A 57,390-nucleotide genomic window follows, 5' to 3' on the forward strand; every position below is an offset into this window, starting at 1 on the left:
GGGCGCGGCTGACCGCGCCCCGGTCGCCCCGGTGCCCGCTACTCGTCGGTCGAGGTCACTTCACACAGACGGCCTGAGCGGTGCCGTGTCGGGTTTGCGGACTGTAGCTGTTCTCGAAGCCGACCACCCAGGTCGAACCGCTCGTGGGGTAGGAATCGGCGATCGTCGACTCGCCGGAGTCGAAGAGCCCGCCGCTCTCGAAGCCTCCACCGCTCAGCACCGACATGCCCGGCGGGCACGAGACGGCGATCGACCGGTACACACCCGGCTCGATGTCCACGAACGGGCCCTGCACGACCTCGAACCTCTCGAAGCCGCTGCCGCAGACGCCGGACGCCTGGGCGTTGAAGGAGTTCGACGGGGAGAGATTGGTGACGTTGGCCATCCATCGGTCCCACTGATCGACATGGCTGTCGGGGTCCCGGCTGTTGTGCGGCTCCGAAGCCCTGATCGCGATGGGACCCACGGTGGAGTACGACACGCCCCCACCGAGGATGACCATCCCTGCCGGGCACTGCGGGGAGAACGCGTACTGACTGGACCCCGTGTCGACCCGGACCGGGGCGCCGGTGACTTGATGCCGGTTCAGGCCGTTCGCGCAGACGGCGTAGACGGTGAAGCCCCCGTCGCTGCCGCCGGGTTCGGTGTCGAAGCGAACCCACACGTTCCAGCCGGAGCCGTCCGGCGCGGGCGTCGAGTCGGTGAGCAGCATGCGGTTGAGGAACCCGTAGGCGCCGCCACCGAAGGCGTACGTGCCCGCCGGACACGTGGCCGAGGCAGGATTGCTGGTGCCGCGCGGCACCGTGCCTGTGCCGGTGACGATCTGGTACCCGCCGATGGCGTTGCTCCCCGCCGTGCTCGTCGTGGGTGCGGGCAGCGGCTTCCCGGTCTTGTGCGCCGGCGTCGGCGCCGGCGCGGTGCCGGCCGAGGCGACGCCGCCGGCGGCGACGGTGACGGCCAGGGCCACTGCGGCTATCGCGGTGCGGGTCGATCGAATGAACGACACGATGAATCTCCCCCTTTCGGTCTTTACGTGCGATGTCCGGTCGGCTACCAGGTACAGGTCAGGGTGAAGTCGTCGAGGCGCACCCATTCGCCGTCGTATCCTCGGCCGCTGTCGCTCACGGTGAACCGGACGAAGACCGACTGATAACCGTAGAGCCGGAACGGGTTGGACTGGACGCGCTGATACCCCGTGAAGCTCAGATTCCGGGTGATGTTGTCGATCAGATTGCCGGACGAGTCCCACACCCCGACGGTGATCTCCCGGCTGCGGTCGTTGAGCGGATTCGCGAACACCTGGGCCGCGCAGTCGCTCGCCCCGGCGTCCCCCGTGGACACCCAGATGCCCTCGGCGGCGAACCCCTGGGTTCCCGCGTTGAGCCATCCGTTGTTGCTGCCGGAACGCGCGTTGTTCAGACCGAAGTCGAAGCCGGTCGCCGCGTTTCCGACGGTCTCCCTGATCCACTTGCCGGACGGGTTCGACTCGAACCCGTCCTGGTACTGCCGTAACCCGGCATGGGCCGTTCCGGTGCCGGTGATCAGGAGCGCGGCCAGCGCGACGCCGACGGTCGACCAGCGCATCGTCTTCGTGGATGTCGTCATGTGGTTTTCCTCGTTTCCCGTGTCCGCTTCTCAGCGGTCGAATGACGCGACCGTCGACTCGATGCTCGATCGACTCGCCCGGGGCTCGACATCCCCAAACCTGGGGAGGGCGCGGGCGCGGTCAGTGTCCGAGAATGGCGCGCAACTCGTCGCGACCGCTGACGCCGATTTTGCGAAACACCGCCTTCAGATGGGTGTTGACGGTGTGCACCGATACGTCGAGCGCGCGGGCGATCTGCTTGGGGGCCGCGCCCGAGTGCAGCTGGCGGACGACCTGGCCCTCGCGGGCGGTGAGACCGTGCCAGGCCGCGAACTCGGGCAGGACGCGGGTGCCGCAGGCGTCCTGGAGGAGCACGGCGACGTCGCCCGTGCCGTCCGGGTTCAGGGGCTGGGCGTGCACGGCGACGCGGCGTCCGAGGAACGCGGCGGGACTGTACGCCACCGGGCGGGGCGCGGTCGGGTCGATCGCGTGGCGCCGCGCGGCCAGGGCGATCTCGCGCATCGACACGTCGGGCATCCACTCCGGGGCCAGGCCGCGTGCGGGGGAGATCTCCCGGAGCCACGCCCGCCCCTCGGCCGTGACCGAACGCACGCGATCGTCGGGGCCGACGACGACGATCCCCGCGGGCAGGTACGCGTCGCCCGCACGCGGCAGTTCGGCACTCGCGTACCCGCGCAACAGGGCGATCATCGACGGGGCGATCAGGGTCAGTCGCCGCGCGTCGTCGTGGTCGAACGCCGTGCCACCCGCGCTGCGCAGCAGGGCCAACAGGCCCCACATGCCTCGGCCGTCCCGCAGCAGCAGGCGCGCCTCGCTGCCGGCTCCGTGCGCCGTCAGGGTCTCCAGCGCGCGTCGATGCCCCGGCGTGGAACGGTCGTTGCCACCGAGCAGCCCCACCGGTTCCGGCAACCTGGCGATGTCGACCGGACTGAACGGGTCCGCCCCCAGGTAGGAGTCGAACAGTTGCGCCCGTGCCAGATCGGGACCCAGGCCGTGCAGGAATCCGAACGAGACGGCCCCGGTGACGGGGTTCATCCCGGACAGCCGCAACCCGTCGTGGGCCACCCACGGATGGAGCGCCTCGGAGACTCGCGCGGCCAACTCGTCCCGGACGAAGCGCTCGCCCGCCGCCGCGCGCAGGGTCCGAGCGAGTCGGTCCGGGGCCTCACGCCTCGACACCGTCGGTTCGAGCCTCGATGGCGCGGAGCACGGCGACCATGTCGCTCGCCCCGTGTCCCAGGGCGACGGTCTCGGCGAACAGCGCGTGACAGACGTCGAGCAGGGGCGAGGCGACGTCGGCCTTCGCGGCGGCCTCGGCGATCAGTCGGTTGTTCATGAGCACGTCCAGGGCCGCGGCCTGCGCGGCGAAGTCGCGGGCGAGCAGCTTGGGCGCCTTCATCCGGGACACGGCGCTGGCCATCGGACCGGCGTCGAGCACGTCCAGGAACTGCCGCCGGTCGAGCCCGTGCCGGTCGGCGAAGTGGAACGCCTCGGTGAAGCCGGTGACCATGGTGATCAGGAAGAGGTTGACCGAGAGCTTCATGACCAGCGCGTTCGGGACGGGCCCGCACGTGAAGACCTCCCGACACACCGGCGCCAGCAGCGGGCGCAGCGCCTCGACGGCGTCGGGATCTCCGGCCGTCATGGCCACGAGTTGCCCGGCCTCGGCGGGCACGCGCGAACCGGAGACCGGCGCCTCGACATAACCGCCGCCGGCCGCGCGGATGTCGGCTTCGAGGCCGCGCGAGTAGTCGGGTGAGGTCGTCCCCATGTGGACGATCGTGTGTGCGCTCACCCGCTTGTGGAAGGCGGGGGTGTCGCGGCCCAGGACGGCGTCGATGGCGGCCTCGTCGGCCAGCATGAGGATCACAAGCCGCGCCCGTTCGAAGACTTCGTCGGGACGCGCCGCCACCTCGGCGCCGGCCGCGCGCAGCGGCTCGGTCTTGGCGACGGTGCGGTTCCAGACCACGAGCGGTGTTCCGGCTCGGGCCAGGTTGAGCGCCATGGGTTGTCCCATGAAGCCGAGACCGATGAAACCGACGTCCACCATGTTCAACCACCATCGTCCCTGGCCGCTGACCTCGTCTTCTATGACGAGTGTCATAGTATCGGGAGAATGCGATGATCGTCTGCGGTACGTGGGCGAGGGGAGGTTGGCATGGCGGAGCGGGGACCGCGTGAGCGGATCGTGTTCAGCGCGGCCCAACTCATCCGGCGCGACGGTGTGACCGGAACGGGCGTCCGGGACGTGGTCGAGCATGCGCACGCGCCGCGCGGGTCGCTCCGGCACTACTTCCCGGGCGGCAAGGAGCAGTTGGTCAACGAGGCCGTGGCCTGGGCCGGGCGCTACGCCGAGAGGCGGATCGCCCGCTTCCTGGCGGAGATCCCCGAGCCGCTGCCGAGTCTGCTCTTCGCCGCCATGGTCGGGCAGTGGGTCGACGAGTTCGAGACGGCGGGCTTCACGGGCGGCTGCCCGTTGGTCGCCGCGACGGTGGACTGCTCGCAGACGGCCGACTCCACCCGGACGGCGGTGGCCGCGGCGTTCGCCCGCTGGAACCGACCGGTGGCCGCGGCGCTCGCCGACATGGGCGTACCCGGCGCTCGCACGGAGGCTCTGGCGACGCTGACGATCAGCGCGCTGGAGGGCGCCATCCTGATCGCGAGGGCGGAGCGGGATGTGCGGGCACTCACGACGGTGGCCCGGGAACTGGGGCCGCTTTTGGATGCGTGTGTGGTGGGGGTGGATGAGGGCGGGGGGTGAGGGCGGGCGGGGTAAATCGCTCCGGGTTCGTCAGAGACTCGTGTTTGTGGCGATAACCTGCCGCTTTGGCTGTCTTTGGTAGAGCCCGGCTTCGTATTCGGCGGGTGGGACGTGGCCGATCTCACCCTGGAGGCGGGTGTGGTTGTACCAGTCGATCCATTCGGCGGTGGCCGGCTCCACAGTGGTCAGGGTGCGCCACGGGCCGCGGGGTCGGACACGACCTATTTACTCACGCACGGAGAATTACGGCATAAAACTACACTTACCGAAGCTTTTCCGGAAAATCCATCTGCTCATCAGCTAGGACTCCGCCCAAGCTGTAGGTGCCGAATATTCCATCCGCGCAGGTCACGCGGCATGTCGGTATTTGTGGAGGGTTCCGCCGAGCCGGTCGTGTCGGCGTATGGCGAGGTGCGCGATCCGACCCGGATCGGTGATCGGCTCGGGCAACGCCCGTAGTGGCGCCGCCTGCTGGAGCGTTCGGTGCGGCCGATGCCGGTTGTAATGCTGTTCGAACTCGCGTAGCACCTGGAGCAGATGCCGTTGGTTCCATATGAGCGTCCGGTCGAGGAGTTCATGCCGGCAGGTGCGGACCCAGCGTTCCATGCCCGCGTTCATCCTCGGTGCGCGCACGGCGGTGAGCACGGTGCGGATGCCGGCGTCGGCGAGAACGTCGTCGAACAGGGCCGGGAACTTGCCGTCCCGGTCTCGGATGAGGAACGCGGCCTGGGCGCCTGCTTCGTCGAGGTCCATGACCAGATTGCGGGTGGCCTGGGTGACCCAGGCGGCGGTGGGGTGCGGTGTGGCGCCGAGGATGCGGATGCGGCGGGTGGCGTGTTCGATGACGGCGAGGATGTACTGGCGCTGCCCGGTCAGGGTGACGGTCTCGATGAAGTCGCAGGCCAGGATCGCGTTGGCCTGGGAGCGCAGGAAGTCGGCCCAGGTGCCGGCGCCGCGCCCGGGTGCGGGGTCGAAGTCCTCGGCACGGAGGATCTCCCAGACGGTGGAGGCAGCGACGCGGATCCCGAGCAGCGCGAGTTCACCGTGGATACGGCGGTAGCCCACGACGGATTCTCGCGCGCGAGCCGGAGTACCGGAAGCCGAATCGAGCGGACGGTCGGCGGCCGCCCGGGGCGTTTGGGGAGGGATGCGGCCGCGGGGCGGCGCACCAGGTCGCGGTGCCGGCGCAGGACCGTGTCCGGACGGACGGTCAACCGCACCCGGCGCAGCGCCGCGCGGGGCAGCGGGTGGAGCAGTGCCGCGAGCCAGGCTCGGTCCGGCGCGTTGAACCGCGGCCGTGTGCCCCCGAGCTGTCGCTCGAGGACGGTCAACTGGTGGCAGAGCGCGAGGATCTCGACGTCCTTGTCGCGGTCGCTCATCGGGAGCAGCCGCAGCGCGGCGAACGCGTTCGTGACGGCGAAATAGGCCAGAGGCAGAAGCATGGACGATCATGCTGCCGCAGTCGTGATCATGCCCGTGACACGGGCCGACGACACCGCCCGACAGCAGCCCTTACAGGGCTCTCACCTGCACGGACGAGTTTTCGGCACCCACAGGCCGCCGAGAGTGCGGTGTGCGCGGCCCGGTACGCGATCACCTTCCTGGCGACCAGCTCGTCCCGCACCACTGCGGGGACGCACACGCGGTGTTCGGTTCGAGCGATCGCGCGGATCACATCGTACCGATCGCTGTCGATGTCCGCGTAGAGGATGTTCGAGTCGAAGAAGACGACCGCCACGCGGGCACCCTACGGCCACCAGGCGCCACGGTCGCGCGGTTTGCCCGAGACGGCATGATCCGATGCCCCGTGGACCAGGCAGGAGTTGGGGGCCGCGTTCGCTCGCTGCGGCGAGTCCGAATCCTCCGGATCCGGAACAGCGGCGGTTCATACGAAAACTCGACACGGCCGGTTTCGGGGTTGGTGAGGCATGCGGAGTCGCGGACATCAGCGTCCACCATGGTTCGCCGGGCCCACGTATGCCGTCGGCATCTCGTTGGCCACGCCGGCCGATGTGGCTCGCGAACCGACGAGTTCTCGCGAACCGCCAAGATCCACGAGACCCCGCCACGAACCGCGAGACCTTACGCATGCGTGTGGGATCTCAACGGCCGTGTCTCTTGGCGATGCTGTGACCTGCGGCTTCAGGTTGTGTCCTACTCCGCGTCCCAGCGGATCAGTCTCACGAACGTGGCCCTTCTCGGGCCCGGGGCTGCGCGCCAGGGTTCACCACTCAGGTGATCATGAGCCGGCGTCCTGTCGCGTGATTGCCCGCGCCGTGCGGGCGGCCTTCTCCTCGGTGTCCGAGAGGACCGCGTCTCCCACACCGAACAAGCCCAACCGCAGGAAAACCGCCAGGCCGTGCGCGGCAGCGGCGATCCTGAGCAGCAGGTCGAACGCAGCGTCCGGGTTGGAGGCGAGTTGTCGGGCCACCGGCAGAAGGAGGCGGGCCACCTCGTCGCCCGCCGTGGCCAGTTCGGCGAACCTGGACTTGTCGAGTCCCGCATTGAAGGACACATCGAACAGAGCAGGTTCCTCGGCGGCGAATCTGACGTACGCCGCCGCGAAAGACGCCAGTTGTTCAGCGGGGTCCTCGATACCGTTCACGGCCGCGGCGAAGCGATTCCGCTGCTCGCGGTAGCCCTGTGTGGCGACTTCCGCCAGCAGCGCGTCCCGGTCGGTGAAGTGCTTGTACGGCGCCGCGACGCTCACTCCGGCCCGGCGGCTCGCTTCGGCCAGGGTGAAGCCGTGCGGACCTCGCTCGCCGACGAGCTCCAATGATGCCCGCAGGAGGGAGTTGCGCAGGTCGCCGTGATGGTGGCCGACGGGACGTCGAGAAGCGGGAGGGGCCATGCCGGTAGGTTAACATCGCTTACCAGGTAAATGACATTAACCACGGGAGGTCCGTTGCCCGTTTTCACCACATCAGCCTCTCGGTCGCGGACCTTGCCGTGCAGGAAGCCTGGTACGCCGACGCGTTCGGACTCACGCAGCTGGAAGAGCGTCTGGAGATGCCCGAGGTGGGAGTCCGTACCGTCGTTCTGAGTGATACGGCGGGCCTGCGGGTGGAGTTCGTCGAGCGGTCCGGCTCGCGTCCCGTCTCGCACACCGACGCTTTCGCCGCCACCGCCGTGCAGACCTTCACCCACCTGGCTCTTCAAGTCCCCGATCTCGACGGCGCGTTCGCCCGCCTGACGCAGGACTGCGGCGCCGCTGCGGTGTCGCACCCTGCGCCCGGCGCCAGTGAAGGCATGCGCTACGCGTACGTCGCCGACCCGGAGGGGAATCTGCTGGAGCTGATCGAGACGCCATGAGCAGGTGCGGGTCCGGGGCGGCGCGACACCGCGCTCATGCGGAGGGATGGGGCACGTTGACGTCGAGCACGGTCGCGCGGAGGACAGCGGCCACACGCGTCACGGCCTGGGCCGGCGGGGCGGGCAGGCGGGCCAGGAGCAGGCGCCGCTGTTCTTGCGGGCCGCCCCGGACGGGGAGGACCCGCACTCCTGGAGGCGCGGCGGAGACGAGCGAGGCGGGGAGGGTGGTCAGTCCGCACCCTGCGGCGACGAGGTGGAGTTTGGCCAGCCAGTCGCGGGCGGTGTGGACGATCTCCGGGCGCTCGTCCAGGCCGGGCCACACGCCCATCAAGCGGTCCTCCCCTGATGAGGACCCGGCGATCCAGCGCTGCCCCCGCAGATCGGTCACGTCCACGTATGTGCCGCGGGCGAGGGGGTGCGTGGCGGGCACCGCGAGACACAGGGGGCGTTCGGTGAGTGTCTGCAGTGCCAGTGGGGGCGACTCGGTGTCCGGCGCGCGGAACGGTGGCGCCGAGGCGAGCAGGGCCAGATCCAGGCTGCCCGCCCGCAGGGCGCGCACCAGTGCCGGGGTGCCGCCCTCGCGGCCGACGACTTCGAGCCCGGGGTCGCTCTCACGCAGTGCGGCAAGGGCTCGGGGCACCAGCACGGCACCGGCGCTGGGCACCCAGCCCAGACGCACCGTTCCGGTCTGCTCCGGCAGGCCCGACAGTTCCCTGGCGGCCGCGGCGATCTCGTCGAGCACGACCGTCGCGCGGCGCATGACGACGCGGCCGGCGGGCGTGAGCCGAGCCCCGTCGCGCCGCCGTTCCAGCAGCTCGGCGCCTGCCGCGCGCTCGATGGCGGCGATCTGCCGGGAGACCGCGGACTGGGTGTAACCGAGCGATGCCGCGGCAGCGGTGAAGGTTCCCTGTTCGGCCACGGCCCGCAGGACGCGCAACGCAGTCAGTGACACATCAGTGAAGTCCATGATGTTTACGCATGCTAGCTGTTCCAAACTTTCGTTGGACTCATGGATGACGGGTTCCTAGCGTGGACGCATGACCACTTCACGCATCGCCCTCGTCACGGGCGCCAACCAGGGGCTCGGCCGGGCCTTCGCCGAGGGGCTGGCGGCCCGCATGGATCCGCGGGACCTGGTCCTGCTCACCGGTCGCAGTCAACAGCGTGTGGCGGACGCCGCCCGGGAAGTGGGCCGGTTGTCCGCCGCCCGTGCCCGGGTCGAGGGCCGGGTCCTGGACGTCACGGACTCCGACGCCATCACCTCTCTCGCCGAGGACCTGCGGGTTCGCCACGGAGGGGTGGACGTCGTCATCTCGAATGCGGTCGCCCGGCTGCTCCCCGGGGAGTCGCAGTCGGAGCGGGCCGATGAGTTCATCGACGTCTCCAACACCGCCACGCACGCGATGCTGCGCTCCTTCGGACCGGTGCTGCGTCCCGGTGGGCGCATGCTCGTCGTGGCCAGCAGCCTGGGGACGCTCGGCCACCTCGACGGTCGGCTGCACCACCTGTTCGACGACGCGAGCCTGGACCAGGTCGAGTACGCCGTGGAGTCGTGGCGCAGCGCCATCCACAACAAGACCGCGCAGGAGGCCGGCTGGCCGCTATGGCTGAACGTGCCCTCGAAGGTGGCCCAGGTCGCCGCCGTGCGCGCCGTCGCCGCCGAACGCCGCGCCCGTGACCTGGCCGATGACACGCTCGTCGCCGCCGTCTGCCCCGGCATGGTCGACACGGCGACGTCACGCCCGTGGTTCAGCGACTACGGCCAGGCGCAGTCGCCCGCCCGGGCCGCCGAGGCCGTCCTCGATCTGGTCTTCGCCGAGCACGTCGACCCCACGCTCTACGGCGAACTGGTGCGCTTCGGCCAGGTCCTGCCCTGGCACGACGGCACGCCTCCGGTCGAGCAGGACGCGATGCTCGTCCCCTGAGCGCACCCGACCTCACCGACCGGCCGCCGCGCGTCCGCGGCACCCGTGGCCGCTTCAACATCCGGCCTTTCAGCAAGGAGTCCCCTCATGAGTGCCCTCACCACTCCGTTCGGTTTCGCCAGCACCGCAGGCGAGGTCGTGTCAGGAATCGATCTCTTCGGCCGCCGCGCGGTCGTCACCGGTGCCTCCTCCGGCATCGGGGCGGAGACGGCCCGCGCCCTGGCGGCCACGGGTGCGGCCGTCACCCTCGCCGTGCGGGACGTGGCGGCGGGCGAACGCGTCGCCGAGGACATCACCGGATCGACCGGCAACCAGGACGTGCAGGCCGCGCGCCTGGACCTGACCGACCCCGCGTCCATCACGGCCTTCACCGCCGCCTGGCAGGGCCCGCTGCACGTCCTGGTGAACAACGCGGGCGTCATGGCCTGCCCCGAGCAATACACCGAGCAGGGCTGGGAATGGCAGTTCGCCACCAACCACCTCGGCCACTTCGCCCTGGCCACCGGATTGCACGGAGCGCTGGCCGCCGACGGCAACGCCCGCATCGTCGTGGTGAGTTCCACCGGCCACCAGCATTCGCCGGTCGTGTGGGACGACATCGACTTCGCCTTCCGCCCATACGACCCGTGGCTCGCCTACGGACAGTCCAAGACGGCCAACGTCCTGTTCGCGGTCGAGGCGACCCGCCGCTGGGCCGACGACAACATCACCGCCAATGCCCTGATGCCGGGCGCCATCTACACGAACCTGCAGCGGCACACCGGCGGCCGGGGCAGCGGCCGCGTGCCCGCCGAGCTGATCAAGACCGTCGAACAGGGCGCCGCCACGTCCGCGCTCCTGGCCACCTCGCCTCTGCTCGAAGGCGTAGGCGGCCGCTACTTCGTCGACTGCAACGAGACCGAGATCGTCGACCGCCGCTCCGGCACCCTGCACGGCGTGGCCCGCTACGCCGTCGACCCAGCGGGCGCGCGGCGCCTGTGGGACCTGTCGCAGGACCTGATCACCGGCGCCGCGTAGCCGGGACGCGTCCCGGCTGGACCAGCTGCACCTGCCGGTCCGGGACCGCCGAATGGATACCGGTGGACGCCTCCCGCATATAGGCCCCGCGCAGCTCGTGCGCCCGCTGGTACTCCGGTGTCGCGAGCGCCCCGCGCATCGCGGACTGCGAGTCGAAGCCGATCCGCACGATGGCGTCGATGGGCTCCTCCACGCCAATGGAGTGGTGAGCAGATCCAGAGAAGCAGCCAACGCCACAGACCGACGCGACCTGCGCGGCGAGCTCGTCGCCGCCGCGGTGGAGATGCCGGCGCAGCCGCAACCCGTCGCCGTGCCGTCCCTGCGCTCGATCGCGCGGGCCTGCCACGTCGCCCCGTCCGCGGTCTACTGCACCCCGGCGCCTACCAACTGCTGTTCGAGAGCGATGACCAACTCCCGGCGACCCGCGCCGATCACGGCCCGCGCCTGCAGCGGCGCATCGTGGAACTCGCCCACCGTGTCGATCCGCAGGCCTCGTTCGCCGCGGCGCTCCTGCCGTGGTCGGCCTGGCACGGTGTCGTCTCCCTGCGCCTGCACAAGACCGAGTAGGACTGGGGCATGACGCCCCACGAGGCCAACCGGCGGCTGGTGGCCGCCCTCACAACTCGCCACTCCTCATACGAATCCTCTGCCGAGAACGGTTCCCAGCACCATGCCCCCTGACTCCCACACCGCCGATTCGCCAGCCTCGGCGTGCTCCATCAGCCGGGTCGAGCACGCCCTGAGGATTCTGCGCGGCCGATGGAAACTGCTGATCATCCATCACCTGCTGGTCCGCCGGCCGCGCCGCTTCTCCGACCTCGAACGGGCCATCCCGCAGGTGACGCAGAAGATGCTCGTCCGGCAACTGCGCGCGCTGGAGAGCGACGGCGTCGTGCGCCGCATCGTCTACGACGAGGTGCCGCCCCATGTGGAGTACGAACTGACCCCGGCCGGCGCGGAGTTGGCAACGGCACTTTACGCCCTGCACGACTGGGCGGAACGGTCGTGCAGCGCCGCCTCCGGGGCTGGGGAGGCGACCTGACGCGCCCCGTCACACCGTGGCGAAGGTGTCCATCCAGATGATCTCCAAGGTGCGGTGGACGATGCGCCATCCCTCCGAACGCCGCTCCAACCGGTCGACGAAGAAGCCCGTCTGGATGAGATTCCAGCCCTGCCCGTCGGTGTCGCCCTTGTGCGTGTGCAGGTGCTGGGTACGGGCGACCGCGCGGTCGCCATCGATGTCGACAGTGGAAAACCCCTGGAAATGCTGCCACTTGAACAGCCCGCTCATCGATCCGTCGGGTGCGCGCATCACCTCGACGAGGTCCCTGTAGGGGATGTCCTTCAGCCGCGCGCCGCCGGCCACCGAGTAGTCGACGCGAGCCTCGGGTGCGAACACCGAGTCCCACTGCTCCAGGACGTCGTTGTCGCCGTCGTGGTGCAGGTCCTGACCGAGGCCGTAACGCACCATCAGGTCCTAGATCTCGATGCGGTCCTCCAGGTACTGAAGGCGCTGCTCAAGAGAGTGTCCGCCGTTCTGCCGCGTTGCGTTGGTCGTCATGGCCGCACCGTACGACGGCATGACTTGTCGCTGGAAGTACTGACAAAAAAGTGCGTATAGGGATGAGAGACCCCTCACGTGTCGGGTCACTGCCGATCCGGAGCATCGGCCCGCAGCAGCGACAGCGTCGTGTCGAGAGCCGCTTCGAGGTGGGCGATGCCGCCGGTGGCCATCAGGATGGTCACCCCGCCCTGCACCGCGGCGACGAGTGCGGCCGCCGTCCGGTCGGCGTCCAGCCGGCGGTCGATCTCTCCGGCCTCCTGCATGGCCAGGACGCCCTCACGCAGGGCCGCCTGCCAGGTACTGATCAACCGGCCCGTAAGTTGCCGCGCGGCCGGGGTGGAGCGGCCCAGTTCGGTGATCAGCACTCCCAGCGGGCAGTTGACGCCCTGCCGCTCGTAGCGCCGCAGCACCGCGTCGCGCCAGTCCTGCCAGGCCGACCATGTGCGCAGGTCGGAGAGGTGGGGCTCCTGGTCCTCCAGGACGCGGTCGGCCTCGCGGGCGGCCACCGCGAGGAGCAGCTCCTCCTTCCCGCCGGGGAAGTAGTGGAAGATCTGGCTCTTGCTGGTCGCGGTGCGGGCGCGGATGTCGTCGAGGGTCGTGTCGGCGGCACCTCGCTCGCGGATCTCCTCGGCCGCGCCCTCGACGATGCGCCGCCGGGTCTCCCTGCCCTTGCGGGTCAATCGCTCCGCTCCGTCTACGCCGATGGTCACGGGTGCCTCCCAGGGCTCCAGGATTGGACTTGCCGGTCCATTTTATGCGAGGGACAGTAGGCGGCATCCGAAAGAGGAAGGGTGCCTGACATGCGCGCCATCGTTGTGGAAGAACTCGGCGGACCCGAGCAGTTGCACTTCTCCGACCTCCCCATCCCCGAACCAGGACCGGGCGAGGTCCGCGTGGACATCACCGCGGCCGGGGTGAACTTCATGGACACCGGGGCCCGCCGGCTCGGCGCGGCCACCGGTGAACTCCCCTTCGTGCCCGGGGTGGAGGGCGCCGGTCGCGTCAGCGCGCTGGGCCCCGACGTGACCGAGTTCGCCGTCGGCGACCGGGTCGCCTGGGCGTACGCCTACGGTTCCTACGCCGAGCAGATGGTGCTGCCCGCGGCCGACGCCGTGCCGGTGCCCGACGACATCCCCGACGACGTGGCCGCGAGCCTGATGATGCAGGGCATCACCGCCCACCACTTCGTCACCGAGGCCGCCGACATCCAGCCCGGCCGGACCGCCGTGGTGCACGCCGCGGCCGGCGGCCTCGGGCAGAAACTGACCCAGCTCATCAAAACCCGCGGCGGCACCGTCATCGGCACCGTGTCCGGCGCGCAGAAGGCCGACACCGCCCGCCAGGCCGGCGCCGACCACGTCGTACTGTCCACCGGCGCCGCGTTCGTGGAACCGGTGCTGGACCTGACCGGCGGCGAGGGTGTCCATGTCGTCTTCGACGGCGGCGGCGAAACCACCTTCCGCGCGTCCATGAGCGTGCTTCGCAGGCACGGACTGCTGCTGTACTACGGGGCCGTCCTGGGCGTGGCCCCTGTGGTCAACCTGCGGGAGCTGCCCCGCAGCATCAAGATCTCCTATCCGGTCTTCCGCGACCACATCCCCACCCGCGAGGCACTCCTGCGTCACAGCGCCGACCTCTTCGACCTGGTGCGGAACAAGAACCTCGACCCTGGAATCGGCCACCGCTACCCACTCGACGCCGCAGCCCAGGCCCACCGCGACATCGAGTCCCGCGCAACCACCGGCAAACTCCTGCTGCTTCCCTGAACCAGGAACGACCTCAAGGTGCCGGTCCGCAGGACATGCAAGGGGGCGGAGCGCGCAGGCCGGTACCCGCTTCTTTCCTCAACTGTCGTGACCTCACTTGCCGTTCGATACGGCAGTGTCTGCCCCTCGGCCACGGCCTCCCCCAAGAAAACCTGACCCAGCAGAGCTGCGGCGGGGCCCTCGACAAACTCGCCCCCGGACACATCGCGGACGGCGAAGACATCGGCCGATGGGCGCAGCGGCACGCCACGACCGCCGCGCAGGCGAAGCTCCGCCCCGGACAACTCGAACAACTCCGAGAACTCGGCATCACACCCGAAACCGGCGCAGCGGCGGCGCGGCGGGGGGCGGCGGTGACGCGGCGGTGGGTGGCGACGGCGCGGCGGGCCGCCCCGATGCCGAGGCGCGGGCGGGGCGCGTGGGAGACCGCGTTCGCCGCGGCCGTCGCCTACCGCCAACGCGAATGACGCCTCGAAGTGCCCCGAGGGTACGTCGAAACCGTGCGTGCAGCGGGCGGCACGGCGGCGTTGGTGAGAGGTTCGGTGCCGGGTTCGGTGAACGATGGCGAGGCAATCGAGGTGCGGCTGGGCGAGTGGGCCGGCGAAGACCGCACCGCCGCCGTCGATTTCCTGGGGCCTGGCAAGGTCGTCGGCGTGCGGACCGCCGGCGCGGCCTCCGCCCCCGGATCCGGTACATGTGTCGAGCAGCAACACCGTGCTCGTCCTGCCCAAGCTGTACCCCACCTTCGCCAACGGCGTGATGGTCGACGAGGTCGGCGTCCCCGGCGACTACCGCGCCCCGTCGACGGTTGGGGCCGAGTGCCTCCGTCGACGTGCCGCTCGCAGCGGCGCGCGTTTTCGAGTCTTTACCGAACGATCACTTGTCGTCCGGGATCCAGCTGACTAAGTTTCAGAAACTAAGTCTATCAAGGAAGCGAGGCATGAAAGGTGAAGCACATGGGCGGCACACACATCGACGCGACCGCGAGCAGGCCGCCCGGCCTGGTGTCCGGCGGACACCGTGCGGAGAACATGCGTCGCGGTAACGCGTCCGCCACTCTTCGCGCGATTTTGGCCCACGGCCCCGTGTCCCGTGCGGAGATAGCCCGACAGACCGGGCTCTCCGCGCCCTCCGTCACCAAACTCACCGCCAGTCTGATCGCGGCGGGGCTCGTGCGCGACCTCGCTCCCCAGGCTCCGACCGACCTGGGCCGCCCACGAATTCCCGTCCGGATCGACGCCGGCGGCCCGGTCGTTCTCGGTCTCCACTTCGGCCTGCTCCGCACCACGCTCGGCCTCGTCGGCCTCGATGGCCGAGTGCACGCGCAAACCGCACTCACCCACACCGGACGCACCCCTCGAGAACTGGTCGACCAAGCCGCCGCGGGCGCGGCGGCCTTCCTGGCCCGGCACGCGGCCGACCGTCGCCTTCTGGGCAGCAGCGCGAGCATCGGTGGTTGGGTCGACAGCACCGAAGGCGTCGTCGTCGCACACCGCCCGCTCGCCTGGACCGACGTGCCGCTTCGCGCGATGCTCGCCGATCGGCTCCCCGGACCGTTTCGCTTGGAACAGCACACGCGAGCCACCGCGCAAGCCGAACTCTGGTACGGGGCGGGTCGCGAAGCCGACGACCTCGTGCTCGTCTTCGTCGGCAACGTCGTCGACGCCGCCGTCGTCATCGACCGAGTCATCCACCGCGGGCCGAACTCGGCCGCCGGACGCATAGCGCACCTGCGCGTCGACGCCGTCTCGCACGTGCGCTGCGCTTGCGGACGTACCGGCTGTTTGGAACAGGTCGCGAGCGACGCCGCCGTTCTCGCCGCCGCCGCGGACGCCGGGCTCGCCGCCGACGACCTGGACGCACTCACCGCCTTGGCCGACGCGGGCGACGAGACCGCCGACGGCCTGCTGCGCACGCGAGCGCGTCTCGTCGGCCGAGCTGTGGGCACCGTGATCGACGTCGTCAACCCGGAACGCGTCGTCCTCGCGGGGTCCATGGTCACCGAGGGCGCGTATCTGGATGTTCTGCGTGCCGAAGCCGAGTCCATGGTCTATCAAGGACGTGGAGTGGGGAGCCGCGTTCAGGTCACCACTCTCGGCGTCGGCGCGCTTGTCGTATCCGCCGCGGCGCCGCTCCTCGCCGATGTGCTGCGTGACCCGTTCGCGTACGTCGAGGACGTCGCATGAGCACGTCGACGACGCGTCACAACCCCACGTCATCCCCGTCACAGGGCGGCCCGTCCCGCGCGGGCCGCGCGACCTCGACCCTCTTGGCGTCGTCCCGCGAAGCTCACACGTGACTGACCTGACGCTCTATCACTGCGCCGTCTCCGAGCGGACCAGCTGGCTCGTCCTGCGCCTCCGCACGTCCGACAGGCTCACCGCCTACGGCGAATGCTCCGACGCCGGGCCGCTTGCCGACGTCGTCGCCGCACTCGACGAATGGACCCCGTTCTTCCAGGCCGAAGACGTCGTCGGCGACTTCGCCCGGGATCGCGACGCCCACCGGGTTCGCAACCTCTTATCCGAAGCCGGACCGCTTCGGGGGCACTCCACCGCCGTAAGACAAAGGGCCGGGGCCCGCTCCGGCTTTCTACACACGACCGTGTGGGGCGGCATCGAGCAGGCGCTGTGCGACCTCGCCGCCCGCGCCGCCGGCGTGCCGTTGTGGAAATGGCTCGGCGGCACCCGTCCCGAACCGCTCCCGCTCTACGCCAACATCAATCGCGCCCCCGGCGGCCGCGAGCCGCGCGACGTCGCCGCCACGGCCGGCCAAGCGGTGGCGGCCGGGTTCGGCGGCGTGAAACTCGCTCCGTTCGATACGCCGGGCGATCGCCCACTGCCCGACCTGGGCCTGAGTCGGGTCCGGGCCGTTCGTCAGGCCGTCGGCGCCGACCCCGGCCTGATGGTCGACTGCCATGAACGTGTCGTGCTCGACGAACTACTCCCCGTCCTGGACGACCTGCTCGCGCTACGACTCGACTGGCTTGAGGACGCCGTCGGCATCGAGCACGTGGACGAGCTGCGCAGGTTGCGTAAATACACCGGCGAAGTCCGGCTCGCCGGCGGCGAGTTCGCCACCGACCGGGGTCAGATCGAGGCCGTCGCCGACCTTCTCGACGTGGTCATGCCCGACGTCAAGCACGCCGGTGGTGTCCACGCGGCGCTGGCCCTCGCGCACGCCGCCCTCGAGGTCGGCGCGTCCGTATCCCTGCACAACCCGAGCGGTCCGATCGCCACGGCCTTCGGCGCGCACGTCGCCGCCGTCGTCCCCGGTGTCCTGGAGTACGCGTTCGGCGAAGTTCCATGGCGTGGTGACGTCCTGACGAACGGTGAGCCCGTTCGGCACGGTCACTACATCGTTCCGGACAGCCCCGGCATCGGCTCGGACCTGGACACCACCCACTCCTCGGTCACCCCCGTATGGTCCGTCAGCCTCCAGGAGCCCAGATGAGCGTCCTTGCGACACAAGGGATATCCCGCCGCACCATGCTTGGCGCCCTTGGACTCGGTGCTTCGTCCCTGGCTCTCGCCGGCTGTCGATCGGCCCTACACGAAGCATCGGGCAAGGGAACGGGTAAAGGCGGCCCCGCAGCCGGCGGAATCCTCGGGATCGCGCAGAGTTCCGACATCCAGCCCGCGACGGTCTTCAGCCACAACAACCCGAATATGACGATCTGTCGCACCGTCTTCAACACACTCATCGAGTACGACCACAAGACGCTGCAACCTCTCCCGGGGCTCGCCGAGTCGTGGGAACTCAAGGGCGACACCTTGACCTTCCGGCTCCGCCCCGGCGTCACTTACCACTCGGGTCGCCCCCTCGACGCCCGAGATGTGGTCTTCGCGATCACGAACCTGCACAAGGACAACGTCTCCTCACAACTCAAGCACGTCGCCAAGGCGATCGCCGACATCGACAGCGACGGCCTCGACGTCCGGCTCAAGCTCGCCCATCCGATGAGCAACGTCTTCGACCTGTTCGAGATTCTCGTCATCCCCGACCGCGAGTCGATCGCCGAACTCGCCAAAGGCAGCCGGATCATCGGCACCGGGCCCTTCCGTGTCGCCTCGTACTCGCCCGGAGCTGGCCTGAAACTCCGCCGCAACGAGAAGTACTTCAAGCCGAGCCGGCCCTACCTCGACGGCGTCGACATCACCATCGTCAGTCAGTCGCAATCCATGTTGTCGTCGATGCGCTCCGGGCAAACCCACCTGGTCCTCGACATCGCGCCCCTGGACGCCCTCGGGGTCACCAACGACCGCAGGTTCAAGGTCGTCGCCGCCGACCCCTACGACTCGGCCTACTACGTCGCGTCCAACGTCTCGGTGAAGCCGCTCGACGACAAGCGTGTGCGTCAGGCCATCGCATGGGGTATCGACCGCCAACGCATCCTCGACCAAGTCCTCGGTGGCATCGGCACCACGTCGTCGCTGCCGTGGTCACCCACCTCGCCCGCCTACGACGCGGCCAAGGCCCGGCACTATACGTACAACCCGGACCGGGCCAAGGAGTTGATCGGCGAGGCCGGTGTCAAGGGCGCACGACTGGACATCGTGTACAACGCGGGCCTGGGCGCCAACGCGCGCATCGCGGAGATCGTCCAGTACAACCTGAGCCAAGCCGGAATCGACGCTCGCGCGGTCCCGCTCCAGGCCGCCGACTTCCAAGGCCGACTCACCGGCGGAAAACTCCCCGGCCTGTTCGTCAACGGCCACGGGTTCGGACAACTGGCGCCGGCCACCCTCGTCAAAGGCGCCTTTCCGTTCAACGCGGACAAGAACGCGTCGAACTTCGTCAGCCCGGAATACCAGTCCATCGCCAACGCCTTGTGGAGCGCCGCCGATCCGGCCGCCACGAAGGCGGCGTCGGACCGCGTCAACGACTTCCTGCTCGATCAGCAGTTCGTCACCGACCTGGTCACCAGCGCCCACACATTCACCGTCACCAAACGACTTCGGGGCCTCGCCTACTCGATGTTCGACTACCTGAACCTCGACGACGCGTATCTGGATTAGGCGAGCCCCGGCACGCAGGCCGTGCGCGGGCCTCGCGCCCAGGCCGCTCACGCCCACCCTCACGTTTTCGACCCGAAGACTCGGACCGAACGGACCGACCATGCTTTCGTATTCCTTACGGCGCGTCCCCTCAGCCCTGCTCGTCCTGCTCGTCGCCTCGATGCTCGTCTTTGCCGTGCTGCGACTGGCCCCAGGCGACCCCGCGGTCGTGCTCGCGGGGCCCGACCCCACACCGCAGGCGGTCGCGGCCGTCCGCGCCCAACTCGGCCTCGACGACTCGCTCGCCTCGCAATACTTCCACTGGCTCGGCGGACTGCTCACCGGCGACCTCGGCGACTCGTACATTCTCGGCGCGCCCATCGCCACACTGATCGGCTCGGGCCTCGGCGCCACCCTGGAACTGACTCTCGCCGCGCTCGTCCTGGCCATCCTCATCGGCGGCACCCTCGGGCTTGCCCTCGGCGCGGGCCGGCGTCGCACCGTACGCACCGGCGCAGGCGCTGTCACCGGGCTCGCGTTCGCCGTTCCGCCGTACGTCAGCGGTGTCCTGCTCGTCCTGCTGTTCTCCATCGCCTGGCCGATCCTGCCCGCGGCCGGACGCGTTGCCCTCCTCGACGATCCAGAGATCGCCGCGCAATACCTGCTCATGCCCGCCCTGTGTCTCGCCCTGCCCGCGGCGGCGGTCATCGCCCGTTTCCTCGCGGCCTCCATCCGCCGTGTCCAGGACGAGGATTTCGTCCAGACGGGCATCGCCAAAGGCATCAGTGCGCGACGCCTCCTTTTCCGCCACGTGTTGCCCAACGCGCTCCCGCCCGTCATCACCGCCCTCGGCATCCAAATCGGCCAACTCCTGGGCGGAGCCATCGTCGTCGAGGCGATCTTCGCGTGGCCGGGCATCGGCCAACTCCTGCTCAACGCGGTCCTGGGCCGTGACTACCTGCTCGTCCAGGACCTGCTGCTCCTCGCGGTCGCGGTGGCCGTCGTCCTCCAGACCGTGACCGACCTCGCCCACGCCGCGATCGACCCGCGGCTGCGACCGGAGGCACGATGACCGCCACCCCCGCCACCGTCACCGCCATCGGCCGCAAGACGTCGCTCGTCGCCCGGTTGCGCGGCGGCGCCACCATCACCGGGCTCGCGATCGTCGTACTCGTCTTCGCCGCCGGCCTCGCCGCACCCCTGCTCGCCACGCACGGGCCCGAAGCGCAAAGCGCCGACGCGCTCGCCGGACCCAGCGGCGCACACCTGTTAGGCACCGACGAGTTCGGACGCGACCTGCTGAGCCGCGTCCTCCACGGCATTCGCGTCGACGTGTTCATCACCGCCGCGGCCGTTCCCATCGGCGCTTTCATCGGCACGGCCATCGGCCTTTTGTCCGGTGTCCATCGTTACCTCGACGTGGTCCTGCAACGCCTCTTCGACATCATGCTCGCGTTCACCGCGCTCGTCCTGGGTGTCACCATCGCCGCGATCCAAGGGCCCGGCACCACCGCGATCGTGCTCACCGTCATCGGTGTCAACATCCCACTGTTCGGTCGACTCGCCCGCGACGCGGTCATCTCCCAACGCGACCGCGACTACGTCATCGCCGCCCGCGTGGTCGGCACTCGCCCCACCCGCGTGCTCTTTCGCCACATCCTGCCCAACAGCGTCGACGCCCTCATCGTGCAGGCCGCGCTGTCGCTGTCCCTCGCGGTCTTCATCGAAGGCGCGATGAGCTTCGTCGGCATCGGCGTGCGCCCGCCCGATCCCTCGCTCGGCTCGCTCCTACGCACGAGCATCAACTTCCTGTCCCAAAACCCCGCGTACGCCCTCGGCCCCATGGTCGTGGTCACCGCGCTGGTGATCGGTTTCAACCTGATCGCGGACGGCCTGAACAAGGGACTCCTGCACCGATGAACAGCGCCGACACCCAGCGCCCGCCCACCAAGACGGCCATCGTGACCGGCACCGCACGCGGCATCGGACTCGCCATCGCGCGCGAACTCGCCGCAGGCGGCGCGCGCGTCATCGCGGTGGACATCGAACCGACGCCACCCGGTCCCGGCCTCGTGCCCGTGCGCGTCGACCTCACCGACTCCGACGCGCCCACCCGCGTCCTGCACGCCGCAGGCACCGTCGTCGACATCCTCGTCAACAACGCCTTCGCCGAGGAACGCGCGTCCATTCTCGACGGCACATCCGACGGCTGGTCCCGCACCTTCGACGTCAGCCTGCATGCCGCCGTCCACCTGTCGCGGGCGTTCGCCGCCGAACGCGGCGGCCGATCCGGCGCGATCGTCAACATCGCGTCCGTTCACGCGGGCGCCGCGCTGCCCGACTTCGGCGCTTACGCGGCGGCCAAGGCCGGACTCGTCGCGTTCACCCGCGCGGCCGCCGTCGAATGGGGTCCGCTCGGAATCCGCGTCAACGCGATCAACCCCGGCTTCATCGCCGTCGAACGCAACGAACACGCCTGGTCCGACCCCGCCACCCTCACCCGTCGCATGGCCCCGTACCCACTACGCCGACCCGGTCGTCCCCAGGAAGTCGCGCACGCCGTCGCCTTCCTGACGGGGGATCAGGCGTCGTACATCACCGGGGCAGTGCTGCCCGTCGACGGCGGCCTGACCGCCCGCCTACCGGAGGCCGACGCATGAGCCTGAGTCAACCTCTATGCCGCCAAGGGCGTCTCGGGGGCCGTGTCGATCCTGCCGTTGGTTCGGTGGGTGATGGGGTCGTAGCAGACGCCGTCGCGCCGGCAGGCCCACATCACGTGCAGCCAGGCTCGGGCGAGGATGCGGGTGGCGTGGGGGTGGCGTTTTCGGCGGGCGCGGCCGTCGGTGTAGATCTTCGCGACTCACGGGCTGCCGTGCCGGCTGTTGTCGGCGAAGGTGGTCAGCGCGAGCCGGGCTCTTCGGTTGGTCGCGAAGCGGAACGCGACCGTGCGGGACTTGCCCGAGGCGCGGGTGACGGGGATGGCGCCGGCCTCGGCGATGAGCTGCTCACAGGTCCGGGCGCGTTCCAGGCGTGGGCCGATCTCGCCCACGACCTGGCCGAGGTTCACCTCGCCGATGCGTGGCATGGACGCGAACAGCGGTACGTAGGGGCGGTTTTCGACCACCTCGGCGATGGCCGTGTCGGGCAGGCGGATGGTCGTGCGTATGCCCTGGACGAGTTGGACCCGGACGCGGACCAGCCGCTCGACGACCGCCTTGCCGAGACGGGAGGCCGCGGTCGGGGCCGAACGCAGACGTTCGATGAGCACGCTGCCGGGTGGCTTGCCCCATCGGCGCTTGCACCAGGCTTCCAGTCGTCCGGCGGTGAGCTTGGCCGCAGAGGCGGGGGATATCGCTCCAGGAAGGCCGGGGCGTTGTCGCTGTCGAGGTTCGCGAAGACGGCCTTGCCGCCCGGCCGGTGCATGTCGAGGAGCGTGGCGAGTTGGTTGATCGCCGCGACGCGGGCCTCGATGTGGTCCGCGCGTTGGCGGGTGAGGGCCTGGAGGTCCATGGTGGCCTGCTCTGTGGGTTCCAGGCGGGGCAGCATGCGAATGGGCGGCCTGGTTCTCGGTGTCGATGAAGATGCTGCACAAGCACCACTTCGTCCATGGACGGGACTGCGGCTCGGACGCGCGAAGCAATCATCGCCTCGTACACGCCGAATGTCATCGCCAACATCACGCCGGCGACAACAGAAAGGCCGAGCAGATATGACCACCCCGAACGCTTCCAGGGGCCCGCTCGAGCCGGATGCGAGGACGACTCGCACGTCCGGTTCCGAGGGGGCCGGGGTGCGGCAACGCACTCCGGCTACCCGACTACTCGTGAAGGCCGCAGAAGGAATGGTCGTCCAATGAGCGAGCAGCCACTCCTGCAAGTCCGCGACCTGGTCACTCGATTCCACACCCCGCGCGGCGTCGTACGCGCCGTCGACGGCGTGAGCTTCGACGTGCACGCCGGAGAGACCGTGGCCCTGGTCGGCGAGTCGGGATCGGGCAAGTCGGTCACCGCGATGTCCGTGCTCGACATGGTCCGCCGGCCCGGGCGGATCGAATCCGGCCAGGTCCTGTTCAAAGGCCGCGACCTTCTCACCTTGAACGAACCGGAAATGCGGGAGGTCCGCGGCGCGGGAATCGGCATGATTTTCCAAGACCCCATGTCCTCCCTCAACCCGCTCATGCGCATTCGCGACCAGATCACCGAGGGCGTCCGAGGGCTCAGCCGCCACCAAGCCCGCGACCGCGCCGTCGAAGTCATGACGCAGGTCGGCATTCCCGACCCCGAGGCGCGGTTGCGCGACTACCCGCACGCCTACTCCGGTGGCATGCGTCAACGCGTCATGATCGCGATGGCGCTCGCCAACCGGCCCGACCTGATCATCGCCGACGAGCCCACGACCGCACTCGACGTCACCGTGCAGGCCCAGATCCTCGACCTGCTCGCCACGCTCGGCCGCGAACTGGGCACCGCCGTCGTGCTTATCACGCACAACCTCGGTGTGGTCGCGCGCCTGTGCGACCGGGCCATGGTCATGTACGGCGGAAGGATTGTCGAACGCGCTCCCGTGGACGAGTTGTTCACCGCGCCCCAACACCCCTACACCGCGGGCCTGCTCGCTGCCACTCCCCGGCTCGCCGCCGGCCGAGACGTCCGACTCGTGCCCATCGAAGGGCGTCCACCCGACCTGATCGCGAAGTCGACCGGCTGTGCCTACGCGCCGCGCTGCCCGGTCGCGGAGGATCGCTGCCGCACCGAGACACCTCTGCTCGGTTCCGGGGAACGGGCGGCCGCGTGTCTGCTTCCCGGCCCGTTCACCAACGCCGACGCAGGCACCGACTCGGCCCCGGACACCCGCGCTGCCGCCGAGGTGTCCCACGCGCCCCTCCCGCTCGCGTTCGACTCCGAGCCGCTGCTCGAACTGCGCGCGATATCGAAGCATTCGCGGTACGCCAGGGATGGGGTCGGAAGAAGGGTGCGGTTCGTTCCGTCGACGATGTCTCCCTGACCATGGCCCCGGGCGAAACCCTCGGCCTGGTCGGTGAATCCGGTTGCGGCAAGTCGACACTGGGAAAAGTGGTCCTCGGCATCCACCCGGCGACCTCGGGCGAGGTCCGCTACGACGGCGCGACGCTCACGAAGGCGAGCCTTCGTACCGTGCGCCGAGGCGTCCAAATGGTCTTCCAAGACCCCTACAGTTCACTCAATCCCCGCATGACCGTCGGCGCGCTCCTGCGCGAACCCCTCCAGGTCAACGACATCGCACGCGGCGAGAAGGCCGACGCACGCGTCGCGGAACTCCTCGAACTCGTGGGTCTGGGATCCGAAGCCGGCAGTCGGTACCCGCACGAGTTCTCCGGCGGACAACGCCAACGCATCGCCATCGCCCGCGCCCTCGCTGTCGATCCCCGCGTCGTGGTGTGCGACGAACCCGTCTCCGCGCTCGACGTCTCGTTGCAGGCACAGATCGTCAACCTCCTGCGTGAACTCCAGGAACGCCTGGGGCTCGCCTACCTGTTCATCGCGCACGATCTCGCCGTCGTCCGTCACCTCTCGCACCGCATCGCCGTCATGTACCTCGGCCGCATCGTCGAAACGGGCCCCGCCGACGAGATCACCAGGTCGCCGCTCCATCCCTACACCGCGAGTCTGCTCTCCGCCGTGCCCGAACCCGACCCCCGGGTCGAGCACACCCGCGAACGCATCATCCTTACCGGCGACCTGCCCAGCCCACTGAACCTGCCGGCCGCGTGCCGCTTCCACGGCCGCTGCCCGATCGGCCCCACGCACTTTCCCGAACGAAGCATCTGTGCCACCATCACCCCGCCGCTCGCGGAGCATTCGCCCGGACGCACGGTCGCCTGCCACTTCCCCGGCGAACTCACGATCGCGGGCACCACTTCCACGTCATCCAGGCCACAGGAGGTCCACGCATGAGTCGCGTCTTCGCGATCCTTCACGCGAGCACCGAAGGCCCCCCAGTACCGGCCCGCCCCGGTCGACCCCTACCGCGACCACCTGCGACGGCGTCGCGAGGAGCACCCCGCCGTGAGCGTTCGGCAACTCCTGAAGCCCGACAGGCACAGTCGCTCCATATCGAACTTTGAACTCCCGCGCCTATTGACCTTCGCCCGATTGTGGGCCGCAGCGAAGTGTGATTTCACCATGGCATCCCTGACTGATTTCGGAGGAAATCCTTGTGTGGTCTCCGCCCGTGTAGAGATCGCCGCTTCCATCATGTCCGACTGGACTTCTTCTCGGTCCGCGTGCCCACCGGGCCGTCGTAGTACGGCTCAGCAGACGTAGAAGGTCTGTGGCTCGGTCTGCTGACCGTGGGTATTGACCGGTATCGTCAGGTAGGGGGAGCCGAGCGTGGCGGTGTCCCAGTAACCGCTGCTCCCGATCTCCGTATAGGTGCCGGAGGTCATGGAGCAGACATCGTACATGTTTCCGACCACAGTGCCCTCTCGCCCGTTCTCACCGGTGGGGATCATTTTCAGCTGGCTCGAGCTCTCCGACGGATAGGTCACCGTTCCCCGCACCACCTTGTAGCCGTCGATCTTGTCCCAGGTCGCCCCGAGTTCGCTGGAGTAGAAGGGGTACTCGTCGCACTGAAGGGCTTTCGTGCCCCGGGGGGATGGACATGGATTATTCGGCCGGTAGAAGGCGTTGTCCATCCACGACCGGGGCATGACGGTCATTTTGTCGGAGCCGCTGACGTAGTTCAGTTGCGCCCACAGCGGGTTCTTCGCCAATGCCTCCGCGTCGTTGACGGAAGCTCCGGTCGCGTCCTGCGTCGTGACGAACAGGATCTGGTTGGTCATGCACGGATCACCGACGACGCCGCCTCGGCGGGTGTAGTCGAGGCAGAACTCGGCGGCGGTCAGTGCTTGGTCCGAGGTGACGGTCCACGGCTCGAGGCCGACTCGGCTGGCCACGTAGCTGATGATGCGTTGCTGGACGGCCGCCGCGCTGCTCCGGCCGCGCAGCTGGGTGTTGACCAGATCGGCCAGCTGTTCCTGCCCGAGGGCGGTGGGGTGGAAGCTGGCCGGGTTCACGCTGGTGCCGTCGAACATGCCTGGGTTGGACCACCGGTAGTCCTGGGACCAGCTGGTGCAGGGCCACTTGTTGATGCCCTCCCGCCATCGCTGTGTGGTGTTGATGAAGGTGATGTCGATCCCCTGCTGGTGGAGTTCGTCCACGGTGTGGGCGATGGTGATGTTGAGCAGTTCGGCGAGGACGTTGAGGAAGTGCTGCTCGTCGAATGTGATGCCGACGCAGGCTCCGGTGGGGTCGCCGGGGTGGTCGGAGAACAGCTGTGGATAGCCCGGGACGATGATCTTGGCATTGGGCGCCTTGTCGTGGATGGCTTGGTAGGTGGTTTTCAGGTGTGCTGGGAGGCGTTCGCGGATCAGCCATTTCTCGTACCACCGCAGTTGCTCGGGGTCGACCACTCCGCTGTCGCGGGTCAGTTTGTGGAAGTCGCCGAAACAGTCGTCGAGTGAGGCGATGCAGCTGCGCATGACCTCCGCGAACCGCACGTCGTTGCCGCCGGCCGTCACCGTCACCAGTGATGTGTCCTCGTCCAGGTAGCCCTGGTCGATCTGGGGCAGTTCGCCGTAGTAGTCATTGGCCCAGCCAGGGCCGATGTCCTCCCAGTCGGTGTGGCCGGCCGTGTCCTCCGGAAAGGGCGGCGTGTTGTACGAGGCTGTGGTGATGTTCGTGGTCTGGGCTCCCGAGCAGGCTATGAAGGCGAAACTGGCGGTACCTTCGGCGGCCTCCTGGGCGATCGTTTTGGTGTGTCCGGGCAGTTTCACCTGGGTGGGGTAGGCGCCGGTCTGCGATCGGTGGCACTGGTTCTCCTGGCCGTCGGAGTTCTTGTAGTCGGTTTCTGGCTGGTAGGGCGCCAGTCCCTCGCCCGAGGAGTAGGAGTCGCCCATGGCCACGTAGGATGCAGAGGGTTTCGAGGTGGGTATGAACATCGCTGCGTCGAAGACGATGCTGTCCTTGCCAAGGCCGTCGGGGGTGTCGGTGCTCAGGGTCAGGCTGGCCGGGCCGGCCAGGGGGAACACGCCGAGATCGACCCAGTTGTTGACCTGTCTGGCCTGGTTGACCACCCGGTAGCGACTGCGGCCGTTGCCGAGGTTGATGATGTAGGTGGCTTCTCGCGTCCAGGCGCCGGTCTCCGGGATGAAGACCTTGATCCGTGTCCATCCCTGAATCGGTTGAGAGGGTTTCCAGATCCCGGTGACCTTGAGGCGTTCGCTGTATCCGTCGGGCTGGTAGTAGGGCCCGCGGGTGTGGGCGGACCAGAAGTGGCCGCCGAATCCGGCGCCGAACTGGTGGAAGTCGATTTTTGACGGTCGCAGGCCCGCGGGGTCGGTGCCGAAGTCCAGGGTGAAACCCCCGCTGTTGGACCGGGTGCGCGGGCAGTTGGGTCTGATCGACGGCACGTCGTCGTCGACATCGTCGATCAGGACGGCATTGCCGGGGATGCCGGTGGCGGCGCAGTACGGCGGATAGGACGTGCCGTCGGTCTGGTAGGCGTAGCCGGGGTCGAACCGCAGCAGTTCCCGGCCGCACTGGGTGGCGCAGTCGCTTTTCCAGGTCTTCGGGCTGTGGTACCAGCACCGAAGGTCGTAGTTGCCCTGGGCGTCCTTGTGCGCGCAGGGACCGGCCGGCTCGTCCACGACGTCCGGAGCCTGGGGTGGGTAGGAGGCCCCGGGGACGCATTGGTTGCTCGCGTCGCAAAACGTGGTCGACGACGGCTGGACCTTGGCGCGGTTGATGACGCTCGAGGTGGCGTCGCCCGGCCACCACGCGGGCCGGTAGGCCGCCACGTAGGTGTTGGGTGCCTCGGGAAGCTGCATGGGATGTCCGGCGAAGCCCAGCACCTTCTCCTGGTAGGGCCAGTCCTGCGGATGCGCGGCGTCAGCCATCGACTGGTCCAGGAAGGGGGGCCGGTTCGCCGGGTAGTTGGGGTTGGCCGGATTGTTCAGCCAGCCGACTCCCCACGGGGAGCCGTCGCCTTTGTTGGGGTAGAAGCCTGAGTTGTAGGCCCAGATCGCGAAGTACCAGTTCTCCAGGTATTGCGGCTGCCCGTCGTTGATGATCAGGCCCGCCTGCCGGGTCTCGTTCCACTTCCGTTGCAGGATCTGCAGCCCCGCGGCGACGTTCGTCGCGAAGTCCAAGGCCACCGCGCGCTGGATCTGGTAAGGCAGCGCGACCTCACCGGTCCGCTCCTTGCCGGCCAGCCGCATCCCGTCTGTGACCTGCATCACGCCGTAGCCGCAGTCGGCCTTGTCCCAGCGGATGTCCCAGTCGTCGGTCTCGCTGAAGTTGTAGATGTCCCGGCCGTAGTAGTTGCCGATGAGAGGGTTGCCGGTGACTCCGGGCAGGGCACGACCCGTCGCCTGCCACAGGTTGGACTCCTGGCTGGCTATGCCCAGCATGATCTGGGCTGGTACGACACCGCCGCCGCTCAGCTCCACTGGGGGGAAGAGCCCCTGTGGGGTGTAGGCGGGCATACCGAGTCCCTTCCAGTTGTCCTCCCGCTGCACGGTGAGCACCTTGCGCACTGCCTGGTCGACGGCCCACTCCACCTGCCGCGGTTTGGGCTGCAGGACCTGGTTGCGGGGGTCGTTGCGGGGTACGGAGCAGGTCCGCTCGTCCTTGTCCTCGGCGGGGTCGGTCTCCGGACCCGCGGCCGGCGTCGCCCCGGCCGAGCGGGTCGCCCGAGGTGCAAGGCTCGGAGAAGGCGCCAGCCCGGTTCGTCGCTTGTCGTCGGCGTCCCGCCCGAGCAGCACCGTGAAGCTCTGCTTCTTCCCGGTGCTTGTCACGACGAGTTCCCCGGTGACCTGCTGGCCCCCGCCCGCCTGGGGCTGCCGTGAGCGCGGGTCGGCAGCGCCGGTGTGGCTGCCGGGCAGCACGGCGACGGCGCCGCTGAGCGAGGGAGCGGATCCCTTGGGCACCTTGAGCACCCGTACGGGAGAGGCGGATTGGGCCGTCGGTCCGGTGTCCGCCGCGCCCGTGACGAACACCGAGCCGTCGGCCCCGCGGGCGACGTCCAGTTCGCTGACGTCCCCGCTGGCGATCTCGACCGGCTTGGCGGCGGCAGCGCTGCCACGTACGTCTTTCCCGGGCAGGTGCTTGACCTTGCTCGTACCGCCGTCCCGCTCCATGAACGTGATCCCGCCGTCCGAGGCCACGGCGAGCTTGAACGGCACGGAGCCGGCGGCGGCCAGCGTTGTGCGGTGTCCGGTGGCGCCGACCCGGACCAGACGGTTGATGTCCGAGGCCACGATGCCGCCGTCGCCTACTGGAACCGCCGAGGTGACCTGTCCCTTGACAGTGATCGGCGTCGCAACGGCGCCGGTGGCGGCGTCCACCGTGACGAGCCGGGTCTGGGAGGCGTCGGCGTCGTAGGACTGAGTGATCACGCCGGCCTCCCCGGTGCCGCAGCCGGGGCTGTAGTACGCCAGCGAGGACAGGACGGGCAGCTTCCGGACCGTGCCGGTGCCCAGGTCGACGACGGCGGTGAAGGCGCCACGGGCGAAGAGCGTCTCCCGGTTGGTGAACGTCCGGGGCGCGTACGCCACGATCAGCCGCCGGCCGGACTCGGTGACGCAGGCGTTGCCGATCCACATGTCCGTCTCGAAGCCCGGCTCGGCCAGCGTGGCCACGGTGTGCCAGCTGTAGCCCGTTCGCGCGTCGGCGGCCAGAATGTGCAGCCCGGTGCTGTCCCCCGCCGTTGTCCAGGCCCGGTCCGACGAGGTCCGCCAGCCCGGCCCGAACAACTGGTCGCGCGCACGGTCGCGGTCGTCGGCACTGGTCTGCCGGGTGCCGGCCTTGCCTGTTTCCTTGGCCTTCGGCGGCGTGGAGGAGGCCGCGGTGTGTTCCGAAGCCGATGCGGCCGCAGCCTGACCCGTCGGGCTGAGGCTGACGAGCAGGCCGGTTGCCACCAGGATCGCGGTGATCTGCAGCAGGCGTCGCGAACGGCGCGGGTCCGTCCGCCTGGTGCGGTTCATGGGCACCCCCGAATAGTGGTGGGACATACGGACGATGGGCTGCCCGGGCGATCACGCCCGGGCAGCCCAGCCACTGCTCACTCAGAAGAGCGATGTGCACTCGCGGTGGTCTGGACTCGAGTCCACGTCGATGCAGCCCCTGAAGAACGTGTCGCCCGCCGTAGTTCCGAACATGCGCGTTGACACGTAAACGCCTTCGCGGTTTGGCTCGACGATGGCGGCTTCATTGCCAGGGGTGTAGCGACGTAGCTGGATCGTGCCGTCGCCATATCGCCTGCCGGTCGCCCAGACGGCCTGACAGCCGCGGGACCAGGTCAGGTAGATTCGATCGCTACCGTAGGTGGTGTCGGCGACGATGCTGGCGCCCGCGGTCCGGCAGTCCTGCTCCGAGGCGTACTGGTTCTCGCAGCCATCACCGTGGCAGTTGGCCACCGGCCAGATCTGGGCCCAGGTGTTGTTGCAACCCCACATCTGGAGATGCTGCCGCATGGCGAAGTTGCTGTTGGGCACGTCGATGCAGAACGAGTTGTTGTCCCAGGCCGTGATCATCTGGTATTGGGCGCTGTAGCGGACGACACTCCACCGCTGGAGGACGCCACCGTTGCAGTTCTGCACCTGGACCGTGGCACCCCAGGTGGTGGCGCTGCGTCCGAGGCACAACCACCGGTCGTATCCCGGATGCAGGTAGGCCTCGGCCTCGCCCTCCTGGAACCAGATCTGATTGGAGTTGCCCGTCTTGCTGTAGAGCTGCAGCGGGCTCCCGTCACCGCCGGAGCTGTAGGCATCGAGCACCAGCCCGTAGTTGCCGCCGGAGTGGAAGGTCCACTGCGGCCAGTTTCCGTTCGCAGGGTCGATCGGAAGTGCGGCGGCGCTGGCCGGCGCCGCTGATATGCCGATCGAGGTCACGACGGCTGAGAAAACGGCAGCCAACGCGACAACCAGTCTTCGCCAACGTTTCATGGGTCTCCAACCTCATATCTCACATAAATGGACATCGTATTGGCCAGGCCAATGAGCCTCGGTTCCTTCGCGCCACAGGCCACGACCGCATCAGATGAATGCGTGAATGTCCATGACTGTCCCTGAGCAGTCCTTGACCCTTCCTGCAACGCGGCGCGAGGCGGTGTTCCGGTCGGTACACCGAACGGCTCGCCGACGTCGGCGCGGCCGCCTCGGTCGGCTCGGTGGCGGACTCGTACGACAACGCGATGGCCGAGTCGCTGAACGGCACGTTCAAGGCCGAGCTCATCGAAATGCAGGGCCCTGGCGGGACTTCGCCCAGGTGGAGCGTGCCGTGTCCGAGTGGGTGACCTGGTACAACGACGAACGTCTGCACTCCGCGCTCGACTACATGCCACCAGTCGAGTACGAGCAGCAATACTGGGCCGACCAGGAGCAAACCACGCAGCCGGCGTGAACAACCGCAAACGGACTCTATAAAACTCGGGTCAGCTCAGACCCTTCGTCGTTGCCTTTTGGAGATGCCGCCGCAGGGTGGAACATTGCGGCGGAGAAGTCGCCGGTCGGCCCGCGGCCACGGGCATGGAACCGGATTTGGACGTGCCAGTCGCGGTTGGGATCGATCCCTGGGTCGTCCGTGTGTTGCTTTTCGTTGTGACCGTGTTCGCGGCGATCCGACGACGCCCACCCCATGTGAAGCCGTGACTTGAACAGCAATACATCAGCTGGAAGTTGCCGCGAAATCACCACGTGGTCATCCGGTGCCCGGCTACCATTCACCGGCGGATAGGGCAGCGCATTCTTCTTCGACAGTGTTCTGCCTTTGATGGGACGGTGTCCACCCGGGATTTCGGATGCGGTGGGGCGTGGTCTTGTTTCCGTGGGGAGTGGTTGCCGATTCGCGAGCGACCTGTTGCGATCCCTTCGAGCTCACCGAACCGGGTACGGGACATGGGATTTCGTGCCTGGCACCCGGGTGAAGTCTCTCGGGTCGACGGCGACAGCGACAACGACTTTCGGGTGGGACCGAATGTCGCTGGTCAGCTCGAAGGAGGTGAGGACGCTCCCGTCACGGCTCCGGTGCTCGGCCGGCCCCCTTGCATCGACAACGTCCCGGGGGCTGCACTCCACTGCGGAACGCACGGAACCAGCAGCCGTGTTACGGGCCCGAAGGATGTTTGGTCCGCGTGAGATGGATGCGCGCTGTGCGAAGGTGTGAAGACCGGGTCGAAGCGACCCCTGAGAGCGCGGTGCTCGACACCGGCGACGTCGAGTCTTCCTCGATCTGCACGTGGACAGGTCGATTACCACGGCCACAGGCAAGCCCGTGCTCGACAAGCGGCTGTCCGACGGCGAACTCAAGGCGTGAGCCGTCCTCTCTGACGGCGGTCATGAAGAGCGGCTCCGCGTGACATTCCGGGGAGCCGCTGCCTCCTTGAACGCCACTCGGCTTCACCGACCCTCCACCATCGCCGCCTGGACTACTACGACCGACGCGGCCCAGCCGGGGCTGCGCGCCCGACGCGCAGGCGTGCGAACCCTGCGGTGTCCCGACCGGCAGCAACGAGGCCCGGGGTGGCCGTCACCGCAGGTGCGGGAAACGGCCGAAACGGGTTCTTGCGGCGTCGCAAGCATGGTGGGGAAGCTACCCCTGATCCGTGGCCGCAGAAGGGGAGCCGATGTTACGTATCCATTTCACCGTCACCGACTTGACGCGGACCCGCGTGGTGGATGGCTGGGGCCCTTTGGGCGAGACGATGCTCAGCCTGACGATGCTGAGCCGAAGCAAAGCACCTGCCATGCTCGGCGGCTGGCGAACTCGGGTGCGGCACGAGTCCGCCGGAGCCGTTCACCCCTTCGCCGCGCTGTTCGACAGCCAGGTCCTTGACCTGTTCACCGTGACTGGAGCCACGTCGCACCTCGAAGAGGGACTCGAGGCGTTGTCGACGGCCCGACCGGACCACCTGCAGACGGAACTGGTGTGGGCGGAGAAGGTCCGGGCCCTCCACACCGGCCACCCCGACCGAGGGCCCGGTGCGGGTTTGGGAGACTTTGCCCACGACCGGTCCAGTCGGAGCGACCTGGTCCGATTCCTCAAGGACCACCATCGGATCGCGATCGCGCCTCATTGGTCGCGAATGCACTCACGATTCGTAGCCGAGCAGGCCGGCCACGCCCATACCCTGGCGACACACGGAGTCGAAGCCATGCTCGCCGGGCTGCCGTCGGGTTTTCGCTGGCGGCCCCCGTACCTCGAGATCGGACGCGGACCGGTGGCGCGAGAAGTCGCTCTCGCCGGCCGAGGTCTGAGACTGGTTCCCTCCGTCTTCGCGCAATACCCCCTCTCCTACGAGGTCGTCGGCGACGAAGGAGAACAGATCTTCGTGTTCCTCCCGGTCATGCGCACCGCGTCCGACGCCGCGCGGATTCTGGGCGTCTCGCAGACGACGCAAAACCACAAGGCCCTCGCGACGCTCCTCGGTCGCACACGCGCCAGAGCCCTGGAGGCCGTCGGCGAGGGACGCTGCACGACGGGACAACTCGCGCAACGCCTCACCATGTCCCTCCCCACCGCCAGCGAACACGCGACCGTGCTGCGCGAGAGTGGCCTCATCACGACAACGCGCCACGGGAATGCCGTCCACCACGCGCTGACCCCCCTGGGCACGGCACTTCTGAATGGAACGCCGCATCCGTCCCAAGAACCCCGGCCGGAGACCGCCACGAGCGCGATACCGGCAGTGTTTCCCACCGATCACGGGCAATTGCCGACACCGGGAGGCTCAACCTGCCGCGTCCATGGGGAGCAGTCTGGGCCGATTCCGCATCGAGAGGTAGAGACGTCGGGTGCGGGTGCTCGGAAGGCTCAGCCGGGGCTTCCCTGACTGCGATGCCCCAGCCGGCTCAGGTCGGCGGAACGCTGCCCTGGGGGTTGCAGGTCGGCGTAGGGGTGTCGGCGGGCGCCGGTGCCGTGGACCAGGACGCGGCGCGGTTGGGCGGGTGTGGGGTGTGGGGTGGGGGTGCCGAGGAGGTCGAGGGCGGCGTGGGGTCCGTGGTCGCGGCGGGTGGCGGCGATCTCGTCGAGGTCCCAGGCCATGGTGGCGACGATCGTGCGTCGGCGGCCGCGGACCTGGACCTTGCCGCGGATCAGCAGCAGGCCGGAGTGGAAGACGGTGTGGGCGCAGGCGGGGTGGGAGTCCTCGAAGAAGGCGATGTCGACGAGTCCGGAGCCGTCGTCGAGGGTGACGAAGATGATGCGTTTGCCGGAGGCGATGGGTGGGGTCTGGGTGGAGGCGCGGACGCCGGCGACCAGGACGGTGCGGCCGGGGGGTGTGTCGGCGAGGTGGCGGGCGTCGACGGCGCCGATCTCGCGCAGGAGTCGGTGGTGGTGGTCCATGAGGTGGTGGGTGACGTCGATGCCCAGGATGTGCAGTTCGGCGCCGAGGGCTTCGCGGGTGGTCATCTCGGGGAGTCCGCTGGGGTGGGTGGCGTCGAGGAGGCTGTCGGCGAGGGGGAGTTGGCCGTCGCCGACCTTGCGGGTGCGGCGGTGGAGTTCGGGGAGTTGTAGGAGCAGGTCGCGGCGGGTGAGGCGACCGTCGTGAACTGTGTCGAGGGCGCCGATGCGGGCGAGGTGTTCGGCGGTGGGCAAGGTGGGGCGGGCGCGTTGCCACAGGTCCGTCAGGGAGGTGTAGGGGCGGCCGGCGGCGATGCGGGCGCATTCCTCGGCGGTGATGCCGCGCACCGCCGACAGCGCCAGACGCACACCCCACGTTCCGTCGCCGGCTCGTTCGAGGGTGTGGTGGGGGCGGGAGCGGTTGACGTCGACCGGCAGGATCGGCACGCCATGGCGGCGGGCGTCGGCCACGATCACCCGCCGCGGCCACATCCCCGGGTCGTGCTCGAGCAGGCCCGCGTACAACGCGGCGGGATGATGCGCCTTGAGCCACGCGGACTGCAGCGCGGGGACCGCGAAGGCTACGGCGTGCGCCCGACAGAATCCATAGGATCCGAAACTCTCGACCACACGCCACACCTCCTCGCGCACCGCGGCGGCGTAGCCGCGGGCGGTGGCGCGTTCGTGGAACCAGGCGCGGACCTGTGGCATGCGTTCGCGATCCGACAGGGCGCGGCGGGCGACGTCGGCCAGGGCCAGGTCACAGCCGGTCATTTGGGACAGCAGGCCCATGATCTGTTCGTGCCAGATCGTGACGCCGTGGGTGTCGGCGAGTACGGGTTCCAGGTCGGGGTGGGGGTAGGTGGGGGCGGTGCCGTGGCGGGCGGCGATGTAGCGCTCGGGCATGCCGCCGGCGACCGGTCCGGGGCGGAACAGCGAGATGTCCGCGATGACGTCCTGGACGCCCCTCGGCTGTAGCCGGCCCAGCAGGTCCTGCTGGGCCGGGGCTTTCGAGTTGGAACATGCCAATGGTGTCGGAGGCTTGGATGAGCCTGAACGCAAAGAAGTCGTCGAGCGGCACCCGGCCCGGGTCGTCGAGGTCGATGTGTTCGCCGGTGGCGCGTTCGACCTCGGCCACCGCGTGTGCCATCGCCGACTGCATCCGCACCCCGAGCACATCCAGCTTGATCAGGCCCAAGGCCTCGACCTCCTCCTTCGCGGCCTGGACCATCGGATAGCTCCCGCCCGGGGTGGGCTGCACCGGCAGGCGATCGAGCAGGGTGGCATCGGTGATGATCACCCCGCACGGGTGCATCGCCATCCCGCGCGGGAGCGCGTCCAGGCGCTCTGCGAGGGTGAACAACGGCCCGTACCGCCCGGCTTCCGCCGCCAAGGGGCGTAGTTCGGGCAGCTCCGCGAGTGCTGCGGTGATGCCCCGGGCGTGGATGTGCGGGAAGGCTTTGGCGATGCGGTCGATGTCGCCCGGGGCCAGGCCCAGGGCGAGGCCGGTGTCGCGCAGCGCGTGCCGGGCCCGGTAGGTCTCCGGCATCGCGGTCACCGAGACCCGCTCCGGGCCGAACCGCTCGAAGATCTTGTCGTAGACCTCCAGCCTGCGCGCGGACTCCACGTCGAGGTCCACATCCGGCAACGCGGAGCGCCGCTCGGACAGAAAGCGCTCTTTACCGACCGCTCGATAGACCGGGACGTTCGCTACCTGCGCGGACGCGTCACGTGCGTGTCAGCAATAGGGGAGTTGCACGACGACCGCGCGTGAAGGCGGCACCAGTTGCTATCGCGTAGCTGCGGTGGCGTGTGCAGGACCGATGTCGGTGAGAGCAGTAGGGCGTTGGCGGTCTTGGCTCCGTGATGGACGCGAAAAACGCGTTGTCTGACTGCCACCGAGGTGCGAGGATGCGGCTGTTTCCCATGCGGAGGGCCCTTGTTCGTTTTCGTATGTGCGAGGTGCGATGCCGAGCTGACCGTCCCGCTGTCGCAGGTCTCCCTTCCGGCCCACGCCCGTCAGAGTTACGGGAACGGGGTCCAGCTCCCGGTGCTCATGGAGTCGGGGACGTTCGCCGTCGACCCGGACCCCTGGGGAGGACCGTGGCGAATGTGGGACGAGATCGATCCGGACGAGGCGGAGGCACGCGGCATCTACGCGCCGGTCTATGCCCTGTCCGACAGCGCGCCCGACGCGACTGTCATCGCGCCCGGTGATATCCGCGGAACCCGGCTGATCCCCGAGAATCGCGGCGGTGCCTGCTGTGGCCTCGACGGGGCCGACGGCCCCAACCTGGCCTGCGTGGCGTGCGGCCTACCCGTGGCGACCAGGATCGACGACTGCTCGCTCTGGCAGGCAGTGCGGCTCAGCTCGGACGCCGTGTACCGAGTCCTCCTCGATGGCATCGACGCTGCGCCGCTCTCCTGGGAGGAGTTGACCGAGAAGGAGGAGAGCACGCCCCCGTTCGAGCCGATCGCCACGTGGGGAGGCCGGCTCGGGTCGAGCCACTACTGGTCGTGGAGTCCGCAATGGGAGGCGGCAGCTGGCCAGGCGCTCGCCCACCTACTGGTCGCCTCCGAAGGTCAACCGGTGAAGGTCCCAGTCGGTCTGACCGCGGACGTGTTTCAACGTGCGCTCGACGCCCTGTTGCCCGCGGGCGCGCCGAAGCGGCGCGCCGTCCTGGCTGGACCGGGACGGCCCGCTCCCGACGCGGGCGTCGACATCCTCCTGGTACCGGTCCATCCGCAGACGGGTCAGACCTGGACCCCAGCCGGCTCGGCTGCATCGGTATATCCGGTGCCGCTGCCGTTGGGGGTGTGGTTGTGGTTGGTCTCTCCCCAGCCGTACTTGCCGGTTCCCGCGTCGGGCGGCATACCTCAGGATGTCCTCCGCGACGACCCACTCCCGCCGCGCCCCAGTTACCTGTTCCGGGTCGACCGGGGCACTTTCCAGCACACCCTGGTCCGGCTACCAGCTGTTCGCAGCCCGTGGCTGCGTGAGATCCTTGCCAACCTCACACAGCACACGTCCACTGGCCTCTTCTAGCGCTGTCGAGACCGAAACTCAAGGCGCCACGTAGCTTCCTTACGGAACCAGAGGGGCGGCCTACCCCTGCCCCGCGGTGTCATCAGGTCTCGGAGGTCTAGCGCTCAGGAGAGGACGGTGTCACGCCCCTACCAGTCACGACGGCGACGCGAGCGGCCTGCTGCTGTTCCAGTAGCTGGATCTCAAGATCGGCGACACGCTTGTCGGCGAACCGCAGGTTCGAGCGCGCGCCCTCAAGCCGCTCCTGCACCAGTCGGTGCTCCCGGGTGAGCTGCTCGACACGGTGCTTGAGGCCGGTGCGGCCACACGTGAGCACCACCGTGGATTGCTGCCAGGTGTGCGGCGTGGCGCTGCCCGCAGCCGCCGACGTGGGGCGGCCCCGACGCTACTGTTCCGCCACCTGCCGATCGGCCGCCCGTCGGGCTCGCCACCGGGCCGAACACGCCAGCGGTGCCACTGCGCCTGCGGGCTTGTGCGCGGCCGATGTCGCCGGACACCCCTGTGCCCGGGAAGCGCGCTTCGCCGTCACGCTCAACCGCCGGGAGACCCGGTTCTGCGGCCCGTGCCACAGCGCGACGATGGACTTCCTGATCGGCCAGGGAGTGAGTGCCCGTGAGGTCAGGACGGTCCGGCTGGAATCCCGACCACCGGCCCCGCGGAACACCGGCCCCGCGCCCCCTCCTGCGACGGGGGATCCGGATCGGCGCTCCCACATCCTCGTGATCGATGACGACAGGAATCTCGTCGAGATGTTGGAACTCCTTCTGTGTCAACGCGGCAACTATCTGGTCAGCCACGCGAACGACGGAGCGACTGGTCTTCGCGAGGCATACGCGCAGCGTCCGGATCTGGTGCTGCTCGACATCATGATGCCGGGAATGAACGGTATTGAGGTATTGCGGCGTCTGCGCAGCGTCAGTGACGTGCCGGTGATCTTTCTGACCGCGATGGATGCGGATCAAGCCTTGGTGATGGGACTGGCAGCGGGCGCCGACGACTACATCGTCAAGCCGTTCCGTCTCGGTGAGTTTCTGGCCCGCATAGCAAATGTGCTGCGCAGGCGGGGAGGCACCGAGAATCAGGAAGCCGTCCACGAGGACGGGCTGTTGCGGCTGAACTCCCTCGGTTTGGAGGCCCATGTCCTCGGCAAGCCGCTGAAACTGACCGCCACCGAGTTTCGCTTGCTGAATGTGCTGGTGCGCAACGCGGGCGTCGTAGAGCCGTTCGGGAGGCTGCTGACCACAGCCTGGAACGACCGGGACGGTCGGGCCACCGGCCGGGGGAAGTTCGCGATCTCGCGGCTGCGGCGCAAGCTCGACGACACCCCGTTGGGCGGCGACGCGATCGTCTCGGCGCGCGGCATCGGCTATGTCTACCGCCCCCGTCCACCCCTCGGCCCGCATCCGCACCGGACACCCCCCGCGTCGGGCACGGGCACGCCGGCCACATTCTCGAAATCCTCAACCAACGCGAGAGAGCATCCGGGTGACGCACTCTGGGGCCTGGCTCGCATGGGCCGTGCGGGCGGCACACTTCCGATGTCACCGCCCATGGCAATCGGCTCGGCTCCCGGCGGGTTCGAATGCGACCGGGAAATGGGCGGTGACCAGAGCAACGGCTTCCTCGGGGGTGTCGGCGTACCCGATCACGGTTGACCTGCGCGGCCGCCGGACGCGGAACCGCCCATCGGACAAGGGGTCGACGCATGGCACGCGCAGGCCATACGGGTAAGGGTGTGGTGGCTGGTGAAAGGAAAGAGCTGTCGCAGACCGGGTTCCGCGAGAGCCGCTTCGAGGAGTGGGACGATGCCCGGCCACGGCTGTGCCGGATGGAAGATCTCGTGGCGCTCGCGCTTCCACTGCCAACTCAGGATCAGCCGCTGCCACTCCACTTCGACCGCGGCTGCCGACCCGCGCTCGTAAGCTCCGGCCGCGTCGGGAAGAACGGGCCTCGGCGGGAGAAGAGTGCTCTCCGCACGGGGAGAATCGTCTGAGCTTGTGCTTTATGCCCCTTCGCCGTCATGCGGCGGCATAGGGATGCCGTAGGCGGCATCAAGCCTGTTGATGATCTTCCGGAGTTCGCTGGCGCCCCGAGGTGACATCGCGTTCATCACTGTGTCGAGGAGGGCGCGCGCCTCGAAGGGGTTGCCGCAGCAGTACCAGTGCACGTCGCCGCGCTCGTAGTCGTGCCACTGCTGCCGCCTGGAGCGGCGAACGTGGTCCCGCCACAGGCGCACAGCGACGGTGACATCCCCTGGCTGCAGGTAGTTCCGGCTGCGTTCGAGGCGGGCTGCCTCGGAGAGTGCCCGCGAGGAGACACCGTCGATCGCGGGTCGCGAAGCCTGTGTCCGGTGCAGGGGGAGGCTGGTCCGGACGTCCCTCGGCCGTCTACGCGGCATGGACCTTTCGGTTCGTCGTCACGCGGCCCATGGTGTCACGATCACGCGCGCTTCTCGAACGAGTTCACTCATCCGGGAGTTCGCCGGACGTGGACACGGCCTTCGTCTGACCATGTGCTCCGACCAAGGACGCACCTGAACTCGACGAAGGCCGTGGGGCATGAGTCTGCTGTTCCCGCGCCCTGAGAGCATCATCGAGCGCGACCGGATCAGACAAAGAACAAACTGAGCTCACGGCCCCATTGTGACGTCGAACCACTGCCCGGAGTACGTCGACCGCGCTCGGGTCCCGCCTACCGGAAGACACGATACGACTGTGCACGACGAAACAGACCAGTCGAGCGGGGAACCGGATTCACCGAGCCGGGACGGTGCTCGACAGCTGTCCTGTCGCAATGTAGATGGCGATTGAGACGCCTACGACCTGGGCGGTGCCATGTCGTTCGAGAACACGAGTTCCGCTGTTCACGAACGACATGGCTTTTGCGGAAGTGGCGGTAGAGCGATTCGTGGGTGCCGAGGATGCTGTATCGCCGCGCGAAACGGCTCGCCGGTTCGGCTGCGGTCGCCAGGTGGAACGCTCGAGCGCCGAAGCCGGACTCCGTCACGGGGTGGATCCGGAGATCGACGGGCCTCTCGTTCGTCTTACGTTCATGGATGATCGGGTCGGCCGTGTTTCGAGCCGGCACCGGACCCGGGGGCGCCCGCCAGGCCGGCCGCCTGTCGAAGTTTGATCGCTCCCGCGCCGTTGTCAGGGCCGGAGTTGCCGTGCCTGCGGGTCGAAGCAGTTGAGACCCAGCGACGCGGCAACCTCCGCCGCGTAGGCGGATGCCTCCTCGGCCCTGCTCCAACTCATGGGGAGGTAGATCAGCGGGCCGCAGGCAGCGCCGATCAGCGGTCCCGCCGACCAGGGCGAGTCATCGTCGTCGATCTCCGTGGGATCCGGCCACCGTTCCAACAGCGCGGCGACGAAGGCCGTGATGCGATCCACCGGGGGAACCACGGGCTCCTCCGTGTCCATGTACCGGTCGTACAGATCGGCAAAGCACTTGGCCGCAGCGGCGTTGTCCGCCGGCCGCTCGCCCTCCCACACTGCAAGGTCGTAACTCATTGACCCAACCTGCCATCCCCTACCGACAGCAGCGCGACCGACCGGATCTTCGGAAGCCATGACCAAATCGGACCGGATCATCCGAGACGGGACATCACCAGAACGACCAGATACATGAGAATCGGCCAACTCGCTATGAGATGCGGTGAGAATCCGACAATCGAGTTGAGACGAGTGTGATTGGTCGAGATAGTTGTCACTTAGAGCGGCAGCCGACCTGGATCATTGGACGGTTCTGGCTGTTGTAGTTGTCACCGTTTGGTCGTTCCACCTGTCACTAGTGCGCTCTTTTCGCGCTTGTTGTCACCAAGATTGGGCTTCGGCCGTGATGCCGGGCGGCGGGTTGGTTCCCTGGTGGGATGGAGCTCTCTGAGTCGCTCTCCAGTTACGAGCCCGTCCCCGTGACGGGTAGCAGTGACGTGTTGTGGTCGCATCGCTGCTCGTGGGTGGACTTGCTCATCCCTGTGGAGCTCGCGTCCGGTCGCGGCGGCCTGGAACTGGGCGAGGGCTGGCAGGAACGGTGGTCGGTGACGTGGCGGGTCGACGGCGAGGAAGTCTCGTCCCCGCTCGGCCGGGTGCTGCAGGGAACCCTGGCTGGGCTGGAGCCGATGCGTAGGTTCACCTGGCGACGGGCCCAGCGCCACCGCCCCGGTCTGCCGTACATGGTCAGTACGGGTCGCCTACACGGCTCGGAAAGCTTGGAGGAGTCCAAGCTGCTGCTGGCCCTGGACTTCGACGCGCAGGTCACGGAGATCGTCTCGCAGCCTCTGCGGATCAGTTTCACCTGTGCTGCCGGGGAGCGTGACCACACCCCGGACTACCTGGTGCGGACCCGGTCGGGGGTGTGGTTGATCGACGTCCGGCCGGCGGCGCTGATCAAGGCCACGGACCGGGAGTCCTTCGCGGCTGCCGCCGAGATGGCGAGGGCATACGGTTGGGGATTCGCGGTCGCGGCCGGGTGGCTGCCGCACGTGATGGTCACCTTGGAGTGGTTCTCCTCGCAGCGGCGCCCGAAGAAGGACCCGCTGGGGGTGGAGCCGGGCCTGCTCGAACAAGTCGGCCTGGGTGCCCGGACGTTCGGCGAGTTGGCGGCGTCCAGTGCCTTCGAGCCGGTGGCCCGGGCTCAGCTTCTGCATCTGCTGTGGCATCGGCGGCTGGGGACGAACCTGCACGAGCCGCTGGGCGACGGGTCCGTGATTACCTCGGGCGAGGTGAGGGCATGACCGGGGCGCCGATGGACGTGTCGGTGGGTGCCGAGCTGGTGCTGGACGGCGCCCAGTGGCGCGTGGAGCGGGGCGAGCCGCACGCGGGACGGGTCCACCTGGTGGACTGGATGGGAGCCGGCAGTGCGTGACCTTCCGTTTCCTGGCCCACCACCCCGACTGCCATGTCTCCTCGCGGACCGATGCCGAGGGGGCGGATCGCGGGCGGCAGACCAAGAGCCTGCGTGACCTGACCGCGGTCCCGGCGACGAACTGTTCGATGTGGGCGAGGCATCGCTCGACCACGCCACGGTCGCGGTGGATCTCCTTGTCGAAGGCGGGTGGTCGACCGCCGAGACACCCCCGGCATGGGCGGGCGGCCTCCCGTTCGTGGCACCCGGGGATCGTGGCGGCCACACCGGCAGCCGACGACGCACAGCCACACCCCGAGGCCCCTGGGCCTCCCGACCCTACGCGCGCCTCCACGGGACGTTGGCCGCGCCGAACGATGCCGTGTTCGACGGCCACCCCATCGGGAACCGGCTCGCGAACCGCCGCGCCCAGAACCGCACGGCGAGCCGTCCGCCGGGCGCAGCGCGGCGCTGGACGCCCTGATCGACGGCGAGGAATGGCACCCGGCGCACTGGCCGGTCGCCTGGCAACGACACCTGACCCACACAGCCGACCACCCGACCGAGCGGGCCGGGCGGGGTGAGCAGGCCGGGCGGGGCGTGGGCGGCCGGCCGGACGACGTGGGCCCGGACGTCGTCCGACGCGGGACGTGGATCGGGCGGCGGGTGGCCCGGCAGCGGTCCGGGTGGGACGGGCTCAACGCGGCGCGGCGCGAGCGGCTGGTGGCGCTTGGGCCGACTCCGCCCGGAATGATGGAGACCGCGGCGGCCGGGGCCGGGGCGGCGGCGGTGCCGGTGCCGGACGGGCCGCGGCCGAAGCGCACGCGGGAGCAGGCGTGGGCGATCGCGTTGGCCGGCCCCACACCAAAGAGCCAACCGGGTGGTATAGGGGTGGGGTCGGCGTAGGCGGGGTGTGGGCGCGCGTGTGGTGGGGGATCGTGCCCGTCGTCCCCTCGGCCCCGCACGATCGGAGTCTCCCGTGAAGATCCGCACCCTCACCACCGTGGCCACTCTCGTGGTCGCCGCGCTGCTCGGCGGCGTCGGCCGGGCCGCCGCGGCCGGCACCACCGTGCCGCGGGCGTCGACGGCATCCGCCGGCGCCCCGAGCGGCTTCATCGGCGGGGAGTGGTGCGGCGTGGGCGGGGGGCAGGTCGAGGACAGCCCTCTGTCGCCCACCGGCACGATCTGCGTGGGCGGCGACTTCGACGGGTTCTTCGTCCGCGGCTGACCCAACCACGCCCCGGCCCGCCCGAGCCGGCCACCCCCGCGCCACCTCGGGCCGGCCCCGGTCCTCGGGCCCGGCGTAGTGGTCCCGGCGCGGTGGTCCCGCGTCCCCCGTCGCCGGGCCGGCCGCACCGGATCGGCCCATCCCCCACCCGCGCCCAGGCGGCGGGCACCGCGCGCGGCGACCTCGACGGCGACGACCTGTTCGCGCCGGTGGCCATGCTCGCCCGGCTCGGCGACCAACCCGCACTGAAGCCACGCGCGGATCGCCTCTTCGACGTCCTCGCAAGAGCGACCCTGACCGGCCCGGACCACGGGATACTCGTCGCATCGAACAACGCAAGCGATGACGACCGGCCACTGCACGACGCGGCCCGTCGGTCCCCTGGAGAATCGATGCCACCGCCATCCCCTCCCCCGCCTCTCGACATCCGCTACCACCCGGACGCGCTCGCCGATCCCGATACCGACCTTGCCCGTGTCCTGGCCGAGGTCACCTGGGACGAAGACATGCGGGCACGCCGGACCGCCTGCTTCGGCGTGCCGTACGACTACTCCGGGCGCCGTCACGATGTCGCACCCATGCCCCCGCGGATCGCCGCGATCGGCACCCGCGCCGGCTCACACGCCGGTCATCCCTTCGACAACTGCCTGGCGAACCTGTACGAGACCGGCGACAACACCATGGGCTTCCACCGGGACTCCTACGACGGCCTCAGCCCCGGCAGCGCAATCGCGATCGTCTCCCTCGGCGCGACGCGCCGCCTCGCCTTCCGCAGCCTCGACCGCAACCACCGCCACGAACTCGCCCTCGTGCACGGCTCGGTGCTGCTCATGACCGCCGTGACCCAACGCGGCTGGACCCACGCCGTCCCCCGGGAACCCGCGGCCGGCCCCCGCGTCAGTCTCACCTTCCGCCAGGCAACGACGCGGCCGACGAGCTACTGAGGTTTTCGTCGTGATGTCGCTTGGTGGGATGTTCATTTCCTGGGTCGGATGACGAGTCCGGTTTCGGCAAGGCATCCGTCGATGAGGTGGGGGTGTCGTTGGATGTGGCGGAGGCCCTGTCTGATCGTGCGGACCAGGTGGTCGGCGTCGGTGAACGCGACGTTCCCGGTGAAGCCGCGACGGACCAGGGACCGGATGCCCTCCACCGGGTTCAGGTCCGGGGCGTAGCTCGGCAACTGCCGGATCGTCAACCAGTCGTGGTCGGCGGCGTACTCCCTTAATCCGGACGCGAGATGGGTGTTCGGATTGTCCCAGACCAGAACGATCGGGCCTCCCAACTGCAGGTGGGCCCGTACCGCCAGATCGCGGTAGTCCGTCCACGTGAAACTCCTCTGTTCCCCCTTCCGGCGCGTGTGCACGCGGTATCGGTAGATCAAACGGGAGCGTTCACCCGGCTTGTAGCAGGTCGGTGCGGCGATCGAGACCCGACCGCGGGAGCCCCCGCACACCCGCACCACCGGAGTGACCCCGCGTCGTCCCCACGTGCGCGCGTGCGGCGACGTCATCGACATCCCGGCCTCGTCCTCGAAGACGATCCACGCGTCGAGCGCCGCCGCGGTGCTTCCACCGACGGCCACGTCTCCCGCACCCAACCCCGCACCGCGTCCTCGTCACGCTCCACCGCCCGTCGGGCCGGCTGCTGCCACGACCAGCCCGCCCGACGCAACAGGTCCCACACCCCGTGGATCGAGTACGTCACCCCGAAGCTGCGTCGGATCACGGCCTTGACCCGCATCAGGGTCCAGCGCTGATCCTCCCAACCATGGGCCCTCGGGCCCATGTCCAACTCCCTTTCCGGTGCCGCCACTTGCGACGGGTCCAGTTTAAGGAGCGACACGGGGCCGGCGGACGGCAGACCCTCCACACCCGCCTCGCGCCAAGCCCGACGCCACCGCTCCACCGACCGACGCACCACCCGTAACTCCGACGCGATCACCGCGTTGGACTCACCGTGCTCGAACCGCTCGGCGGCGTCCGATCGCAAGCGCTCCCGAGCCGCGCGTGGCTTGGGAGTCAACCCACCACCCTGCCCATACCGCATACCCACGGCGTAGCGCAGGGATCTCAACCGTCCACGACATCACGACGAAAACATCAGTAAGCGGATCCGGCCGTGTCTTCGCGCGGCTACAGCGCTGCGGCCGCGGCTGCCACCCGAGCCTCCGGGGCGGTGCGGCCCCGTCGCCCTCGCGGCGATGGCTCCTCAAGGCCGAGGGGTCGGCTACGCCGGACCGGGGGACTTCGTCACTCCCCATGCGCTGCGATGCGACGAACCACCCGGAATCGTGGCGCGGTTCCGGCACGCCGCCGAGTCGGTGCGGCGGACCGGCTTCGACGATGTCGAGGGCCACGGGGTGTTCGACATGGTCGGCGTCGATGGTGTTCACCGCGGCAGCGCGTCATCGCCCGGTATTCGGCGCGTGAGCTCCCGGAAGCACGGTTCCGGACCGGCTTGTAGCATGGCGACGCCGAAGTGGAAGGGGACGACCATGCACGCCGGGGCCGACACCGATTCTCTCGACCAGGCGGCGCGGAACTTTCTCGCGGCGCGCCCGCAACTCTTCGGCGTTGCTTACCGGTTGCTCGGAAGCGCAGTGGAAGCGGAGGACGTCGTCCAAGAGGCGTGGCTGCGTTGGCAGAACGCGGACCGCACGCGCATCGTGGCGCCGACGGCCTTCCTGACCACGGTCACCACCCGTCTGGCCATCAACCTGGCCCAGTCGGCCAGGATGCGGCGGGAGTCCTACGTCGGCCGTGGCTTCCCGAGCCGATCGACACCAGCGCGGATCCGCAGGTCGGTGCCGAACGAGCCGACACCCTCGAACTGGCCGTTCTTTTCTTGTTGGAAAAGCTGAACCCGATGGAGCGGGCCGCCTATGTCCTGCGCGAAGCCTTCGACTACCCCTACGCGCGGATCGCGGACATCCTGGAGACGAGTGAGGCCAACACCCGTCAACTGGTGAGTCGCGGGCGCAGACACCTGGCCGCCGAGCGCCGGGAACGCGTTGGCACGACCGAACACCGCCGCTTTCTGGAGGTGTTTCTCGCCGCCGCTCGGAAGGGTGATCCGGCGGCACTGGAGAATGTGCTCGCGGCGGATGTCGTCAGCTACACCGACGGCGCGGGCATGCGTGGCGCGTCGCGGATCCCGGTCGTCGGGCGCCCGCACGTCTCCAAGTACCTCGCGGCCTTCGCTCCCCGGTTCTGGCCCGGAACGAAGGTGCGGTGGGTCGAGGCGAACGCGCGTCCCGCCGTCGTGGTCTCGTCCGGCGGGAAGGTTGTGGCCCTCCTTTCCGTCGATGTGTCGGTCGAGGGGATCGACCGGATCATGTGGATGATGAGCCCGGCCAAACTGTCGCCGTTCATGGCATCGCCGGGCGATTGAACACCCTTCGCCGCACTGGCGAAGGCCGGGACGTACCCGGCCCGAGGAGGCCGAGACGGTCCGCCACACGCAAGCCTCGACGGACCGTCATGGGCTGCCGCCGCTATTTCGTGATGTCCGAGACGTAGAGTCGGGCGTACCTCTCGATCTCTCGGCGGGTTTCGACCGTCCCGTTCTGCGGGCCGAAACGGAACGGCCTCGGCAAAACGTAGTCGGGATTGCTGTTCCGCAGAATCTCCCGCCATTCGTACAGGTAGTGGGAGAAGGACACCGTACTTGTCTGGAGTTCCCGAGTCTGCGGAGTGTAGATCCGGGCTTCGTTGCCGTCGAACGGCAGGGCCATGGCGTTACCCGCCCGGTCGCGCCAGCTCGTGTAACGTACGCCTTCGCTATAGGCGGCGGACAGGGCGTTCATGGCATCCGCGACGATCCTGCGAAAACGGGGGTTCTGTTCGTAGGGGATGATGTCGTAGAGGCGGCCTGCCTCGTGAAGGAAATCCGAGGCGTCGTATGCCTCCTGGGGACTGCCGCCGGTCAGTTCGATCTCACGGTTCCAGTCGGCGTACGAACCGGTTATCGCTGCCTCCACCGCGCGGCCGCCGATGCTCGAAGCGAAGTTGCGCATCTCCGAGATGGCGACCGGATTCGCGTCCAGGAAATAATAGACGACGTTGTCCCGTGCCATGAAGCCTGCGATGTAAAGCGAGTGGGGATTGATGAGCAGAACTCCTACGCGCTGGTTCGCCACGTTGCGGATGTCGAGTGTGATCAATCCGCCGTTGTAGGTCTGAGTTTCTCGCAGTGATCCGGCGACGGGATGACCCGCTACGCGACGGATCTCATCTATCGTGTCGTAATATATCTGCCTGCCGTCTTGGCCGGTACTTTGCAGTGTGATGATATGGGTGGTAATCCACGACACGGTGCCGGGGCGGACATCTGCGGAAGACGGCTGGACGGTACCCCCGAGGAGGATGGCGAGAGAGACCACCACGCATACGAGTGCACGGGAGACGATTTTACTTCTGCGGATTCTTGACACCATTACTCTGCGGACTCCGAATCTGATCGAATTTGATTTCCGGGCCGGTAACGCACGCGGACGGAAGGCGGTGGCGTGCGGCCGAGGTCTTCTTCTCCCCCGCTGCGCCGACGCGGGACCGTGGACGCCTAGCCGTCTTTGCCCTTGATGCTCCTGACGTGCGTGCATACGTCCTGCCAGTCGTGCAGCGTTGTACCGAGTCCCGGTATGTAGCGCGGGGAGGTGGTCGGGTTTTCGGTGACGGCGTGGGCGAAGTTCGATATGTCCTGCCAGGACGACCTCAGTCGCAGAGCCTCGTCGTCGAGATACTGATGGTTGCTGCTGCCGTCCAGGGCTGCGGAGAACTCGTCGCGGTAGTGGGGAAAGCGAGCGGCTTCGGAGAATGCCGCCATGAATTCACTTCGTCCGCCACATACCCGGGGGTGTCCGAGAAGACGTAGGATTTGCCATTCCTCGCTCGAAACCCTGCCGTGTACAGGTTCTGCGGGTTCACCTATAGCCAACACAGGGGGTCGCCGTGAGCGGAGTTCAACTGAAGAGCGACGAGGCCCGCCGTACTCGCTTTCCCCATGGTTTCGTAGACATCACCCCGGTAGACGTGCCCGGCTGCCGTCCGTAATTCCGTGACGGCTGTCTGGTACCGGTCTGTGTGGTATGTGTCCGGGAGTTCGTCGTCCGGTGTCAGAACGACATATCGGGTCGTGTGGTCCGGAGTGTCCGCGCCGGCGGACGGTACGGGGACGCTCAGCGAAAGCGCCAGGGCACCCAGGCAAAGCGCGACCGCGCGGCGCGAGTAACGGCGCCGCCGAGTTTTCGATGTCATCACTGCTTGATCCATGCTCCAGTCGACGGGGAAGGGCGGCCGGCGAGCGCGGGGACGTGTTGGTCGCGTCATTCGTCTGCCAGTCGTAACCGCGGTTCTCGGGGACGAACTCGAACTCTCCTCCGATCGGCGAGACGACGGTCCGCGTGCCGGTTTCATCCAAGTGACCGTGCAGGCCGTCTACTTGTGACAGGCGAGGCGAGCGCCGGAGAAATGCGGCGTCCGGCCGTGCGGCCCTCGGGTGCCGTGCGGGCCATCGATGAGCCCCGAAGACGTCGTGGTGGGTGGCGGCCCGGCCGGGCCGGGGTCGGCCCTGAGGGTGCGGGAAACGACCCCGGTGAGCGCACTGTCCCCGGCACTGCCCGGTCCGCCCGACAGAGATCCGGATCCCGAATCGGTCGGCCAGAGGTGCGTGCCGCCCTTCGGCCGTCGTGCCAAGGCCGGGTCCTACGTGGTGAGTTGGTCATTTCGCTGCATGGTGTGGCGGGCGTTGCCGCCGTGTTTCGGGGTGTCGACGTCGACGGTCCATCGCGGGTGGCGGGCCGGGGTCCGTTCGGCCGGGCGTGGGGTGTTCTCGTCGGGGATTCCGTGCGCCGGCGCATGTGCGTGCGGTCCGGTCCGGGTCGGGCCGGGGTCGGCCGGGGTCGGTGTGCGGGATGGGTGCGTCTCGTTCGAGTGAACCGGGCCTGCGGCGGGCGGGGTTGCCGGCAGGGTGGGTCAGTGCCCTTTTCGCGGGGTCCACACATTCGCCTCGTGGCGTGTTGCGCGGGCTGTGCCCCCCCCCGGAGTCCGGCAACGGGAAGGCGTCGACCACCTGTGCGGTCGGCGCCTTCCCCGCGTCCGGCCGGGGCCACCGCGGGCCGCTTTCATATTCGCGACCTCGTGTGAGGCCGACCGCGAGGAAGGTTCCGATGGACGGTGAGGGGGCCGGGACGGAACGGGCCAACGCGCACGGCGGGTTCGACATGGCGCCGGACGCCGATCTCGACGGCCGCCCTCGATCACGTGTTGGTCGGCTCGCTGGTGGGCACTCCCCGACTGTGGCATCGGCAACGTGACGCACGTAGCGGCTGTGGCTCCACTCGCTCGGTGCACCACACTCCATACAGGCCGTCGCAGCAAGGGAGTTCGTGCGGTCCTGGATCCCGATCTCGGAATCCGTGAGATCCGTCGAGGTCACCAGGACGTCGGCCAAGTTCGGCATCGGTTGCGGCAGTTCGATGTGCGCGCCGCCGGCGCCGTTGTCGGACATCGTGTTGCCGCGGGTGTTCGGTGGGGCACGGCTACTCGGGCTCGTTGCCGACCCTGCCCGCGTCGGGCAGACGGCCGTCGACAAGGTCGCGGTTGTGCGTGAGTTCGCGGAGCGTGAGGGTGGACGGCGCCTTGCCGCTGCCTCGCGCTCCGCGAGTGGGTGTGTGGGTCGCGGTCAGCAGGCGCAGCCGCCGTGGGTGGAAGGTTCGGGTGTGCCGTGGTCGTCGGGGTGGTCGTGGCAGGGCGGTTTCGGCTGGGTCGGCTTCGTGGTGTCGTCGGGGTGGTCGTGGCAGGGGGGTTTCGGCTCGGTCGGTTTCGCGGTGTTGTCGGCGGTGACGTCGACGCCGGTGGCGGCGTTGGCGGTGGTCAGGACGAGCGGGCCGAAGACGCGGTCGTCGGGGAGGAGGTAGCCGGCCGGGGCGCGGGTCTCTTCCCAGTAGTAGGTGCCGACGGGGACGTTGCGGGTGCAGGTGCCGTCGGTGCCGGTGACGCAGGGCTCGCCGATGGCGGTGTCGGGGTTGATGCCGGTGGTCTGGAGTCCGGGGGTGTCGTTGGTCTCCTCCCAGAGTTGGAAGGTGGCACCCGCCAGCGGGGCTTGGGTGTCGGCATCCCGCTTGAGGACTGTCACCTTGCCGGTGACGCCGACGCAGGGCATCCAGGTGAGGGTGACCTCGCCGTTGCCCTGACGGGCTCCGGTGGTGAACACGGCGCTCGCGGGGCCGCTGCTGGAGCCTCCGCCGCCGCCCGCGCCGCTGTTGTAGGCGGTGGGGGACGCGGCTCCGCCACCGCCGCCGGTGGCTCCCGCGCCTCCGCCGCCGCCCGCGCCGCCGTGGGGGTCGAGGATGCTGTTCCCGCCCGCGCCTCCGACCGGACCGACGGCCGGGCCGCCGTTCTCGCCGTTGGGGTCGGTGTGGGGTGCGTTGACGCCGCCCTGCCCGCCCTCGCCGCCGGGCCTGCCGGGCCTGCCCTCGTCGTCTCCGGGGAGCCCCTGACCCGGCTCGCCCGCCTTGCCGGCGTTCCCGCCGCCGATGGCGGTGGCGAAGAACGACGCGCCGCCTCCTCCGCCGCCACCCGCCACGACCAGGACTGTCATACCGTTGCCAACCGTGGTCCGGCCCCCGCCGCCGCCCGCGGCGATACCGGAAATCTGGCCGTTCGCGATGTAGGCGCCGCCCAGGCCACCCCCGTTGTAGCCGCCCTGGGCACGTGCCGGGTCGCTGTCGTCTCCGGAGTGCCCGGCGCCGCCCACGTTCACCGTGAGGACCTCTCCGGGCGTCACGCCGAACGACGCCGACACCTCCGCCCCCCGGCCGCCCACCACGCCGTACTGGCCGTCGCCTCCGGCGGCCCCGAACGCGTCCACGGTCACCGTGCACACGTTGTCGGGGACCGTGACCTGTTCAGGTGCCCCGGTGAAGGTGAAGGTCTGCGGAGCCTGCCGCGCAGTGGGGGCGGCGGCCGCCGGAGCGGCGGCCGGGAACACAACCGACGTGGACAGCCCGGCGGCCAGCACCACGCCCGCGAATGAAAGATAACGTCTCATATGGGAAGAATCAGATGCGGGAGCGAGCGGCGCTCGGTGGGGATCGGCCAAGCAGCCGAACGATGGTCGTGGTCGGCCGTGGCGTGATCGTCGGCAGGTGATCGACGGGGTGTTGTGGCGGTTGCGGACCGGTGCCCCCGTGGCGGGACGTTCCGGCGCGGTACGGGCCCGGGCCCTCTTGGACTGGTAGCGGGCAACCCCGGTCGCGGACGTCGGGGCCGCGCACACCGCTTCCCCAACCTCCCCACCACCGACTTTCCGAGTCCCGCCCCGCTATAGGGCGTTTCGTTTGACCGCGCCTGCTCGGCCGGCCGCCCGCCGCGTCGGCACCTTAGATGATCGAATTTTATTGACGATGTGCCGTAATTTGTCCGAACGCACTGCGGCATATAAGAGTATATAAGTTTGTAAATCAGCAGAACACGCCCGGAATGGGCAGGTTGACCTGCGTGAACCCAAAATGTTGTTGAAATCGCTGGTTTGATTTGCTTTTGTCTCGTCCATGTGCACGTCGCACCCCGTGGGTTTCCCGGCCTGTTCTTCGAGCCGAGATCCGCGCCTTGGCAGGACGCGGACCCAGCGATTGCCCAAATACCCGCGCCGCACGGCGCGCGGATGTTCTGGCGCCCGGTGCGGCACCTGCCTTCGGGCAGGTGCCGCCGTATCGCCCCTCGGGAATTCCGAGAGGAATGCGCATGTTTCCCCGCCACGTTTCCCGCCTCGTTCTTTGCAGCGGCAACGCTCACCACGGCACCGGCCGCACCCGACGCCTGCGCGGGTTCGCCGCTCTCGACGCGGTACTCGCCCTCCCCGTAGCCGCGATCGCTCTGGGTGCCGCACTCGCGGGCCCGGCCCAGGCCGCGAGCGTCGCCACCTGGGACAAAGTCGCGCGGTGCGAGAGCGGCGGCAACTGGTCCATCAACACCGGCAACGGCCATTACGGCGGTCTGCAGTTCACCCTCCCTACATGGCGCGCCCACGGCGGCAAGGGCATGCCCCACCACGCCTCGAAGGCCGAACAGATCCGCATCGCCGAGAAAGTCCTCGCCAACCAGGGCCCCGGCGCCTGGCCTACCTGCGGCCGCCGCGCAGGCCTGCGATGATCCCCCGCGAAACGGCCGCGCACCAGATGCGACCCGGTACCCATGCCGGGCCCGCCGCCGCCAGGACCCGGCACATCGCCGCACGCACCGAACGCACCGCGCTGTGCGGCGCGGCGGTCGGCCCGCCCGCAGACGACACCGCGACCGGCACGGTCGGCGCGCGCGACTTCCCCGACCACCACGCCGACGACGCCCCACCGTACGCCGCGTGCCTGGACGCCTACCACTGGCAACGCGGCGCGACCGACCGTACATCCACCGTCCCGACCACTGCGGACACGCCCGGCCGCACCCAACCGCGCGACCGCATCCGGCCGCTGAACCGGCGGCGCCGACGCGCCCCGGACCGCGGACCTCCCGGGCCGGGCGGTCGACGCCGAGGCGTGTTCGCCGCGGTGGCGTCGCCCGCCACGGCGGACACGCCGCTCGGCCGTGTCCCGAACGCGGGGCCGGCGGACCCACCTGGGCCGAACCCGCCCCCGAAGCTTTCGGCACAGACTCCAACGCGACCGCCGTCCTCGACGCGCCTGTCGCCGCCCTCGGCGTGCGCGCGCGTCATCGCGATCGCCTCCTCGCCGCGCCCGAGGGCGTGCAGGACCGGGGCGGCATCCTCGACGGCCGACCACCGACCGGTGATCCCCGCCATCCGCGTCGTGATCGACACCATCCGCACCACGCCGCCGGCCACCACGCCCCACTGACGCGCAAGACCCGGACCCGCACCCGATGCTCGTTCGCCCCGCACCGATGCAAACTCCACCGCGCTCCCTGACCGTGTCCTCCCTGGCACCAGTGGTTCGAGTGCCGTACGACCGGTCCATCCGAATCCTTCGAATCGGCCATGGACAAGGAGGAGTTCGGGATCGAGGGACCCGGTCCTCGAGGCGCTGTTCGCGTCCTTCGGCCCTTCGAGGATGCCGACGTCGTAGTGGTGGATGTGGACCGAGGCATGGGGCTCGACGTCGTCGCGACAGCGGTCCGGGACGTCGGCCGCGGTGTCCCTCCGGGATTCGCAGCGTTCCGCGTCTCACGACCCGACAGGAAAACCCGACAGGAATCCCAGAGGTGCCGCAGGAACCGCCGCGTCAGCGACACCGGTTCGGCTCAACCGCGGCCGGGACCCGCCGACCGGGCGTTCCAGGCCTCACCCGCCGAGGCGGCCCTCGGAAAGGACACCGATCAGGAACGACACGAACGGCCAAGACGGGCGACCTCGTCCACCACTCGTCCCGGGCGCCTCGCAATGCCTGGGCCGGCCCGGCCCGATCGTCGCTTCGCGAGCCGCAGGACGCAGTCTGGGTCACTCACGCCCTCGCGTGCACCATGGCATCCGACCATCAGGTGGGACCGGACGGCGACTCAAACCAAACGCGTTGACGGTCGTCGGGCTCTACCTCCAGGCCGAAACGTTCCGGTCCCGGACAACCCCGGGCCGTCCAACGAGCGTGCACGTCCTCGATATCCGCCCACACGTCGCGGTCACCGTGCACGGTCACCACGAACGGGCCCTCGTCGCGGTCTCGGGCGTGGTCGACGTCGGCCCAGTTCGCACCGGTGGCGTCGATCACCCGCAGGGTGCAGCACCACGCCCCCGGCTGCGGGTCGTCGGCGCGGGCGGTGAGGGAACGGTACCCGGGCAGCGTCGCACCGACGACGAACGCGGCCTCGGGCTCCTCCGGTTGCACCGCCCACGGCGCCAGGTCCGACACACGCTTGCGGGTGGGGGCGTCGTGCTCCACGGCCGGCGGGCTGTCGTCGTACCCGGCCGCCGCAGCCCGCAGCGGCATGAACGAGCCCAGCGCGGCGAACGGGCCGGTTGCTCCCCCGTCGTCGTCCCGGGTCAGGCGGGCGATGCCGTACGACACCCACGGCGAGGTCCACGGCACCAGCAGCGTCCCACCGGGGCGGGTCTGCTCGACCCACGCAGGCGGCACGACATGGACCGAGCAGGCGGCGACCACGGCGGCGTACGGGGCACGCGACGGGTGTCCCAAGGTGCCGTCGCCGGTGACGATGTGCGGGTGGATCCCGGCGCGTTCGCATGCGTTGCGGGCCGATCGGGCCAGGCCCGGATCGATCTCGACGCCGACCACGTCGTGCCCTGTGGCGGCGCGCACGCCGTCGGGCATCTCTTGTCCTCCCTCCGTCCGGATGAGACGAAACTGTGCGTGTCACCGGCGGACGACTGTTGCGGACTGCGGGGCGACGGCTTGTGCGGGTGTTCCGGCCGCAAATAGGTGCCGGACCTTCTTCGGTTGCTCGCAGGCGCGATGGCCGATGCCGGGCCCGGCGATTCCGCGGTTTCCTGGCAGGTGTTCGCGCGCAATCGCATCGCCTGACGGCAGCTGCCGTGCCGCCATGTCGGATCTGTCCTGCGTAGTCGTCGATGACCGAACACCTGCGTGACGGCGGTGCACGCCCGCAGACCTGCGTCCAGGCGAGCGCGTTCGGTCCGCAGTCGACCGATGCTCGCTTGGGCGTGGCAGTTGCAAGGCCGGGTCTTGGCCCGCGGTGCGTAGCGCGGCGTCGATGTCGATCCGGTAGCCGTCTTCGACGCTCAGGGGATCACGGTGGATGCGGGCACCGTGTTTCGTGCCTCCGTCTCGTACATGGCGAAGGTCGGAGTGTCGACCAGCACACCGGCCCGGCCCGCGGTGCGGATTGCGCGCAACCGGACCTATGGCTTCTTCGGTGCCGCGGGACAGCAGCAGCCGGTCTTGTGGAACCGCGAAGTGTTCAGCGAGTCGGCGCAAAAGACGCTGCGGCTGGGGTTCGGGTACCGGTTGCGCCCGGTGTCGGGACGCCGGGCCGGACGCGCAGAGATCGGCGCGGGCGCCCGACCGGATCGGCGACGCCGCACGCGACGGCGGCGGCGCGGGTATCGGAGACGGCAGCCACCGCAGTCATCCAGGCGGTGAACGGCACGACGGACTGAGCGGCGTGTCTGCGAGTGGACAATTGGCTACAAAATATGATTATTCGGTCATGTCTGCCTCGATCTTGTCGGATGAGCCCGCCGCGGTGCCGACAGGCGAGCCCTCGTTACTGGATCCCCGCCGGCGCAACATCATCTTCGTGGCGATCGCTGCGGGAATGCTGCCGGCGGCCCTGGACCAGACGATCGTCGGCGCTGCGTTGCCCACCATCGTCGCGGACCTCGGCGGCGGCACGCACATGTCGTGGGTCGTCACCTCGTACATGCTCGCGTCGACCGTGTTCTTCTCGCGGAACCTGGAACGGGCGAGCGGCGAGGACATGGTGGAGAAGCAGAACGCCGAGCAGGGCCTGATGCCGGTGATCGCCGACGAACCCGTGGCGTACGGCTACACGGCGGAGAACACCCACATCTCCGGGATGTTCGCCCGCGGCGAGCAACCGCTCGAATCGCTGGACAGCGGGGTCGAGGTGACCGAGTTGCTGATGGCCGCCTACCACGCGGCGGAGACGCAGACCGTGGTGCGGTTCCCGGTGGATCTCGGCGACTACGTGCCGGCGGTGGCGCGGCGCGCTTGGCGCCCCCGGTCGAAGTCGGGCACGCCGTCGGGAACGGAGGCGGGTGCGTGAGCGCGGCCCCGATGTACGGATACGGGTACGAGGAGGGACGGCGGGCCGAGGTCGCGGCGCTGCGCGAGGTGGTGGCCGCGATGCCGGGCCGGACCCACCTGTGGCCTGCGGGTCGGCCGCGGGTGTTGCTCGCGGGCATCGGCGCCAGCCACGCGGCGTTGGCCTCCCCGCTGTACGCGTTGCGCGCGGCCGGTCTGGACGTGGCCCGGACGGACTGTTCGGACCACCCCGTCGCGATCGGCGACGTGGAACTGGTGGTCGCGTTGTCGCAGAGCGGGCGCAGTCGGGAGACGGCGGATCTGGTGACCCGATACCGTGCGGCGGGCGTGGACACGTTGGCGGTGACCAACGCCGAGACCGGGCCACTGCGCGAGGCGGCGGGTGCGGCGCTGACCCTCGGCGGGTTCCCCGACAGCCGGGTGTCCACGGTGGGTTTCGTGGTCACCTACGCGGCGCTGGGCATGCTCGCGGACGAGGCGGCGACGGGGCGGATCGACGACGGCTGGCGGCGGTTGCCCGATCTGATCGAGGAGGCGGTATCGGCCAACGACGCGGTGCTCGCCGACTTCGCGGCCGGCGCGTTGGCGTCGGGGTCGGTCGACGTGGTCGCCTCCGCGGCGCAGCAGACCACGGCGGAGGCGGTGGCGCTGCTGCTCCGGGAGGGCCCGTTGGTGCCGGCGACGGCGTACGGGACCCGGTCGTACCTGCACGGTCCGATGGACTCGGCCGGCGCCGACACCGCCCATCCGGTGATCGGCGACGCCCGCGAACTCGCGTTGGCGCGCCAGCTCCTGGAGAAACCGACGGCGGTACTCACGGTCACCGACGGCACCGGCGTGGTCCCCCCAGGGGCGGTATCGGTGACCGTCCCGACGGGTCTGACCGGACCCCAGCGTGCCCTCGTCGAGGTGTGCGTGCTCCAAGCCCTCGTGTCCCACACTGCGGCGACCCGGGGCAACCCGGTCGACGAGATCGCGTTCACCCGCGAGGACACCAAGATCGCCGCGCTCGCGGAACTGTGACCGGACACGGCTCGTCCGCCTGAGTGCTCCTCCGACGTGGAACGGGCCGGGCACGAGCACGAGGCGCCCGTGCCCGGCCTCGGTCACCCCGCCCGCGTCGACGGTGGAAGCGAAGTCGCGTCTCGCGGCCGGCCGTCGTGCCGGCGCAGCATACCCGTGTTCCGCCGTGTTCCCATGGGATTTCGCCCAGCATGGGACGACATTCCATGGT

The 57,390-nt window shown here is 69.1% G+C and carries 46 protein-coding genes and 7 pseudogenes; 30 read left to right on the top strand and 23 right to left on the bottom strand.

Annotated features, from left to right (window positions below; translation table 11 throughout):
• Nucleotides 1-55: 55 nt before the first annotated feature.
• The 4 genes from ACWGR4_RS40545 to ACWGR4_RS40560 all read right to left on the bottom strand — a co-directional run bounded on the left by ACWGR4_RS40545 (nt 56) and on the right by ACWGR4_RS40560 (nt 3,653).
• A complete protein-coding gene (locus tag ACWGR4_RS40545; RefSeq protein ID WP_452132192.1) occupies nt 56-1,006 on the bottom strand; it encodes a hypothetical protein in 951 nt (316 codons plus the stop codon).
• Between the two features lie 44 nt (nt 1,007-1,050).
• A complete protein-coding gene (locus ACWGR4_RS40550; RefSeq protein ID WP_452132193.1) occupies nt 1,051-1,605 on the bottom strand; it encodes a hypothetical protein in 555 nt (184 codons plus the stop codon).
• Between the two features lie 121 nt (nt 1,606-1,726).
• Complete coding sequence (locus tag ACWGR4_RS40555) at nt 1,727-2,785, bottom strand: helix-turn-helix transcriptional regulator (protein ID WP_452132194.1); 1,059 nt, start codon at nt 2,783-2,785, stop codon at nt 1,727-1,729.
• On the bottom strand, nt 2,772-3,653 hold the full coding sequence (locus tag ACWGR4_RS40560; protein ID WP_452132214.1) for an NAD(P)-dependent oxidoreductase: 882 nt from the start codon (nt 3,651-3,653) through the stop codon (nt 2,772-2,774). The genes ACWGR4_RS40555 and ACWGR4_RS40560 overlap by 14 nt, the downstream gene beginning before the upstream one ends.
• Before the next feature lie 111 nt (nt 3,654-3,764).
• Between ACWGR4_RS40560 and ACWGR4_RS40565 the strand changes: the two genes are divergently transcribed.
• Complete coding sequence (locus tag ACWGR4_RS40565) at nt 3,765-4,367, top strand: TetR/AcrR family transcriptional regulator (protein WP_452132195.1); 603 nt, start codon at nt 3,765-3,767, stop codon at nt 4,365-4,367.
• A 30-nt stretch (nt 4,368-4,397) separates the two neighbouring features.
• Here ACWGR4_RS40565 and ACWGR4_RS40570 read toward each other — a convergent pair whose 3' ends face one another.
• From ACWGR4_RS40570 to ACWGR4_RS40585, 4 genes and pseudogenes are all read right to left on the bottom strand, one after another.
• Nucleotides 4,398-4,592, bottom strand: a complete 195-nt coding sequence (locus ACWGR4_RS40570) for an IS3 family transposase (RefSeq protein WP_452132215.1) — start codon at nt 4,590-4,592, stop codon at nt 4,398-4,400.
• Nucleotides 4,593-4,715: 123 nt separating this feature from the next.
• Nucleotides 4,716-5,809: pseudogene (locus tag ACWGR4_RS40575) on the bottom strand (integrase core domain-containing protein).
• A 26-nt stretch (nt 5,810-5,835) separates the two neighbouring features.
• Nucleotides 5,836-6,105, bottom strand: a complete 270-nt coding sequence (locus tag ACWGR4_RS40580) for a PIN domain-containing protein (protein WP_452132196.1) — start codon at nt 6,103-6,105, stop codon at nt 5,836-5,838.
• A gap of 501 nt (nt 6,106-6,606) precedes the next feature.
• Nucleotides 6,607-7,218: a TetR/AcrR family transcriptional regulator gene (locus ACWGR4_RS40585; RefSeq protein ID WP_452132197.1), complete on the bottom strand. Its 612-nt coding sequence runs from the start codon at nt 7,216-7,218 to the stop codon at nt 6,607-6,609.
• A 71-nt stretch (nt 7,219-7,289) separates the two neighbouring features.
• On the opposite strand from ACWGR4_RS40585, the gene ACWGR4_RS40590 reads away from it, so the two are divergent.
• Complete coding sequence (locus ACWGR4_RS40590) at nt 7,290-7,679, top strand: VOC family protein (protein ID WP_452132216.1); 390 nt, start codon at nt 7,290-7,292, stop codon at nt 7,677-7,679.
• A gap of 34 nt (nt 7,680-7,713) precedes the next feature.
• Here ACWGR4_RS40590 and ACWGR4_RS40595 read toward each other — a convergent pair whose 3' ends face one another.
• Entirely contained in the window at nt 7,714-8,646 is a 933-nt protein-coding gene (locus tag ACWGR4_RS40595; protein ID WP_395797690.1) for a LysR family transcriptional regulator, read from the bottom strand.
• A gap of 70 nt (nt 8,647-8,716) precedes the next feature.
• On the opposite strand from ACWGR4_RS40595, the gene ACWGR4_RS40600 reads away from it, so the two are divergent.
• Complete coding sequence (locus ACWGR4_RS40600) at nt 8,717-9,604, top strand: SDR family NAD(P)-dependent oxidoreductase (RefSeq protein ID WP_452132198.1); 888 nt, start codon at nt 8,717-8,719, stop codon at nt 9,602-9,604.
• An 87-nt stretch (nt 9,605-9,691) separates the two neighbouring features.
• Nucleotides 9,692-10,621: an SDR family NAD(P)-dependent oxidoreductase gene (locus ACWGR4_RS40605; protein ID WP_452132199.1), complete on the top strand. Its 930-nt coding sequence runs from the start codon at nt 9,692-9,694 to the stop codon at nt 10,619-10,621.
• Here ACWGR4_RS40605 and ACWGR4_RS40610 read toward each other — a convergent pair.
• Nucleotides 10,605-10,814, bottom strand: a complete 210-nt coding sequence (locus ACWGR4_RS40610; RefSeq protein WP_395797684.1) for a hypothetical protein — start codon at nt 10,812-10,814, stop codon at nt 10,605-10,607. The genes ACWGR4_RS40605 and ACWGR4_RS40610 overlap by 17 nt on opposite strands.
• Between ACWGR4_RS40610 and ACWGR4_RS40615 the strand changes: the two genes are divergently transcribed.
• Nucleotides 10,739-11,188 carry a TetR-like C-terminal domain-containing protein gene (locus ACWGR4_RS40615; RefSeq protein WP_452132200.1) on the top strand — a complete coding sequence of 150 codons (450 nt, stop codon included), beginning with the start codon at nt 10,739-10,741 and terminating at the stop codon, nt 11,186-11,188. The two genes, ACWGR4_RS40610 and ACWGR4_RS40615, sit on opposite strands and share 76 nt — an antisense overlap.
• Before the next feature lie 103 nt (nt 11,189-11,291).
• A complete protein-coding gene (locus ACWGR4_RS40620; protein WP_452132201.1) occupies nt 11,292-11,663 on the top strand; it encodes a winged helix-turn-helix transcriptional regulator in 372 nt (123 codons plus the stop codon).
• Nucleotides 11,664-11,672: 9 nt separating this feature from the next.
• On the opposite strand, the gene ACWGR4_RS40625 is transcribed toward ACWGR4_RS40620, so the two are convergent.
• Together ACWGR4_RS40625 and ACWGR4_RS40630 are read right to left on the bottom strand one after the other, a co-directional pair.
• Nucleotides 11,673-12,092 carry a nuclear transport factor 2 family protein gene (locus ACWGR4_RS40625; protein ID WP_452132202.1) on the bottom strand — a complete coding sequence of 140 codons (420 nt, stop codon included), beginning with the start codon at nt 12,090-12,092 and terminating at the stop codon, nt 11,673-11,675.
• Nucleotides 12,093-12,268: 176 nt separating this feature from the next.
• Nucleotides 12,269-12,895 carry a TetR/AcrR family transcriptional regulator gene (locus ACWGR4_RS40630; RefSeq protein WP_452132203.1) on the bottom strand — a complete coding sequence of 209 codons (627 nt, stop codon included), beginning with the start codon at nt 12,893-12,895 and terminating at the stop codon, nt 12,269-12,271.
• A gap of 90 nt (nt 12,896-12,985) precedes the next feature.
• On the opposite strand from ACWGR4_RS40630, the gene ACWGR4_RS40635 reads away from it, so the two are divergent.
• The 7 genes from ACWGR4_RS40635 to ACWGR4_RS40665 all read left to right on the top strand — a co-directional run bounded on the left by ACWGR4_RS40635 (nt 12,986) and on the right by ACWGR4_RS40665 (nt 21,608).
• Nucleotides 12,986-13,951, top strand: a complete 966-nt coding sequence (locus ACWGR4_RS40635; RefSeq protein ID WP_452132204.1) for a quinone oxidoreductase family protein — start codon at nt 12,986-12,988, stop codon at nt 13,949-13,951.
• A 956-nt stretch (nt 13,952-14,907) separates the two neighbouring features.
• Complete coding sequence (locus ACWGR4_RS40640; RefSeq protein WP_452132205.1) at nt 14,908-16,137, top strand: ROK family transcriptional regulator; 1,230 nt, start codon at nt 14,908-14,910, stop codon at nt 16,135-16,137.
• 109 nt (nt 16,138-16,246) lie between these two features.
• Entirely contained in the window at nt 16,247-17,404 is a 1,158-nt protein-coding gene (locus tag ACWGR4_RS40645) for an enolase C-terminal domain-like protein (protein ID WP_452132206.1), read from the top strand.
• Between the two features lie 215 nt (nt 17,405-17,619).
• Nucleotides 17,620-18,969 carry an ABC transporter substrate-binding protein gene (locus ACWGR4_RS40650; protein WP_452132207.1) on the top strand — a complete coding sequence of 450 codons (1,350 nt, stop codon included), beginning with the start codon at nt 17,620-17,622 and terminating at the stop codon, nt 18,967-18,969.
• Between the two features lie 100 nt (nt 18,970-19,069).
• Nucleotides 19,070-20,020, top strand: a complete 951-nt coding sequence (locus ACWGR4_RS40655; protein WP_452132208.1) for an ABC transporter permease — start codon at nt 19,070-19,072, stop codon at nt 20,018-20,020.
• A complete protein-coding gene (locus ACWGR4_RS40660; RefSeq protein WP_452132209.1) occupies nt 20,017-20,868 on the top strand; it encodes an ABC transporter permease in 852 nt (283 codons plus the stop codon). The genes ACWGR4_RS40655 and ACWGR4_RS40660 overlap by 4 nt, the downstream gene beginning before the upstream one ends.
• On the top strand, nt 20,865-21,608 hold the full coding sequence (locus tag ACWGR4_RS40665; protein ID WP_452132210.1) for an SDR family NAD(P)-dependent oxidoreductase: 744 nt from the start codon (nt 20,865-20,867) through the stop codon (nt 21,606-21,608). The genes ACWGR4_RS40660 and ACWGR4_RS40665 overlap by 4 nt, the downstream gene beginning before the upstream one ends.
• A gap of 200 nt (nt 21,609-21,808) precedes the next feature.
• On the opposite strand, the gene ACWGR4_RS40670 is transcribed toward ACWGR4_RS40665, so the two are convergent.
• Nucleotides 21,809-22,216: a transposase gene (locus ACWGR4_RS40670; protein WP_452132211.1), complete on the bottom strand. Its 408-nt coding sequence runs from the start codon at nt 22,214-22,216 to the stop codon at nt 21,809-21,811.
• 313 nt (nt 22,217-22,529) lie between these two features.
• Here ACWGR4_RS40670 and ACWGR4_RS40675 point away from each other — a divergent pair, with 313 nt between their 5' ends.
• From ACWGR4_RS40675 to ACWGR4_RS40685, 3 genes and pseudogenes are all read left to right on the top strand, one after another.
• Complete coding sequence (locus ACWGR4_RS40675; protein ID WP_452132217.1) at nt 22,530-22,661, top strand: hypothetical protein; 132 nt, start codon at nt 22,530-22,532, stop codon at nt 22,659-22,661.
• A 139-nt stretch (nt 22,662-22,800) separates the two neighbouring features.
• Nucleotides 22,801-23,754 (top strand): annotated as a pseudogene (locus tag ACWGR4_RS40680) (ABC transporter ATP-binding protein); the annotation flags it as partial.
• 200 nt (nt 23,755-23,954) lie between these two features.
• Nucleotides 23,955-24,881, top strand: coding sequence for an ABC transporter ATP-binding protein (locus ACWGR4_RS40685; RefSeq protein WP_452132212.1), 927 nt, complete (start codon nt 23,955-23,957; stop codon nt 24,879-24,881).
• A gap of 356 nt (nt 24,882-25,237) precedes the next feature.
• On the opposite strand, the gene ACWGR4_RS40690 is transcribed toward ACWGR4_RS40685, so the two are convergent.
• Entirely contained in the window at nt 25,238-29,971 is a 4,734-nt protein-coding gene (locus tag ACWGR4_RS40690; protein WP_452132213.1) for a hypothetical protein, read from the bottom strand.
• An 81-nt stretch (nt 29,972-30,052) separates the two neighbouring features.
• Entirely contained in the window at nt 30,053-30,931 is an 879-nt protein-coding gene (locus ACWGR4_RS40695; RefSeq protein WP_452133612.1) for an RICIN domain-containing protein, read from the bottom strand.
• Between the two features lie 112 nt (nt 30,932-31,043).
• Here ACWGR4_RS40695 and ACWGR4_RS40700 point away from each other — a divergent pair, with 112 nt between their 5' ends.
• Entirely contained in the window at nt 31,044-31,388 is a 345-nt protein-coding gene (locus tag ACWGR4_RS40700) for an integrase core domain-containing protein (protein ID WP_452133620.1), read from the top strand.
• Between the two features lie 1,222 nt (nt 31,389-32,610).
• Entirely contained in the window at nt 32,611-33,816 is a 1,206-nt protein-coding gene (locus tag ACWGR4_RS40705) for an ArsR/SmtB family transcription factor (RefSeq protein ID WP_452133613.1), read from the top strand.
• On the opposite strand, the pseudogene ACWGR4_RS40710 reads toward ACWGR4_RS40705, so the two are convergent.
• Nucleotides 33,798-36,003 (bottom strand): annotated as a pseudogene (locus ACWGR4_RS40710) (helix-hairpin-helix domain-containing protein); the annotation flags it as partial. The gene ACWGR4_RS40705 and the pseudogene ACWGR4_RS40710 overlap by 19 nt on opposite strands.
• Before the next feature lie 261 nt (nt 36,004-36,264).
• Here ACWGR4_RS40710 and ACWGR4_RS40715 point away from each other — a divergent pair.
• Nucleotides 36,265-37,371: a hypothetical protein gene (locus ACWGR4_RS40715; RefSeq protein WP_452133614.1), complete on the top strand. Its 1,107-nt coding sequence runs from the start codon at nt 36,265-36,267 to the stop codon at nt 37,369-37,371.
• A 308-nt stretch (nt 37,372-37,679) separates the two neighbouring features.
• On the top strand, nt 37,680-39,026 hold the full coding sequence (locus tag ACWGR4_RS40720; protein ID WP_452133615.1) for a response regulator transcription factor: 1,347 nt from the start codon (nt 37,680-37,682) through the stop codon (nt 39,024-39,026).
• On the opposite strand, the pseudogene ACWGR4_RS40725 reads toward ACWGR4_RS40720, so the two are convergent.
• Nucleotides 38,913-39,262 (bottom strand): annotated as a pseudogene (locus ACWGR4_RS40725) (DUF6193 family natural product biosynthesis protein). The gene ACWGR4_RS40720 and the pseudogene ACWGR4_RS40725 overlap by 114 nt on opposite strands.
• A 1,258-nt stretch (nt 39,263-40,520) precedes the next feature.
• Nucleotides 40,521-40,880: a hypothetical protein gene (locus ACWGR4_RS40730; protein ID WP_452133616.1), complete on the bottom strand. Its 360-nt coding sequence runs from the start codon at nt 40,878-40,880 to the stop codon at nt 40,521-40,523.
• A 359-nt stretch (nt 40,881-41,239) separates the two neighbouring features.
• Between ACWGR4_RS40730 and ACWGR4_RS40735 the strand changes: the two genes are divergently transcribed.
• The 4 genes from ACWGR4_RS40735 (at nt 41,240) to ACWGR4_RS40750 (ending at nt 44,385) form a co-directional block, all read left to right on the top strand.
• Nucleotides 41,240-42,103, top strand: a complete 864-nt coding sequence (locus tag ACWGR4_RS40735; RefSeq protein WP_452133617.1) for a TnsA-like heteromeric transposase endonuclease subunit — start codon at nt 41,240-41,242, stop codon at nt 42,101-42,103.
• A complete protein-coding gene (locus ACWGR4_RS40740; protein WP_452133618.1) occupies nt 42,100-42,234 on the top strand; it encodes a hypothetical protein in 135 nt (44 codons plus the stop codon). Before ACWGR4_RS40735 ends, ACWGR4_RS40740 begins: the two co-directional genes overlap by 4 nt.
• A 958-nt stretch (nt 42,235-43,192) precedes the next feature.
• Nucleotides 43,193-43,441: a hypothetical protein gene (locus ACWGR4_RS40745; protein WP_452133619.1), complete on the top strand. Its 249-nt coding sequence runs from the start codon at nt 43,193-43,195 to the stop codon at nt 43,439-43,441.
• Nucleotides 43,442-43,533: 92 nt separating this feature from the next.
• Nucleotides 43,534-44,385 carry an alpha-ketoglutarate-dependent dioxygenase AlkB gene (locus ACWGR4_RS40750; protein ID WP_452134313.1) on the top strand — a complete coding sequence of 284 codons (852 nt, stop codon included), beginning with the start codon at nt 43,534-43,536 and terminating at the stop codon, nt 44,383-44,385.
• A gap of 32 nt (nt 44,386-44,417) precedes the next feature.
• Here the strand turns inward: ACWGR4_RS40750 and ACWGR4_RS40755 are convergent.
• A protein-coding gene (locus ACWGR4_RS40755; RefSeq protein WP_452131388.1) for an IS630 family transposase occupies nt 44,418-45,487 on the bottom strand; the annotation gives its coding sequence in 2 pieces (ribosomal slippage) (nt 44,418-45,038 and nt 45,041-45,487; 1,068 coding nt in all).
• Between the two features lie 448 nt (nt 45,488-45,935).
• Here ACWGR4_RS40755 and ACWGR4_RS40760 point away from each other — a divergent pair.
• A pseudogene (locus ACWGR4_RS40760) lies at nt 45,936-46,831 on the top strand (RNA polymerase sigma-70 factor).
• A 103-nt stretch (nt 46,832-46,934) separates the two neighbouring features.
• Here ACWGR4_RS40760 and ACWGR4_RS40765 read toward each other — a convergent pair.
• From ACWGR4_RS40765 to ACWGR4_RS40775, 3 genes are all read right to left on the bottom strand, one after another.
• Complete coding sequence (locus tag ACWGR4_RS40765) at nt 46,935-47,825, bottom strand: hypothetical protein (RefSeq protein ID WP_452131389.1); 891 nt, start codon at nt 47,823-47,825, stop codon at nt 46,935-46,937.
• A gap of 176 nt (nt 47,826-48,001) precedes the next feature.
• Nucleotides 48,002-48,265, bottom strand: a complete 264-nt coding sequence (locus tag ACWGR4_RS40770) for a ribosome-inactivating family protein (RefSeq protein WP_452131390.1) — start codon at nt 48,263-48,265, stop codon at nt 48,002-48,004.
• Between the two features lie 1,857 nt (nt 48,266-50,122).
• Nucleotides 50,123-51,490, bottom strand: coding sequence for a prealbumin-like fold domain-containing protein (locus tag ACWGR4_RS40775; protein ID WP_452131391.1), 1,368 nt, complete (start codon nt 51,488-51,490; stop codon nt 50,123-50,125).
• 61 nt (nt 51,491-51,551) lie between these two features.
• On the opposite strand from ACWGR4_RS40775, the pseudogene ACWGR4_RS40780 reads away from it, so the two are divergent.
• The 3 genes and pseudogenes from ACWGR4_RS40780 to ACWGR4_RS40790 all read left to right on the top strand — a co-directional run.
• Nucleotides 51,552-51,660: pseudogene (locus ACWGR4_RS40780) on the top strand (transposase); the annotation flags it as partial.
• A gap of 525 nt (nt 51,661-52,185) precedes the next feature.
• Nucleotides 52,186-52,593, top strand: coding sequence for a transglycosylase family protein (locus ACWGR4_RS40785; protein ID WP_452131392.1), 408 nt, complete (start codon nt 52,186-52,188; stop codon nt 52,591-52,593).
• Nucleotides 52,590-53,294, top strand: coding sequence for a hypothetical protein (locus ACWGR4_RS40790; protein WP_452131393.1), 705 nt, complete (start codon nt 52,590-52,592; stop codon nt 53,292-53,294). The genes ACWGR4_RS40785 and ACWGR4_RS40790 overlap by 4 nt, the downstream gene beginning before the upstream one ends.
• A 636-nt stretch (nt 53,295-53,930) precedes the next feature.
• On the opposite strand, the gene ACWGR4_RS40795 is transcribed toward ACWGR4_RS40790, so the two are convergent.
• A complete protein-coding gene (locus tag ACWGR4_RS40795) occupies nt 53,931-54,722 on the bottom strand; it encodes a hypothetical protein (protein ID WP_452131394.1) in 792 nt (263 codons plus the stop codon).
• Nucleotides 54,723-55,578: 856 nt separating this feature from the next.
• On the opposite strand from ACWGR4_RS40795, the pseudogene ACWGR4_RS40800 reads away from it, so the two are divergent.
• Together ACWGR4_RS40800 and ACWGR4_RS40805 are read left to right on the top strand one after the other, a co-directional pair.
• A pseudogene (locus ACWGR4_RS40800) lies at nt 55,579-55,809 on the top strand (MFS transporter); the annotation flags it as partial.
• Between the two features lie 344 nt (nt 55,810-56,153).
• On the top strand, nt 56,154-57,179 hold the full coding sequence (locus tag ACWGR4_RS40805) for an SIS domain-containing protein (protein WP_452131395.1): 1,026 nt from the start codon (nt 56,154-56,156) through the stop codon (nt 57,177-57,179).
• Nucleotides 57,180-57,390 lie beyond the last annotated feature (211 nt).

The organism is Embleya sp. NPDC055664 (genome assembly GCF_053618075.1).

What these genes read in the sequence shown, in the direction of transcription:
- ACWGR4_RS40550 (WP_452132193.1), bottom strand. Translation starts at nt 1,605, where the DNA reads ATGACGACATCCACGAAGACGATGCGCTGGTCGACCGTCGGCGTCGCG.
- ACWGR4_RS40565 (WP_452132195.1), top strand. Translation starts at nt 3,765, where the DNA reads ATGGCGGAGCGGGGACCGCGTGAGCGGATCGTGTTCAGCGCGGCCCAA.
- ACWGR4_RS40585 (WP_452132197.1), bottom strand. Translation starts at nt 7,218, where the DNA reads ATGGCCCCTCCCGCTTCTCGACGTCCCGTCGGCCACCATCACGGCGAC.
- ACWGR4_RS40595 (WP_395797690.1), bottom strand. Translation starts at nt 8,646, where the DNA reads ATGGACTTCACTGATGTGTCACTGACTGCGTTGCGCGTCCTGCGGGCC.
- ACWGR4_RS40600 (WP_452132198.1), top strand. Translation starts at nt 8,717, where the DNA reads ATGACCACTTCACGCATCGCCCTCGTCACGGGCGCCAACCAGGGGCTC.
- ACWGR4_RS40605 (WP_452132199.1), top strand. Translation starts at nt 9,692, where the DNA reads ATGAGTGCCCTCACCACTCCGTTCGGTTTCGCCAGCACCGCAGGCGAG.
- ACWGR4_RS40620 (WP_452132201.1), top strand. Translation starts at nt 11,292, where the DNA reads ATGCCCCCTGACTCCCACACCGCCGATTCGCCAGCCTCGGCGTGCTCC.
- ACWGR4_RS40625 (WP_452132202.1), bottom strand. Translation starts at nt 12,092, where the DNA reads ATGGTGCGTTACGGCCTCGGTCAGGACCTGCACCACGACGGCGACAAC.
- ACWGR4_RS40635 (WP_452132204.1), top strand. Translation starts at nt 12,986, where the DNA reads ATGCGCGCCATCGTTGTGGAAGAACTCGGCGGACCCGAGCAGTTGCAC.
- ACWGR4_RS40640 (WP_452132205.1), top strand. Translation starts at nt 14,908, where the DNA reads ATGGGCGGCACACACATCGACGCGACCGCGAGCAGGCCGCCCGGCCTG.
- ACWGR4_RS40650 (WP_452132207.1), top strand. Translation starts at nt 17,620, where the DNA reads ATGACGATCTGTCGCACCGTCTTCAACACACTCATCGAGTACGACCAC.
- ACWGR4_RS40655 (WP_452132208.1), top strand. Translation starts at nt 19,070, where the DNA reads ATGCTTTCGTATTCCTTACGGCGCGTCCCCTCAGCCCTGCTCGTCCTG.
- ACWGR4_RS40660 (WP_452132209.1), top strand. Translation starts at nt 20,017, where the DNA reads ATGACCGCCACCCCCGCCACCGTCACCGCCATCGGCCGCAAGACGTCG.
- ACWGR4_RS40665 (WP_452132210.1), top strand. Translation starts at nt 20,865, where the DNA reads ATGAACAGCGCCGACACCCAGCGCCCGCCCACCAAGACGGCCATCGTG.
- ACWGR4_RS40675 (WP_452132217.1), top strand. Translation starts at nt 22,530, where the DNA reads ATGCTGCACAAGCACCACTTCGTCCATGGACGGGACTGCGGCTCGGAC.
- ACWGR4_RS40685 (WP_452132212.1), top strand. Translation starts at nt 23,955, where the DNA reads ATGGCCCCGGGCGAAACCCTCGGCCTGGTCGGTGAATCCGGTTGCGGC.
- ACWGR4_RS40690 (WP_452132213.1), bottom strand. Translation starts at nt 29,971, where the DNA reads ATGAACCGCACCAGGCGGACGGACCCGCGCCGTTCGCGACGCCTGCTG.
- ACWGR4_RS40695 (WP_452133612.1), bottom strand. Translation starts at nt 30,931, where the DNA reads ATGAAACGTTGGCGAAGACTGGTTGTCGCGTTGGCTGCCGTTTTCTCA.
- ACWGR4_RS40700 (WP_452133620.1), top strand. Translation starts at nt 31,044, where the DNA reads ATGACTGTCCCTGAGCAGTCCTTGACCCTTCCTGCAACGCGGCGCGAG.
- ACWGR4_RS40705 (WP_452133613.1), top strand. Translation starts at nt 32,611, where the DNA reads ATGTTACGTATCCATTTCACCGTCACCGACTTGACGCGGACCCGCGTG.
- ACWGR4_RS40730 (WP_452133616.1), bottom strand. Translation starts at nt 40,880, where the DNA reads ATGAGTTACGACCTTGCAGTGTGGGAGGGCGAGCGGCCGGCGGACAAC.
- ACWGR4_RS40735 (WP_452133617.1), top strand. Translation starts at nt 41,240, where the DNA reads ATGGAGCTCTCTGAGTCGCTCTCCAGTTACGAGCCCGTCCCCGTGACG.
- ACWGR4_RS40740 (WP_452133618.1), top strand. Translation starts at nt 42,100, where the DNA reads ATGACCGGGGCGCCGATGGACGTGTCGGTGGGTGCCGAGCTGGTGCTG.
- ACWGR4_RS40770 (WP_452131390.1), bottom strand. Translation starts at nt 48,265, where the DNA reads ATGGCGGCATTCTCCGAAGCCGCTCGCTTTCCCCACTACCGCGACGAG.
- ACWGR4_RS40775 (WP_452131391.1), bottom strand. Translation starts at nt 51,490, where the DNA reads ATGAGACGTTATCTTTCATTCGCGGGCGTGGTGCTGGCCGCCGGGCTG.
- ACWGR4_RS40785 (WP_452131392.1), top strand. Translation starts at nt 52,186, where the DNA reads ATGTTTCCCCGCCACGTTTCCCGCCTCGTTCTTTGCAGCGGCAACGCT.
- ACWGR4_RS40790 (WP_452131393.1), top strand. Translation starts at nt 52,590, where the DNA reads ATGATCCCCCGCGAAACGGCCGCGCACCAGATGCGACCCGGTACCCAT.
- ACWGR4_RS40795 (WP_452131394.1), bottom strand. Translation starts at nt 54,722, where the DNA reads ATGCCCGACGGCGTGCGCGCCGCCACAGGGCACGACGTGGTCGGCGTC.